The sequence below is a fragment of the Cumulibacter soli genome (assembly GCF_004382795.1).
GTDB classification, from domain to species: domain Bacteria; phylum Actinomycetota; class Actinomycetes; order Mycobacteriales; family Antricoccaceae; genus Cumulibacter; species Cumulibacter soli.
The window spans coordinates 457622-514302 of sequence record NZ_SMSG01000001.1; the positions used below are offsets into that span (position 1 = coordinate 457622).

Sequence of the window (56681 nt, forward strand, 5' to 3'; positions counted from 1 at the left end):
TCGGGTGCCATATCGACTGATAGATTCACGAGACGGTCGAAGATCGGATACAGCGACATATGATCATTGCCCGCTCCGCCCTGGATCGGGTCCAGGGAGCTAGGTGGATTCGGTAGGTTCGCATTCAACGTGCCGCCAGTTGTTGCCGCGTCACATGTCGGCACCTCACCCGCGGCGGCATTGCTCGACTCGCCGCCACAAGCTGCCAATGTTGTCAGTGCCACCGCAGTCACCACGACGAACGAAGCGCGGCTGCGCCTAACCCGGGTATTACTGGAAAGCCTGGTCATTCTCTTTCTCCTTCGCGGTCACTTCTTCTCTTTGGGCATGTACAGACCCGTCCGCAGATGCGGACGTCGAGTTTGTGCCTTCACCTGCTAGTTCAAGTTCACCGACGAAATGACACGCAGCCGTGCGTCCGGCGCCGGCATCAGCCAAAGGCGGAGGCGTTGAACAGACCTCTTTTGCGTAGACGCATCGAGTCACGAATCGACATCCCCGCGGAGGATCAAGGGGACTCGGAATCTCGCCCGACAGGACAATCCGCGTCTTGGTGCGAAGCCTGCTGGGTAGCGCCTGAGGCTCGGCTGACAAAAGCGCGCTCGTGTAGGGGTGTTGCGGGTATTTAACCAAATCGTCGGCCGAGCCCGTCTCGACGAGGCCGCCGAGGTACATGACGCCAACTTTGTGGCATACCCGAGCGACGACGCCGATATCGTGCGAGATAAAGAGGTAGGCCAAGCCCCGCTCATCTTGAAGGTCCAGCAGGAGATTAAGGACTTCCGCCTGAACGGACACATCGAGCGCCGACACAGCCTCGTCGCACACCAGGACGTCCGGATCTAGCGTTAACGCACGAGCGATATTTACCCGTTGCCGTTGGCCTCCCGACAACTCTCGCGGTCGGCGCGAACCATGCTGTTCACTTAACCCCACTCGCTCCAGAGCCTCGCCGACCTTTCGGAGGATTTCGTTCCGTCCGAGTCGGCCTTGCACCACGAGCGGCTCGGCGACCGCTGCCCTGCAAGTCAGATGTGGATCCAACGCCTCCGAGGGATCCTGGAAGATCATCTGCATCCGCGGCGCGATCGCTCGACGCGCCCTGCGGGTCATCTTGCCGATCTGACTGCCATCGAGCGCAACCGATCCTGAAGATAATGGCTCGATTCCCATCACAGCTCGCGCCAGAGTTGACTTTCCAGAGCCTGACTCTCCGATGATTCCGAGCGTTTCCCCCTTGTGCAAGGCAAATGACACACGGTCAACCGCGTGCAGGACGCGCCCCCTACTTAGTTTGAAGTCAACGCTCACGTCGCGAACCTCTAGAAGTGCCGCAGTTCGGTCTACCGCTCCGCCCTGCTCCAAATCAGTCACGTTGCCCGCCCTTCGATCGGCGTCGAGGTAGGCGCAACATCAACAACCCCGCTCAGCTGGAGTTCCTCAGCCCGGGCACACCGCACGAAACGACTGCCAACTTGCCGAAGCCCTGGATGCGCTGAAATACACTGGTCGATGACATGGCTACACCTGGGACCGAACCGACATCCGGCAGGCATCGCATCAAGCGCCGGGACACGACCCGGAACGCTATGCAGGCGTCCTCGGTCTCCGCCCGCCCGGGGGATTGAAGCCAACAAGCCCGACGTGTAAGGGTGCAATGGGACCTCGAGCAAGGGATCGACCTCGCCGGCCTCGATTACTTCGCCTGCATACATGGTCATGACGCGACTGCACAGTTCTGAGATCACTGCCAGGTCATGGGAGATGAAGAGCACTGCGGTTTGGTGTTCCGTGCTCAAATCACGGATGAGATCGAGAATCTGAGCTTGGATCGTGACGTCCAGGGCAGTTGTCGGTTCATCGGCGATTAGAAGCTGCGGGTTACAGGCCAGCGAGATCGCAATCATCACGCGCTGGCGCATACCCCCCGAAAGTTGATGCGGGTAGTCCTTAATTCTTGACGCCGCCATCGGTATGCCCACGTCGTCAAGTAGGGATATAGCTCGCTTCCGTGCCTCCCCCTTGGAGATCTTCCGGTGTGCCTTCAACGTCTCAATAAGTTGCTGCTCGATCGTGTACACCGGATCGAGCGCCGTCAACGGGTCCTGGAAGATCATCGCAATCTTCTCGCCGCGTAGCGTGGTTAATGCTTTCGGACCTGCGCTTAGGAGATCAGTCCCGTCGAGCACCGCAGAGCCGGAAACCCTGCTGGAACTTTCCGGGAGCAATCCCATCATCGCCATTCCAGTAACCGATTTCCCGCTTCCACTTTCTCCGACCAACCCCAGTATCTCGCCCGGACTCATTTGAAAGGAAACATCTCGAACGGCAGTCACCGACCCGTTCGGCGTCGCGAATTCCACCGTGAGATCGCGCACGTCGAGGAGTACCGGCTTTTGTTCGTCAACACTCGGTTCGCTAATTTTTATCGGCATTGGCACTCCTAAAATCTGGGCGCGCTGAGGCAGTCACTCCATGCCTATCTCGGATAGGACGGCCTGCGTGTCTTCGCCCAGAACCGGTATTCTGAGCCGGCGCTGAGATTGTGAGAGACCAACATTCGTCCACGGACCGGGTACGTTTATTTCGCCTCCCGATGGCGCAGTAACGGTCACGAGATCACCGTCGTCGCGATCGAGCGCCGCGATCGCAGCCTCAGCGCTGGTTAGGATCGCCCCGCAAGTAATTCCGTTCTTATCCATCAGCGCGATCACGTCATCGCGATCGCGACGTACAACCCAGTCGGCTATCAGGTTTTCGGTTTCGACTCGGTGTTCCTGAAGCACGACCTCGTACGGTAAGTTCGCGATATCGCCCTGCAGTCCGATGAGGTTTCTGAATTGTTCCCACTTTTTCCGACCGAGTGGGGCTAAAATCACGTGGCCACCGTCAGCCGTCTGGTAGGAGCGAGTTAACGCCGTGGGAACTAGGTTTCCCACACGTGGCAAAGGCTGCCCCTTGAGCGCCACGTGGTATGCATGAGCCACGGTTGCGGTATACGCATGAAGCATGCTGACATCGACAAGTTCACCGCTACCTGTGAGATCGCGTCTGCGAAGAGCCATCATGGTCCCTAGGGCCGCGTTGTAGGCCGCGATGTGATCGGGGAGGAAGGCACCCACGAGGATCGGACCCGAATCAGCGGTTCCTGTGTAGTCCGGGATACCGCTCAAAGCCTGAATTGTGGTGTCAAGTGCTCGCCGATTTGGATTCTTGGCGTTCTGGCCGAATCCCGTCACGTGGGTCATGACGATTCGCGGATTGATTGCATGCACATCGTCAAAGCCGAACCCCAACCTCGTCGGCACATCCCGCGTGTAGTTCGTGAGCAAGACGTCGGACTGAGCGATCAACCGTTTCAATGCCTCCGAGCCTCGTGGCGACTTCAGGTCCAGGGTGATACTCCGTTTTCCGCGGTTATGCGATGCGAAGTACACGCTGTCGTCCCCATCAAGTGGCAATGCAAGCCGCGCAAGTTCGCCGTCTGGCGGCTCAACCTTAATCACGTCAGCTCCGTGATCTGCCAATATTTGGCCGCAATGGGGACCAGCAATAGCGTGGGTAAGCTCGACGACCCGTATTCCGTCTAGCGCAGCGATCTCTGACACGAACTCATTCCTCTCAGCTCAAGCATTTCGATAACAACCTGTGCTCAGCGAAGCCGCCGCTAGTCCATTACCAGGAGCAGCGTGTCTTGCTCAACCACGTCGCCTTCCGAAACTGGAAGTTCGCGAACGGTGCCGGAGGTCGGCGCATGCACAGGTATTTCCATCTTCATTGATTCAAGGATCAATAGCACGTCGTCCGCGTTAACAGCCTGCCCAACGGAGACCTCAAGTCGCCACACGTTTCCCGGCATTTCCGATCGAACTTCATGAGTCATTTTTCTTCCTTCTTTGGTTTTCGAGCATTCCAGGTTACGAAGTTGCGATCGACGATCTGGCTATCTTGTCGACCACGCTTGTCTCGTAATTACCGGCACAGAAATCGTCATGTTCAAGTAACGCGGCGAGGAGCGGGAGGTTCGTACGGATTCCTTCCACCCGGAAGGAATCGCACGCCGCACGTGCGCGCCGCAGACAGTCCCCACGGGACTCTCCCCAGACGATCAACTTCGCAAGCATCGGGTCGTAGAAATGTGAAACCACACTGCCTGCGCGATAGCCGGATTCGACGCGAATTCCGTCACCAACCGGCTCTTTCCATTGGGTGATCCGCCCCGGAGACGGTATGAACCTAATGGGGTCCTCCGCGTAAAGACGAAGCTCGATCGCGTGCCCCTCGTTTATGACAGATTTAGGATCGAAGCTGAGCGACTGGCCTGCGGCGATCCGCATTTGCTGCTCCACCAGATCGACGCCCGTAACCATCTCCGTGATCCCGTGCTCGACCTGAAGACGGGTGTTCATCTCGAGGAACGAGAACTCTCCCGTGTCGTTGTCCAGCAGAAACTCGATCGTGCCGGCATTGGCGTAGTTTGCGGCACGGACCGCAGCAGCTGCTAGCGATTGCATCGATTCCCGTGTACTGGCCGCGAGACGTGGCGCCGGTGTTTCCTCAACGATTTTCTGATTCCTGCGCTGGACCGAACAGTCGCGTTCACCAAGGGTGACCACCTCTCCATCTCCCCACCCGAGTATCTGGACTTCGATGTGGCGGGCACGCGTCACGAACCGTTCGACCATCACTCGCTCGTCACCGAAGAAGCGGGCCGCCGCCGCAGATGCGGACTCATAAGCCGCACGCAACTCCACTTCATCGCTCGCGACAGCCATGCCGATCCCACCCCCGCCAGCGACCGCTTTGACGATCACGGGATATCCGACTTCGCGCGCAGCTGTAATGCTCGCATCGAGACTGTCTAAGACAGTCGTGCTTCCTGCCGCAACAGCAAGACCGACGCTCGCCATGTGGTTCCGCGCACTGACTTTGTCGCCGAGCAAGCGGATCGACTCCGCACGCGGACCGACCCAGGTCAACCCCGCATCAGTCACTGCTTGAGCGAAATCCGGGTCTTCCGATAGGAAGCCGTATCCGGGATGCACCGCGTCCGCACCGCAAACGCGCGCGGCTTCCAGAATTGCCGCGACGTTCAGGTAGGTTTCGCTGGCGGCCGAACCCGAGAGATTCACAGCCTTGTCAGCTTCCTCCATATGTGGAAGCCCTTCGTCCACGTCGCTGTAGACCGCGACAGTCGAAACCCCAATCGCCTTAGCGCTCCGCATTATCCGCCGCGCAATGGCTCCCCTGTTGGCAACCAGTATCCGCTCGAACGGCTTGCCCAGCTCAGGGTTCGTCTTGGCAAGCTCGGCGGTTCGTCGGCCCTTCGTGAGTTCGTCCACGGGATTCTCTCAACCAGCCCTTCCACGTGATGTGAGTCCAAAAAAGAACCGCCCACTGCGCGGACTAGTCCAGCACCTCAGCGACCGCGGGCGATAAATATGACGAGGTATGCAAGAGAGACTCGCATCTCACTATGACGTGTGTCAACACCATGATCGCCATTATTTGGCGGATCTGTGCGCCATGACCAACAGATGACTCCGCGCTGGCGTCATTTATGATCCTGAAATGCCTCCTAAGTTGACAGTTAGTCAACTTGGTTCCTACGATCATGCCGTCCGTTCGACCCTGTTACGGTCGCGAGGTGAATGGATCATCAAAAAAGAAGAGCAGCCGAGGTGTCGGGCCAGTCACCGTGCGCGGTGAGGCCCGCAAACTTGTACTGATAAGGGCCGCTCGCGAGGAATTCGAGAGCAACGGCTTCTTTCACACGCGGATCGGAGACATCGTGCGTCGCGCTGGCGTCGCCCAGGGCACCTTTTACACGTACTTCCATTCCAAGGAGGCAGTGTTCGAGGCGATCGCAAAGTCAGTCGCAACCGACATGCTCATGTCTCTAGGCGCCGGGCAACGCTCGAACGGGACTCCCTACGAGCGCGCGCGTAGCGCGATGGAACGCTTCGTGGAGTCATACCGGTCGAATGCACGTTGGTTCGCGCTCATTAATGAGGTGACCAACGCAAGTCCTGAGGTTCGGCACCTCCGGCTCCAGATCCGCCAGTCCTTCATCGATCGGCTGGCACGCGGTATCCGGCACCAACAACGTTCGGGCCACGCCGATCCGGATGTTGACGCCGACCTCATGGCCGAGGTGCTCGGTTCCATGGTCGACCATATCTGCGACGTGTGGTTCAACATGGGTCGGGAGTTCGAGGAGGATCGCCTAATCGACCACATAACGCTCGTCTACGCGCGAGCACTCGGTCTGCCGGGACAGCCGAGCGGTCCTCCCTCTACTGGCCCTGATCACAGGACAGGTTAGTACCAGATTCAGGTAGACGGTCCGACCGTCGATTCCCGCTCTGCGGTGGGACGGTCGGACCGCTATTCCGCTGCAAGTCAAGGTATCTCGAGCCAATCTGTCACGCGCGACAAGCACGCTTATGAATATAAGCGTCCACTGCTAGTCCGTGTGGAAGTCACGCAGCGCCAACGCAGGCCCATATTCCGCGACCGCGACAAACCAGCGAGTCGGCATGACCTCGCCGGCCTGGTGACTTCTAGTCGCAGATAGCTCCTGGTGCCGATCTCAACAGCAGTTCAAAGTCAGGAACAGAGGATGGCGTGAGGACATCCTCGACCATCGACGTGATCGCCCACCGGTATGTCCGCCCCGGTCGGATGGTTAGATTCGATGGCTTATGACGTTAGGGCAGGCCCCCTTCACCAGCGCACTCACACAAGTAGTCAGGAATCCGCGCCCGTTAGACAACGGGTTGAGATTCGCGCGTCGCAAGGGGCTCACCGCCACCCAGATCACCAACGGGATACCGGATGTGGGCTCCACGGCCTGGCCGGGCGAGTCGGACGAGCACGCATGTTCACGGACGGCGAGATGCAATGCCTACGAGACGTCGCAGGTACCGTCGCTACTAAGAATCGATATCGAACTTTCGGGAGAGTCAGTCGACTGGCCATGGAGGTGACGGAGCGCGCCGTGGCGGGCGACCCGCACGCCGAAGCGGCACATGCGCTTGTCATTGAAGCCGCCTCGCAAGCGGCCATGTGGCTCATAACCATCACTGACCCTGAACGGCTCATCCTCACCGGCGCGGCAGGCCTCTATCCGGAGCGTTGGCGCAACAAGCTACGAACCCGAATTATGGAACTTGTCGATCCGAATTTCTTCCACGGCGTGCATATCGACTTCACCGAGTTAGGCCGCAGCGCCTGACTACGTGGTGGCATCCAGCCGTACTCGACAATCAGCGCGCAAACGAACTGCATGAGTTCTGAGACCTCCTCCCGCAGGGCGATAAAGTCAACGAGAACGACTCCGATTCGATAGGCGAGGCATGAACGAGGATGGCGAGAAGGCCGCTCCGCGCGGCCGACTGGCGAGCATGCTGCTGGGTGAGGGTCGCGACCCCGACCCCCGGTTCAGCCTCGCGAATGAGCGGACCTTCCTCGCGTGGATCCGCACCTCTCTCGCATTGCTTGCCGGTGGTATCGGAGTCGAGGCATTCGCCCGCGAAGTGTTCCCAGCAGGCGTGCGTCAATGGCTTGCCGTGGGGCTGATCCTGTTGGGGATGCTGCTGAGCGCAACCGCGTCATGGCGTTGGCTGCAGATCGAACGCGCCATGCGACGCACACAGCCGCTACCACTGAGTTTGCCCGCGCTGTGTCTGGCGGTCGGCATCACCCTGGCCGCCGGCATCGTGCTTATCTTCTTCCTGGTGCGTGGCTGATGCAGCACCGCTCAGCCCCTTGGCGAGCCGGCGCATTACCCCAGCACGGCGATCCTGGGCTGCAGCCGGAGCGGACGATACTTTCGTGGGGTCGCACCAACCTCGCACTCACGGTGTGCGCCCTGCTGCTGCTTCGCTGGATACCCGACCACGGACCCGCGCCGGCCGTCATCGCTATCGCCCTGGTCGTCGGTGGCAGCACTCTCTGGTTCATTCAACGACGGCGCTCCTCGCACGTCGTGCACCGCTTCATGCAGGAACGTACGGACCCGGCGGTATATCCCGTACTGGCGTTGACGCTGCTGATTCTCTTGTCGGGCCTCGCGGCGATCCTGATCATCTGATTCGGCCTCAACGCTGGGTTCTGGGGATGCGGGGTTCTGAGGATGCTGGGTTCTCAGTGCGTGACCAGCGCGCGCACAACGGCTAACGTGCTCATAACGCCAATGAGAGAAACGAGTTGCCCGTGAAGTTTGAACTACGCACCTACGTCGCTGCCGAAGGCAAAATGGCCGCGCTGCAGCAGCGCTTCATCGACCACACCATCCATATCTTTCCGCGTCATGGCATGCATAGCGTCGGCTACTGGGTCCGCGAGGATGACCCTTCCGTCCTCGTGTACCTGATCTGGCACGAGGGCGATCCCAAGGCCAACTGGAACTCGTTCAAAGATGATCCCGAGTGGACTTCGGCGCGCGCCGCATCCGAGGTGGACGGCTCGCTCACCGCATCGCTCGAAAGTGTCTACCTCGATCCCGTTGAGGCCCTCGCGATCGGCGATCTGCCGCCGAAGGCCTGAGCGCGACCTCGTTGGTCGACACCGATTGGCGTCGACCAACGAGGTCGTACCATGGTCCCCATGGCCTCATTCACTGATGCCCTAGCGGCGCGCCTGCTGCAGACGCGCCCCTTCGTTCGCGCGCCGATCTGGCTGTTTCGTCATGGATTCGGGCGCCTACTTGGTCCTCGCCTCGTCATGCTCGAACACACTGGTCGTACGTCGGGACGCCCCCGTTATGTGTGTCTCGAGGTCGTCGAACGCCCAAGTGCGTCGTCGCTGATCGTCGTGAGCGGATTCGGTGCACGGGCGCAGTGGTATCGCAACCTCCGCACCAATCCGGAGTGCCGCATCAGTAGCGGACCGCTACGCGATCAGCGCGCGACCGCAAGATTCCTGCCGGATGACGAGGCTGATTCCATACTCGCCAGATATCAGCACAACCATCCGAAGGCGTGGGAGCGATTGCGTGGCGCGATCGAGCACGCCGTCGGACATTCCGTGCGTGGTCTCCCCATGGTCGAACTGTCGTGGGAAACGACTCGGTAAGGAGTCGGTCAGCCTACGTGGCCGGGGCGGGCACGCGGAGATGACGCAGGGCACGAATGTCCTTAAACACTCGCAACCCGCGGCATCTCCAACCCGCTCGTGCCGCGCGTCAGCCGATGACCGAAGGGGCCATATTCGGTTCAATTGCCGAGGCGTGTGAAGCGGGTCGAGCGGTTCTCCGACATAGCCGCCATCGCCTCCCGAGCATCGGATCCGGCGATCGCCGTCCAACCCACGGTGTCGCTGTCAGCGGCGGCATCGCGCAGCGCCATGGCGGCGTGCCGGTACACCAACTGCTTGGTGAAACGCATGGCGGCAGGAGACATGCGTTCGGCCATCCCTTGCACATAGGCAATCGCGGCGTCACGTAACTCGTCGTCCGGCACCACCCGCTGCGCGAACCCAGCGCGCAACGCCTCCTGTGCGGTGATCTTCTCGTGCCGCCAGAACCAATCAAGCGCGTTTCCGGTACCGATTTGGTGGGCCAGCATCCAGGTCACGGTGTGCTCGGCAATCAGTCCGCGCTCCAGGAAGATCGAACGACACCAACCGCTCTCCCCGAAAAACCGCACGTCCGCCGCCGCGGCCAACACCATCCCGCCGCCGGCGGTCGCACCATTGATCGCAGCAATAACCGGCTTATCGACCTCCATCAGGTACGTGAATAGCCCATGCGGATCGGTCTGCTTCGCACCGCGAACCTGACCGGGGCCGGCTTCGGCGTCCGCGGTGGACTTCGCCAGCTCCACGACGTCAAGTCCCGAGCAGAACCCCTTCCCTGCCCCGGTAATCACGATGCCAACCACATCCTTCGATGCGTTCGCTTCGTCCACCGCTGCTCGCAGATCCACCATCATCTGTGGATTGATCGCGTTGAGCTTGCCGGGATTGTCCAAGCTGATGACCGCGACCGGGTCCTCAATCTCCAGAACGATCCGGCCGGTCACAGCACATCACCCTCATAATTGGGATCCGCCAGAACCTCCGGGCTGGTCATGATCATGTGGCGACCGGTCTCATGCCGCAAGTACGCCCGACGCGACAGCGCCGTCGCCTTGCCGAGGTTGTCCTTCATACCGCGGATCGCGGCCGGTTTTGCCGCGGCGAGCGCCTGAACCGCAGTCTCAAGCTCGTCGTCGAAGACCGCATCATCGAACACCTCGCTCACCAGCCCGATCGCCTGCGCCTGCTCGGCGGTGATCTTGCGCGGGCGATACATGATGTCGGCGGCACGCGCCGGACCGAGCTTGTTCGTCAGGCTCCACGCGAGCCCGAGATCGCCCGCAACACCCACATCGAGGAAGGCTGAGTTCAGCCGCGCCGCACTCGACGCGAACCGAAGGTCACACGCCATCGCCAGACCGAATCCCGCCCCGGCGGCGCTGCCATTCAGCCCCGCAACCGTGACGGCGCTGAGTTCGCCGAGCATCGCCGGCAGGTCGAACGGGCGAGGATCGGTCGAAAGATTCACCTGAGAATCGACCGTTTTGCGCCCCTGCAGGCGATCCAAGTCAGCGCCCGGGCAGAAGAACCGACCTTCCTTACCGCCCCGGATCAACAGAACACGCATCGTGCGATAACTGCCGGCTTGTAGCGCGGCCTCCCACAACCCGACCAGCACCTCGGGCGTCATCGCATTCATCGGCGGATTCTCTATGGTGAGCCGCACCAGCGGCGCATCGGCGCTCAGCCGAACGATCCCGCCCTGAAACTCGCTGACGTCGCTACCGGTCATCGATCAATCCCCTCGCCGCGTGGAGTCGTGAGCGCTTATCGATCGCTCAGTCTAGGTGGGACCGTTCTAACACGTCCGCATATCGGGCGGCAACCAACCGCGGCGTACGGCGACGCACCGGAGGGTCCTGCCATAGCCACGTCGAGTGCGAGGTCTCCACAGCGCTGACCTCGCCCCACTCCAGTCGAGCACCGGAGAGGGTGCGGCTATCGGGAGGGGGCTTGACCACGCGAGGGCGAGGCTAACGAAGGAGGCGAAGCCGACGGTTGGGCAACTGCTGAAGCGACGGTCGTCCGAGGTGCGTCGGCTACTGAAGGAGTAACTCAGGCTGGGCCGACAACGCCAGTGAGGATGATGGTTGCGACACGGTCAGCGACCTCGCTCGGCGAGTACTTGCCACTCTTGCGGTACCAGTGAGCCACGCTGTTGCAGGTCGTGATGATCGTGTTCGTGACGACGGCGTCAGCGCTGGCGAACTCGCCAATAGCGTGCCCTTCGTCGAGTATTTCCTGCCAGACGGCTTGAATTCGCTCGCGAATCTTCTGAAGCTCGGCGCGGCGTTCATCACTCAAGGCAGAACGATCCCGCATCTCGATGCTCATTTGCTTCGCGGACCCAACAATCAGTTCGGTCTGGCGCACAATGAGCGTAGTCAGTTTCTCCGTCGGCGGGGCGTCTGAGGCGGCGACTTCCTCGGCGACTTCCAGCACCGCCTTGGTGTAGGTGGACAGGATCACCCACAGCAGTTCTTCCTTCGAACCGATGTGGTAGTACAACGCGCCGCCGCGTAGACCAACTTTCTCGGCAATATCGGAGATCCCGGTGCCGTGGTACCCATCCTTCGCAAAGAGCGTCGTCGCGCCGTCGATGATCCGGTCACGGGTCTCCGCCGTCGTACGGCGCGTAGTCCCGCCCTGCTCCCGAACCATCCTGGCCCCTTTCTCGCTTTTTACGTATCGACCGATACTTAAGCGTACGTGGCGCGGGGCGATTCGGAAGCATTTCAACTCACCTCACACTGTGGTCAGCGCCTCGCTGCCGCGGTCGGCGGGCGTCCCCAGCGCCAAGATCACCAGCACATACAGCCCGGCTGCCACGTCGCCAAGCACGCCCAGCCAGCCGCTTGTTCCGCCCACGCCGCCCCATCCCACGTATGCGCCCCAGCCGAGGTAAAGCAGCGGCTGCAGCGGCATGACCAGCAGCACGCCGAGCCATCCGACATCGAACCCTCGATAGAGCGGGTATGCGGCAACGACGAGTACGAGCCCTCCGACCAACTGAATCCACGCGACTTCGGGGACCGGGATCGGCGCTATCAACGACATTCCCTGCGCCCCGGTCAAGAACATCAGTCCGCCCGCGATCATCGCCGTCCACGCCGCGCCGCGTCCGATCGCGCGCTCCCCGATCCATGCCCAGCGCCTCATTGAGGGGAGTGTCAGCGCTGCGACACCAAGCGCTCCAACGCACGCCAGGAAGATACTCATTCCTAGCTGCCTGTCCCCCAAGAATCTGAGATTGGCCCCGAGGATCAGTAGGTGAAATCCGATACCCGCCCATCGAGCGGATGCAAGACCGCGCCAGAGCGCCGCCGACAGATGGATCGCGCAGCCGACTCCGAATAGTCCAGCCATCCAGAACGCCGCCGAATTATCGAACGGGCTGACGCCACCGATCACCGTGGTGAGGATCGCGAACATCGCAGGTGCCGGTAATGCGAGGCTCGCGATGGCGATGCCGGTGATCGCGAGCCCCACGGTTGCCGGCGGCCACGGTCGCTGTCGCGGTGGAGCGGACGCATACGGGAAGTACGGGTTCACGGTCATGCATGCGAACCTGCCAGAGCCGAATGGTCATTTCGGAGTTATCCACAGGTTCACCTGCGCCAAATGACAAACGACAGCCTGCGACGTCCCCAAGCGCTCGCGAGGTCATACCTCCCCCTCACTTAGTCGACGACCGAAAGGAACCAAGCGGCAACGGGGGACCCAACCGACGACCGCTGGCACGAGACGACCGGGCAACCCGTCGACGACCGCAGGGCCGTCGACGGAGAGGGTTAGGAGACGGGAGCGGCTTAGACGACGCCTTCGTCGACGAGCTGCTGGACCTCGCTCGGCGACATTCCCAGATGCTTCTGGAGCACCTCGGCGGTGTCTTCGCCATAGTTGGGCCCATTGCGCTGCTTATGACCGCCCGCATGCGTGGGCGTTTCGCTCATCAGCACCGGGATCTGCTTCACCGGCCAGATCCCGTTCTCGGTCTGAGGCAGATCGATCAGCCACTCGCGATGCGCCAACTGCGGGTCGGTCTCGACGCGGTCCTGCGCGTTCTGCGCGACACCGGCCGGGACACCGGCAGCCTGCAGGGCATCCATCAGCGCGTATCGCTCCCGACCATCGGTGGCCGAGTTCACCAGAGCGTCCAACGCGTCCTGGTTTTGCAGACGTAACTGCAATGTGGCGAACCTGTCGTCCTCCAGCCACTCCGGATGACCAAGCACCTCAGCTGCGGAACGCCACTGCTCGTCGTTGAAGCATGCAATCGCGATCCAGCGGTCCGTCCCCTCGGTGCGGTACATCCCGTGCGGTGCGGCAGGTTTGTCGATCGAACGATTGCCTCGACGCTGCCAGGCACGCCCATTCGCGCTGTAATCCAGGAACGCCGTCCCTGCCAGGTACATCCCGGTCTCCACCTGCGACGCGTCGATGTGGCAGCCCTCGCCGGTCACGTCACGCCGGTACAGACCCGCCAGTATCGCGGTCGTCGCGTTGTACGCGCCGAACCAATCCAGGTAGCTGTAACCGATACCGGCCGGCGGCCACGGCGACGGCAACCCGGACATCTCCGTCAGACCCGAGAACGCCTGCGCGGTCGGGCCGAACGCTTTGGCTCGGTCGTACGTACCTCGCTCACCAAGCCCTGATTGCTGGACATAGACGACATCTGGGTTCAGCTCGACGAGGCGGTCGTAGCCCAGCCCCATTCGCTTCATCGTGCCGGGCGAGTACCCCTCGATCACGACGTCTGCCTCGCGGATCAGGTCCTCGAGGATCTTCTTGCCGCGCGGATCCTTTAGGTTCAGCGACATCGCGGACTTGCCGGTATTGATCTCCATGAAGTTCGCCGACTGGTTCACCGTCGTCATCGGCGGCGGCGTCATCGGCTCGGTCGCCGAATCCCGCTCGGCACGGCCGCCGGTGGGGTAAGTGACCTCGGTGAACCGCATCCCGTCCAGGCGCGACTCGTGCTCGACCTTGATCACCTCGGCCCCCATCGCGGCCAAGAACTTCCCTGCACCGGCGGAGGCGAGCATCCAACTCAGGTCAACGACCTTCAGCCCAGTCATCGCGTATGGCTTGCCGTACGGTGAAACTGCGTCGTTGTCGACGCCACGCTCAATCTGCCGTACGGCGTCGCGCGCTACCCATTCACGCAGGACCTCATCGTTGTGCTCGCCGAGCATCGGCGCCCGCGGTCCTGTGACCCAATCGACCTGCTCGGAGACCCAGCGCGCACCGATATCCGTGAACTCGGCGTCCAGCTCCGGGTACTTCACCTGGGTGAAGGTGCCACGCTTACGCCAGTGCTCGTCATCGAGGTTTTCTTCCGGCAGCCGCACCGGCGCCCAGGTCTGTCCGGCCTCGACCATCTCGCGCCAGAACCCGCTGTCGAAAGCAAATCGCGCGACGAGCTTGTCCATCACGGCGGCGATGTACTCGCGCTTGGCGATGCGGTAGTCCGGGTCATCCCATTCAGGACCCTCGAGCTCACCCTGCATTCCGTGCCGACGCAACGCGCCGATATCGCCCGGCCAGCTCGGCGGGAAGTTGCGCACATAGGTCACGTACGGCAGTAGATAACGACCGTCCTTGGTGAGGCTGAGCGATTTCGGTGTTGTCACCGGCGACGAGTGCCGACCGGTCTGCCGGTGGTGCGGACGGCGCAACGCCAGCCAGTTCGGCAGGTCGAGCTCGGTGCATACTGCGTTCGCCTGGTGGACCGCACAGGAGAGGTGCTGCCCTCGCCCGGTGCTCAACCGATAATAGAGCGCGCCGAGTACGGCGATGACTCCTTGCTCGCCCGCGACGTGGTACGCCTGCCACATCTGCGGCGCCATCGGCGGGGTGTCGTATGTGCCGTCGGGCTCGGGGTCGTACCCGCAGTTCATCGCCATTCCGCCAAGGGCGAGATGCACCAGGTCGCTGCCGACGTAGTCGGCCCATGGTCCGTCGTCCCCGAACGGGGAAATACGTAGGTAGACGAGTTCGGGGTTGGTGCGCGAGAGATCCTGGTAGCCCAAGTTGCGGTCGGCCAGGTAGGTGCCCGGACGCGCATCGATCACGACATCGGCGACCGCAGCGAGCTGTGCGAACTGACGCTGACCGTCTTCGGAGTCCAGATCAAGCGTCACCGAACGCTTCGCGAGGTTGTAGTGCCAGAAATAGAGGCTGCGGTCCGGGTCGGGATCATCCTGATAGAACGGGCCGTATGCGCGGGTCTCTTCGCCGCCGATCGGCTCGACCTTGACGACGTCTGCGCCGAGCCCCGCCAACAGCTTTCCGGCGTACTCACCGAGCTCATTCGCTACTTCAAGCACCCTCAGTCCCCGAAGGTACGTATCCAACTTCGAGCCCGCCTCAGCCATTCGTGTATTCCCTCTCTATGTCAACCAGCACAGTGAGACGACCATAGGGTGACGGCCGTGTCAACTCGACGCCGCTGCAGCTGAAGCAATCCGTCACTTGACCCAAACCCGCAGGTCGAGACGGGTCCAGCCACGCGGTCGACCCGCGATTGGACGCGAGCACTCCAGCCGACACACCGGCACGGTCGGGCACCGCATGCGGCAGGCCGCCGTCGTAGCGCAGTATTGAGTTCGACGAGAGGACCGAGAATGAAGATCGCTGCGTGGCTCACGACCTGGATAGGTATCGCGCTCATTGGACTGCTCGGCTGGGTGGTGCCCTGGGTGACCAACGGGCCTGACGAAGGCGGACTGATCACTGCGGCGCAGGCGATCGACAACGCACCGGGCCGAGCCGGTGTCTCGGCGATTCCGGCGTTCTACGCCACGACCGCATGGATCGTGATCGGTGGGCTCATCGCGGCGACCGGACTGTTCGCGATGTTCAGCGGTGCGCGTGATCGATGGATCGCCGTCATCGGATACGTCCTGGGCGCCGCGTTCCTCGGTCTCGGAGCCTTCAATACGTGGGGCGGGGCATCGCGATCATCGAGCGAGAACCTGTCGTTCATCGGCGTACTTGTAGCCGGCGCCCTCATGCTGGTGATGGCAGTGCTCAGCACCCGCGGCGCAGCCTTCATCGGGGCGGTTCCCGCCGCCCTCGCTGCGCTCGTCGGACTCGCGTGGTCGATCTGGTTCGTCGCTGCCGCCCCGCAGACCGAGGTGCTCAGCGTGTCGACGTTGGGCTGGGCGCTGCCGGCCGCGCACCTGCTCGCGCTCATCGGTTCGCTGCTGTCGATCGCGATCGCCGGTCGCAACAAAGCTGTATCACCTGCCAGCCCCAACTCCCCCGCGGCCGCGTAGGCATCCAGTCACCACCGTCTCGCAGGAACCGAAGCGCCTGCCGCCGCGAATGGACCCACGCACCTTCCATCGCGGGCAGCGCGGCAGCGCGAGTGACGGGCATCTCGCCGTACCGGTAGCATGCGTCACAATTCGCCAACGCCGACGAGGGGCATCATCATGGGCTATGAACTGACCGGACTAGAAGGAAAGGTCGCCGTCGTCACCGGCGCTGGCCGGATGCGTTCGATCGGTCGACCGATCGCTATCGCGCTCGCGAAAGCGGGCTGCGACATCGTCCTCACCGGGACCGGCCGTCCGGCAGAGAACTACCCCGATGATGAGAAGGCTGCCGGCTGGCGCGATATCGCCTCGGTCGCCGAGGAGGTCGAAGCCGAGGGACGGCGCGCGCTGGCCGTCGTCAGCAACGTCGCGGACGGCGAGTCGGTTCAGGGGCTCGTACAGCAGACCCTTAAGGAATTCGGCCGCGTCGACATCGTCGTCAACAATGCCGGTGCCGCACGTGGCGAGGACCGCGTCCCGATCGTGGACCTCGCCGAGCACGACTGGCACAAGGTCATCGACGTCAACCTCACCGGCACATTCTTGATGTCGAAATACTTCGGCAAGCAGATGATCGAGGCGGGCAACGGTGGCTCGATCATCAATATTTCGTCGATCGCGGGCAAACTGTGGCCGGCCAACAGCGGCGCCTACGCCTCCAGCAAGGCGGGCATCCAGGCGCTCACCGCAGCCATGTCCGCGGAGATCGGCCAGCACAACGTTCGCGTGAACGCGATCTGCCCCGGCATCATCGACACCTACCGCATGGATGACATTCCCCGTGGCGACACTTGGAACAAAATGGTGCAGTCGCGCATCCCGCTCGGCCGCGCGGGCTCGGGTGAGGACATCGCCCACCAGGTCGTCTACTTGTGCAGCGACCAGGGTGACTGGATCACCGGACAGAGCTACACGGTGGACGGCGGCACCGCGCCCGGGCGCTAACACCACGACCTGTCGAACGTTACGCCTTGGACGCATCGCGGTCGGCTGAAGAACAGTGCAGCTGCCTCGCTTTCTCACAGCCATCTCTGAGAAAGCGAGGCAGAACCGTTTTGGGCTAGGCCAGCAGCTCGCGCACCCGCGGAATTACTTCCGAGCCATACAGTCCGATCGAACTCAGCAGGTTCTCGTGCGGCATGGTGCCGTTGCTGTACTTGAGATCGAACCGCTGCGCACCCAACGCGCGAACGGTGCCGGCGATCTTCGCCGCAACTGTCTTGGGCGAACCGACGAACAACGCTCCGCTGTCCGCTTCTGCCTCGAACTCCGCCCGGCTCACCGGCGGCCAGCCACGCTCACGACCGATCCTGTCGCGGTTGACTTTGAAGTGCGGAAACAGTTCCTCCCGCGCCTGCTCATCGGTGTCCGCGATATGTCCCGGCGAGTGCACCCCGATCGGTAACTCGGGCAATTCCAACTGCTTCAGCGCGCGGCGGTACAGGTCGGCGTACGGCACGAATCGCTCCGGTGACCCACCAATGATCGCCAGCATCATCGGGATCTGATAGCGCGCAGCCCGCACCACCGACTCCGGCGATCCGCCGACGCCGATCCAGGTACGTAGCCGCCCGGACTCCGTCTTCGGATACACCTGTGACGCGCGCAGCGGTTCACGGATCGTGCCCTGCCAGGTGACCTCACCCTCGTCAAGTAATGCACTGAACAGGTCGAGCTTTTCCTCGAACAACACTTCGTAGTCATTCAGATTCAAGCCGTACAACGGAAAGGACTCAGTAAATGAGCCGCGTCCGAGCGTGACCTCAGCCCGCCCGTTGGAGACCGCGTCCAGCGTCGCGAACTTCTCGAACACCCGCACCGGATCGTCCGAGGAAAGTACCGTCACCGCCGTACCAAGCAGGATCTGCTCGGTCCGGCCGGCAGCTGCGGCGAGCACGACCTCCGGCGCGGACACGGCATAGTCGTCGCGGTGGTGTTCCCCGACGCCGATCGCATCAATACCCACCGAATCGGCCAGCACGATCTCATCGACCAGGCTACGCAGCACCTGCGCGTAGGACAGCCGCTCGCCGTCCGCATCGACGGTCACGTCGCCGAACGTGTCGAGCCCGAATTGGATGTCAGTCATTTACTTCACCCAGAACGGCGGTGCTTCTTCTGGGCGCACCGCAGGCGGTGGAGTTCCGTCACCGAACGGCGTACCGCCGAGGATTTCGCGGCCGTGCGGTGTGAGCCAGCCAGACAGGTCTGGGCCCTTCGGGATGATCCGCGACGGATTCACGTCCGCATGCACATAGTAGTAGTGCCGCTTGATCTGCTGGAAGTCAACAGTATCCCCGAATCCTGGAGTTTGATACAGGTCACGGGCGTAACCCCACAGCGCGGGCAGCTCACTGAGCTTCTGGCGGTTGGCCTTGAAATGCCCGTGATAGACGGGATCGAAACGCACCAGCGTGGTGAACAACCGCACGTCGGCCTCGGTGATCACCTCGCCCATCAGATAACGGCGATCCGTCAGCCGTTCCTCGAGCCAGTCGATCGCGGTCCACAAGCGGTCGTACGCCGACTCATAGGCCTCCTGCGAACCAGCGAAACCGCAGCGATAGACGCCATTGTTGACTTCGGTGTAGATCCGCCGCATCACCGGATCCATCTCGTCACGCAACGCTTCCGGGTACAGGTCCGGCGCGCCGGCGCGGTGAAATTCACGCCATTCGCTGGAGAAGTCCAGGGTGATCTGCGGGAAGTCGTTGGTCACCACTTGCTTCGTTGGGATGTCGACGATCGCGGGCACCGTGATTCCCCGTGGATAGCCCGGGAACCGGTTCAAGTAGAGGTCCTTGACGCGCGGTACGCCGAGGACGGGGTCAACTTCACCCGGATCCAGATCGAAGGTCCAGGAGTCCGGGTCATGCGTCGGGCCGGGAAGACCGACCGAGATCACGTCCTCGAGCCCGAGCAGTCGCCGCACGATGAGGGTGCGGTTTGCCCAGGGGCAGGCCCGAGCCGCGACGAGGCGGTAACGGCCGGGCTCAACCGGCCAGCCGCTGGAGCCGTCGGCGGTGATTCGATCCTCGATGTAGTTGGTATCGCGGGTGAACTCTTTACCAGGAATGGAGTAGACGCCGCCGGTGCTCTGTTCTTCGTTATTCGTCACCATGACTCTATTGTTGCATATTCAACTATTTTTGGCGAGGTCGTCGATCCTCGGTTCAGCGAGGCGGCTCACATCATGCCCCGCGATAGCATCGAGCGACCGATAACAACCACTCAGGAGCCGCTATGCAGCGCAACCTCTACGACCAGGAGCACGAGGACTTTCGGCAGATCGTCCGTCCTTTCATCGAAAAGGAGATCGTGCCCAACTTCGACGCATGGCTTGAGGACAAGCGCCTGCCGAAGGAACTCTTCGTCAAGATGGCAGGCATCGGCATCCTCGGATTGAACGTGCCCGAGGAGTACGGCGGCGCGGGTGAGACCGGATTCCGGTACAGCCAGGTGCTCACCGAGGAGACCTTCCGCGCGAACGTGCACCTCGGCGGGCTTCGAGTACACATGGATGTCTGCCTGCCCTACATCCTCGCCTACGCCAACGAGGAACAGCGCAAGCGCTGGCTCCCCCGCATCGTCGAAGGCAAAGCGATGCTCGCGATCGCGATGACCGAGCCCGGAACTGGTTCCGACCTCGCCGGAATCAAGACCTCCGCCAAGTTGGACGGCGATCACTACGTGCTCAACGGGGCGAAGACGTTCATCACCGGCGGCGCGAACGCTGACCTCGTCATCGTCGTCGCACGCACCTCCACCGACCCGGACAATCGCCGTAAGGGTCTGACCCTCTTGGTCGTCGAAGACGGCATGCCCGGGTTCGAAAAGGGGCGGATGCTCAACAAGATGGGCCTGCCCGTGCAGGACACGGTCGAGCTGTCGTTCACCGACGTGCACGTGCCGGTCGACAACCTCCTCGGCGAACAGGACGAAGCGTTCGGCTACCTCGGCAACAACCTTCCGATGGAGCGGCTCTCGATCGCCTCCGGTGCGCTGTCGGCGTGCCAGGCCGCCTTGCGCGAGACGATCAACTACGTCAAAGAACGTCAGGTCTTCGGGCAGCCGCTGTCGAACTTCCAGAACACCAAGTTCGAACTCGGCGCCATCGCCGCCAAGATCGAGGCCGCCGAAGCAATGGTCGATCGCGGCGTACTGCTCATTGAGAAGGACGAACTCAGCGCTGTCGACGCGGCCAAGTGCAAGCTGTTCTGTACTGAATTGCAGGGCGAAGTCGTCGACCGTTGCCTGCAACTGTTCGGCGGATTCGGCTACATGATGGAGTACCCCATCGCGCGGCTGTACACCGACGCGCGTGTCTCCCGGATCTACGGTGGAACGTCCGAGATCCAGAAGTCGATCATCGCCAAGTCCCTCGGCGTCTGATCGCGTCGGCGCCGCATCTGCCTCATTTCTAGACGAGGCAGATGCGGCGCCTTCGCGTGACCTTGACTCGGGTTTACCGGGCTACCGCTTGCGGCGGCCGGTGCCGAACAGGTTTCGCGCGATTGAGGAGGCCGCGGTACGCATGAATTGCTTGACCGCCGAGTTGCCGAGGACTTCCTCGACCAGGCTCTTCTCCTTCTTCGGCTTCGCCTTCGCTGCGGCTTTCGGCTGCGCCTTCTGCTTCGGGGCCGTATCGCCGTCGCGCGGGACGTCTTCACCGGCACCCTGGGTCTTCTTGGCCAGCCGTTCGTACGCCGAATCGCGGTCTACCGCCTCGCCGTACTTCGCCATCTGCGCCGAACCAGCGACCGCTTGCGCGAACTGCTCGGGGGCGGCCGGCTGCATCGCAGATCGCGGGGCGGGTAGCCGGGTCCAGGCCACCGGCGTCGGTGCGCCTTTCTCGCTCATCACCGTCACGATCGCTTCGCCGGTGCCGAGTTGCGTCAGTGCCTGCTCGAGGTCGTACGCCGGCGTCTTCGGGTAAGTCTTCACCGTCTTCGACAGCGCAGTCGCGTCGTCGGGGGTGAACGCGCGCAGCGCATGCTGCACCCGGTTACCGAGTTGGGCGAGAACCTCGGCGGGTACGTCGGTCGGTCGCTGGGTCACGAAGAACACGCCGACACCCTTCGAGCGGACCAGCCGTACGGTCTGCGTTACCGCATCCAGGAACGCCTTTGAGGCATCGTTGAACAACAGATGCGCCTCGTCGAAGAAGAACACCAGTTTGGGCTTGTCAGCGTCACCGACCTCAGGCAGATCGGCGTACAAGTCGGCCAGCAGCCACATCAGGAAGGTCGAGAACAACTGCGGACGGTCTTGCACCTTCGCCAGTTCGATCAGGCTGATGACACCCTGCTCGCCGCGGGCGCTCAGCAGGTCCATCGTGTCGAACTCGGGCTCGCCGAAGAACTCGTCGCCGCCGGAGTTCTGCAGCCCGCTCACCTCGCGCAGGATGACTCCGGCGGTCTGCTTGGAAACGCCTCCGATCTCCGCAAGCTCGGACTTGCCTTCGTCGGACGTCAAGTACGTGATCACCGAGCGGAGATCCTTCAGGTCCAGCAGCGGTAGGCCCTGCTGGTCGGCCCAGTGAAACATCAATTGCAAGGACGATTCCTGGGTGTTGTTCAGCCCGAGGACCTTCGACAGCAGGATCGGCCCGAAGGCTGTGACGGTCGCCCGTAGCGGCGTTCCCTGGCCCTTGTCACCGCCAAGCGAGTAGAACTCCACCGGGTACGCCGTCGGCGTCCAGTCGTCCCCGACCTGCTGGCTGCGCTCGGTGATCTTGTCATTCGCGGCGCCCGCCTGCATCAGCCCCGACAGGTCGGACTTCACGTCTGCGGCGAACACCGGCACGCCGGCGTCGGAAAGTTGTTCAGCGATCAGTTGGAGCGTCTTCGTCTTACCGGTGCCGGTGGCCCCTGCGATGAGACCGTGGCGGTTCATCATCGATAGCGGGATCTGCACCTTCGCGTCGGTATGCACCTCGTCCTCGTGCAGGACGGCGCCAAGGCGCAGCGCGGGCCCATCAAAGGTGTATCCGGCGGCAATCTCGGCCGCGACCTCGGACTTCGCCCCCGAAGGGGCCGCCTCGGACTTTTCCGCGGGCTCAGACGTTTCCGCGGCGGGCGTGGGCTTCTCGGGTCCGGAATTGGTGGTTTCCTGCGCGTCCGACATGCGGTGTCCTCCTGAGCAACCGACCGTGTTCCAACCTGATCACCCTAACGATTACAACTGCCATATCACGACGAATGCCGAAAATCTGCCCGTCCGGATGTGGTTCATGTGCGAAAACTAGCGGCGAGCGGCGCGGCGTTTATCGATGCGGCGTCGCATCAACCACAACCAACCGTGTTTGAGATACCACCGCCGCCGATCAGCCGCCGAGAAAACCGGAAGGCCTTCGGGCGCCTCGATCCGCGGGGTGGCGATACCCCACCTGGCTGCCAGCCGGGTCGCGTATTCACGAGCGTAGAAATAGTGGCCGGCCTGCGACAGGTGCGTGCCATCCGGTCCGGCGATGCTCGGCCCCGGCCAGTCGATGTGGATTCCGTTCAGACGCCCCGAACCCGCACGCACCATTTCGTTGACCAACGCACCTTGCGCGTCCCACGATCGCATCGCCCACCGTGGACCTGGGAGCGCGCTGGAGATCCGCGGCAACTCCATCGTGAGCGGCACTGCCCCGGCCTCGCCGATCACCCCCAACACCTCGCCCAGCGCGAGGTGGGTGTCCTCGATCGTGTACTTCGAGCGCAACGTGTCATTCCCGCCAACCCACAGGCACACCACGTCTCCGGACCCGATCTCGGCAGGCTGGATCTGCTCGCTGAGTACCTCTCGTGAGGACGCGCCAACGCGCGCTAGATCCGAGGTCAACACGACGTCCGCGCCAGTCGACCGCAGTGCGTCGAAGAGGATCCGAGGCCACGGCGTCAGCTTGCTGTTCGTCCATACGTCGGCGATACCCGCCGTGAGCGAGTCGCCGAACGCGTGTATCGCGGTCGGTCGCACCATCAGTCGCGCCGTACGTGTACGCATCCGCACGGCAGCGGAGTGTTTGCCGGACACCTGCTCATCGTCTTGCCAGCGCGGAGCCGCCCGCAGCCGCCCACCGCAACGCAGAAGTATCGACGCTACATCTCATACACATCAAGCATCTCGCGCGCCGCTCTCTCCCAGGTGTACGCCGATACGGCGCCCGCGATCTCGGCAGGAGTCGGCCGAGACCTGCTGAGTTTCAGCACTGCTTCGGCGAATCCGGCCGCCGTACCAGGCGCCGCCACCGTTCCGGGGATTTCTTTGATCGATCCGGACGCCCGACACACCACCGGGGTTCCGCAGGCCATAGCTTCCAGCGCGCTGACCCCAAACGTCTCAAACGGACCCGGCGCGAGAAACACGTCGGCGGCGCGCAGTGACTGCGCCATCCGGTGCGGACCGTCGAGGTAACCCACGAGGTGTGCGTGCCGGAAATCTGTGAACCGCTTCTCTTCCGGACCCGACCCGATCACCGCTACTTCGACGTCGATTCCCCGTTGTGCAAGAAGTTCAGCGGTCCGAGCGCTCAGTAGCGGATCCTTTTCGGCGGACAATCGTCCTGCATGCACCAGCCGCAACCGGCCCGAATCACGCTGCGGACCCGGGGTGAACACCGCATGGTCGACACCCCAATGCACTACAGTCACGTCGATCCCGGCGTCGCGGAACGGTACGGCGGCGAACTCGCTCGGTGCCACCACTCGATCGACCGACTGACCCACCCGAGCAATCCACCGCTTGGTTGGCGCAGACAAGGCGTCTCGGCCGCTCCAGAAACGCGCCAGCAGGTCCAATCGTTCATGCGCGATCAGGATCGTCCGAATGCCCCGCTCACGGCATTCCCGCCCGAGCCAGGCCAGCGAAATCTGGTCGTGGATCTCCACGACGTCAGGCCTGAGCTCATCCAACAACTGCCTCACCGCACTGCGGTTGAGCACCATCCGATACGGCTGGCCGGGCGCGAACGAGACACCGCGGAGCGTCCCGACCGCGAGCACGCCAGGCACGGTAGCGATTCCGGCGTCCGGGCCCGGTACGACAATCGCGCTGCGCACCCCGTCAGCTGCCTGTGCATGCGCCAACCGCCGCATGACCGTCCGGATCCCGCCGCTGGTAGGCGAGACGAAATTGGCCATCCGAAGCACTCTGAGGTGGCGCGTCGCGTCTGCTCGAGCGCCGTCGGTATGCCCGGCGCGGACGCGCTCCTCAACGTGCACGAAGTGCCTCGTCGTACGACGCGAGCAACGATCGCATGCTCGAATCCCAGGTCCGATACGACACCGTACATGCGATGTCGGCGGGCGCTGTGTCGTTACATAACTGGCTTTGTACCGCGTCCCGCAACGACACCGGATCCCCTCCGACGAAATGGGCACCGCTCAGACCCGGACGCACCAACTCGCTGCTGCCTGACCCCTTGTCGGGTACGACGGTCGGCACGCCACTGGACAACGCCTCCAGCACGACCTGCGACAACGTTTCACCACGCCCCGGATGCACGAACACGTCGAGCGAGGACACCGCGCTCGGGTACGCCGCGCCTGTGAGCTTTCCGGTGAACTCCGCCTCGGGCAATAACCGTTCCAGCCGTTCGCGCACCGGACCATCGCCGATGATCTTCATGCGCGTATCGGGAATGCCGCGCAGGGATGCGAGCAGCTCCAGTTCCTTCTCCCCGGCAAGCCGGCCGGCGTAGCCGATCGTGCGGATCCCGTCGTCCGCCCCTGAGACCCGTTGTTGTCGTTGTTGCGGGGTGAACCGCGTCGTGTCGATTGCGCGCACCCACTCACGCGGCACCGGAGCACCCCAGGAGCGCAGTTTTCCCAGCGCGTACTGCGAGCACGCGACGTTCACGGTCGCCATCGCATGCAGACCCTGTTGCACCCGATTCGCGAGCCGGGACGTCAGAGCGCGCCCAGGGCGGCGCTGCATGACTTGCGACGAGAACGCCGCAAAGTCGGTCATGTACGCCGCGACCGTGGGTACGCCTTGCATCCGAGCCGCACGCAGAGCGCTGTATCCGACCGATAATGGCGAAGCAACATGCACGATGTCCGGGCGCCACTGACGCACCATATCTATGCAGCGCGAGCCGAGGCGTCCGATGGTGTACTCCGCAGTCGGACCGATTCGCATCGCCCTCGCGGCATGGACGCCGTCTTTGCCGACGTACGAAGGTAATGGGGCCACGACTCGGGTATCGTGGCCACGCTCGCGCAATTCCTGCACAATGCGGACGCTCGAGGTCGAAACTCCATTCAACGCGGGCGGCCAGGATTCGGTAACGAGCAGGACCTTCATTGAAAACCCCCTCCGCGCCACGCTGACAGGCGCTCCCGATTGCATTGCACCGGCCACATGCGGCGCTTAGGCAAACAAGACGTAATCCGCGGTAAACACTCCCGGGAACTTCGGCTAGCCGGCTACGTGGGAACGGCACCGGTGTCGCGGTGCGTCTGCGGTATATCGCGGGGTTCGATGTGTGCTCGCGAAACCGATGTGGAGACGGCCCGATGCGGAGAATACAACTAGTTATCGCCCTGCTGGCAGGGTTAACGATCGCGGGCTGTGACTCCGTCGTACCCGGATCGCCCACTGGGTCACAGCCATCGACCTCCGCGCCGTACCACGACCTGGCGGTGGGTGAACTCGTGCAGACCTGGACTCAATTCGACGATGACCTGAACACCGCTGTGCTCGACTACACGTCGGAACACGCACCCAGAATCTTGTTGCGCGATCAGGACGAGTACGACGCGTGGGCCGACGACATTCCCGACGAGATGGCGGTGGCCGCTGAAGACATCACGCTCGCCGATCAGGTTGCGATCGTCGGCTACTACACGAAATGCATGGAACAGAGCGCGGTGTTTCACCTCGGCGGCGGCGAACTGCGCTACGACGTCTGGACCGCGCCCGAGGACGAAGGAACCCTCTGTGACGCTTCACCACTGCACGTCGAACTGTGGGTGATCGACCTCGAGGACCTCGACGTGGACGCCGCCGACGTGGAACTAATCACCTAACGCGAGGTATGCGATACGCCCTCACCCATGCGACGTGGGCAGTACCTACCGCCGTACGCAAACCCAGCAAGACCGCCGCCTCACCCGAAGCCAGCCGCGCGTCGTCACCTAATGCGACGGCGGCACGCACCACCGTGTCGCCGACTTGGACGGTGCGCACCGCCGCATGACGCGACGCCACCGCAGCCGTCACCTCACTCGGACGCTACGCACCACCGCTTTACACGACGTGGGCGATGCACACCATCGCTAAACGCGACGTGGGCGGTGCGCACTGTCGCGCACCGCCCACCTCATCATTGCGGCGTCTAGGAATTGAAGTTCCCGTAGCGTTCGCCGTCGTCCTTACGCCCGGCGTTCGCATAGATCGCGTCACGCACGTACTGCGCTAGGCCGTCGCGCATGTCGTTATAGGTCTTCGCGAATCGCTCGTCCTGGACGAACATGTCTGCCAGGCAGCGCTGCATTCCGTAGTCGCAGTCGTAGAACCGCTGCACGCTGGCGCGGTGCATCTCGGCCGCCGCCATCGCTTGTTCGGACGTGGCAGGCAGACCCGAGTCCCACGCGTCGATGAACGCCTTGTTCAACGCATCGTTCTCCGCCTTGACTGCCTCCCAGTCGGCACGGGTGTAGTTCGCCGTACGCCGCTGGGACTGTGCCCAAGCTTCGCTGTCGCCCCAACGCTCCTCTGCCTCAGTCTGATAGGACTCCTCGAATCCGTCGCCGAACAACTCCTTCAGGTCGCTCGGACTGAGCTTCTCGTCGCTCATTTCCTTCTCCAATGCTCGATCAATAGCCTGCACGAGGTCGTTCAACTCGCCCAGGCGGGACATGACCGTTGCGCGCTGACGACGCAGGTGCTCAGCCGGATCGCTGTCACCGTCCAGCAGTTCCGTGATCTCTTCGAGCGGCATTTCCAGCCGCCGATAGACCACGATCTGCTGTAGCCGCTGCAGATCGGCATCGGTGTAGATCCGGTAGCCGGCCGATGTCCGCTCGCTGGGCCGTAACAAGCCGATGTCGTCGTAATGGTGCAGCGTTCGCACCGTTACGCCGAACGTCTCGGCCACCTTGCCTACGGTCCAGGCGGTCATCACCTGCGTCCTCTCGGTCATGGATCAACCATCGGCCCTCACGTCACGGGAGGGTCAACACCTTTTGCTCCACCGTGCCACGCGCCACACCTATCCGCATTCGTTATTCGCGCATTACAACGCGCGTTTATACCCCGACTACGGGGCGCAAGTGCGCGCGTTAATGGGCTATTTAGCCAAACAACCTTGACCAGGGGACTCATGGGCACCGGCGGCAACGCCGCAATCGGTCGTACCCAATCACCGCCGCGACCATGCGAGCGACAGCACAGGGGTCGCTGTCGACCCGACCCCAACTGAGGCGTGTTGTGTTGAATCCGTGGGTTGCGTGTAGGACGTCCAGAGCCTCGTCAGCCGCCCTATCGTGATAACGGACCCCGTCCAACTCGATGAGCAGGCCGTACCGCTCGTAGGCGCCGTCGGCGTCGTGCTGGCTCGCCGGAACTGTGTATTGCCGTTGCATCGGAGGCAGTCCGTGAGCGCGCTCAACCGTGGCGAGGTAGAGGTGTTCGAAAGCGCTGTGCGCCCCGGCAGCGCTGTCCCCGATCGCTGACAACAACAACGCACGATGACGCACACGAGCCCGGCGATGCAGCGCATCGTACAACCGTTGCGGGGTCGTACGCCGTTCCTGTAGTGCCAGCGAGACCAGCGCCAACGCATCGGATCGACTGCCGTCGGCCGCGGCATCCACCACGGCGTCCTCCAAGCAAACCCGGGCAGGCTCTAACGAGACCACCCGCCTTAGGTCGAGATCGTCGCGGCGCCAACGTAACCATGGCGCGGACGCGGGTCGCCGCTTCGAACTGAGGACCTCGATGACCGACGGCCGCTCACCCAGGCCCCACAGCGCCACGGCCGTACGGCCGGAGACGGCGGCGCCCGCGCCACCCAGCGCGATGCCGGCGAACACGCGCTGCAGCCATCGATCGTGATCGCCTGGCACCACGTAGACCCCGCGGGCAAGCACCTGCCAGTCACGGACCATTCGCGCGATAACGTTCGACCCAAGCCCGGCGCCAATGAGTTCAGCTCGAGTCAGTACACCTTGTCGATGCTCGGCTAGCCGAACGAGGTTTGCCGGCAGTGTCGTCCTCGCATGCATGCGCACATCGTCCTCGCGTTCGCCAGGACATAACACTCGATGCTGCGCGTTGGGGAACACGCCGACACCTGTGCACGACTCGGGCCGCTATTCGCCGATCGTTACGCGCGGTTTTACCTCGACTACGAGGTAGAACCGCGCTAATTAGGGCGCGAATAACTTTACGACGTGGCTAGGGCGAGTTTTTCACCCCGACTACGGTTCAACATCTCCCGCCAGGATCGTTACGTCGAGGCTGGGGCGAGCTTCGCACCAGGGCTGGGCGCCGACGCGCTAGGGGTGTTCGGGCTTCACGAAGGGGAACAGGATCGTTTCGCGGATCCCGCGGCCGGTGAACACCTGGAGCATCCGGTCGATCCCGAGCCCCACACCACCGGTCGGCGGCATGCCGTATTCGAGCGCGCGTAGGAAGTCCTCGTCGACCTGCATGGCCTCGACGTCCCCGCCGGCCCGCTGCGCCGCCTGCTCGACGAACCGTTCACGCTGAATCACTGGATCGACCAGCTCGGAGTACCCCGTACCGCACTCCATCCCGTCGATGTAGAGGTCCCACTTCTCCACTACACCCTCGATCGAGCGGTGCGCGCGCACCAGCGGCGAAGTGTCAACCGGGAAATCGCATACGAACACCGGCCCGGCGAGTAACTCCTGACTCGTCGCTTCGAAAATCTCCTCGAGCACCTTGCCCGCCACCCACGCCGGGTTGACTTTCACCCCGACCTTCTCGGCGACCTGACGCAACTCGTCCAACGACGTCGCCGGCGTCAGCGGCACCCCGGAGCCCTCCGAAGCCAACTCGTACAGCGAGCGCTTCGGCCATTCCCCTGACAGGTCCCGCACCGAGCCATCCCATCGCTCGATCTGTAGCGAGCCGACCGCATCAAGCGCGGCCTGCTGGTAGATCTCCCGGGACAGGTCAGCGACGTCGTTGTAGTCGGCGTATGCCTGGTAGTACTCCAGCATCACGAATTCGGGCGAATGGGTCGAGTCCGCGCCCTCATTGCGGAAGTTTCGGTTGATCTCGAAGACCCTGTCGATTCCACCCACAACACAACGCTTCAGGTAGAGCTCGGGCGCGATGCGCAGGAACACGTTTTCGTCGTACGCGTTGTAGTACGTCGTGAACGGGCGAGCAGTCGCCCCGCCCTGCACTGCCTGCAGCATCGGCGTCTCGACTTCGATGAAGTCGCGCTGAGAAAGCGTACGGCGGATCGACGCGATCGCAGCGCCGCGAGTCTCGACCATCTTGCGGGCCTCGGGACGCACGATGAGGTCGGCGTACCGCTGGCGGATCCGCGTCTCCTCATTCATCGCCTTGTGCGCGACCGGCAGCGGTCGGATCGCCTTAGCGGTGATCGCCCAGTCATCGGCCATCACCGACAGTTCTCCGCGGCGACTCGTGATGACCTCACCTGTCACGAAGATGTGATCGCCCAGATCGACGTCGGCCTTCCAGCGCGCCAGCGACTCCTCACCGACACTCGCCAGCGACAGCATCGCCTGGAGTTCGACGCCGCCCTCACGCAACGTCGCGAAGCACAACTTGCCGGTGTTGCGCATGAAGATCAGGCGTCCGGTGACGCCAACCTTCTGGCCGGTCTGAGTATCGACGGGCAAATCCGGGTACTTCTCGCGTACGGCGGCCAGCGACGTGGTGCGATCGACGCCGACGACGTACGGCTCGATGCCGTCGTTCAGCAAGCGGTCGCGCTTTTCGCGGCGAATCCGCAGCTGCTCTGGGAGGTCGTCGTCGGTCACGGGTACGTCGTTAGGGTTCTGCGCCACGGCAAGCACCTTACTCGGCGCTATGAAAGCCGGGGAATCGTAGCGGCGATGCTTGGAACCATCGCACCTCTGGCGGCATCCTGGTATCGAGAACACAGGACGACGAAGGAGTCGATATGCGGATGGCACTGATGGTGATCGGCTGGGTTGTATTCGTGGCGGGCGCGGGAATGCTCATCCTGCTCATCGCCGACGGCACCGGCAAAACAGACAGTCAGGTGTTGGCAAACCCGTCCGCGGGCATCATGGTCGCCGGAGCCATCCTCGTGCTGGCCGGTGTCCTCAGCGGCCGAGCGTCGACACCCACGACGCTCGGCATGAGCCAGCCGTACGCCCCACCCGCGCCGCCGCAGCCGACGTCGGCCCCGATCGCCGGAGCACCGTCCCCAGCTCTGGGACAGCAGCCCGGCGCAGCAATCAGCGGGATGCAGCCTGGCACTGGGGCTCAGCCGGTTAGCGGAGTTCAGCCCACCAGCGGCCCGAGCACAGGCCAGCAACCCACCAGCGGTCAGCAGTTCGGGCAATCCGGCGGATTCGGCAACTAGCGCGCCGAGTCAACGACGCGGCATCAACGACGCTGGATCAACGACAAGGGCCTGGAACCAACTGGTTCCAGGCCCCGCGTCGTCTCAGATTCCTTTGGAAAGTTTGACGACCTCTTCGCCGTACCCAATCGCTGCGTAGAAATCGCGCGCCGTCTGGTTCTTCGCGGGCGTCTCGATGTGCAGCCAGCGGTGTCCGCGGCCAGCTGCCCACTCTTCACAGGCTGTCATCAACGCGGTACCAACACCTTGCCGCGAGACGCGCTCCTGCACCGCGAGGCCGTCGACGTACGCCTCTTTCTGCCCGACCAACTGGCCCTTGATGAACACTTTCACCATGCCGGCGACGCCCTGCTCATCCTCGGCTACGAACACTGCCTGCGGGGTCTGCTGAACCTGCTGGGCCTCGAGCATCCACTCGACGGTGTCGATGGGGCCAGTGCCGTCGTCGTGAAACGGGTTCACGTTCTCCATCAGGCGCGGCGCCAGCTGTAGGCACGCTTCACGATCGCGCTCTTCGAACGGGCGGATATTCATGGGTCCTCCACTCATCGAGGTTGTGCTGCCGAGATCGTAGTTGGCATCTCGACGATCACCACGACACAGCCTGGGTGATGCCGCGCCGCACATTGTTGTGTAGCGATCAACCTACGACAGACACCGCCCGCGGCGCCCGCCCACCCTGGACCGGCGCGGATTCGAATCGGATTCGGTTTACGGGTAATCTGCCGTGCAAGCGCTCACCAACACTGGAGGTCCGCATGGGCGAGAAGCTCAACCGTTTCACTGGAAAGTCCGCGATCATCACCGGCGGTAGCCGCGGGATCGGATTGGGCATCGCCCAGGCGATCATCAACGAGGGCGGCGAAGTCATCATCACCGGCCGCAAACCTGAGCAGTTGGAGGAGGCGGCCAAGGAGCTCAACGCGCCTGATCGCGTGCTCACCCTGGCCGGGAACGCCTCGCACGACGACCACCGGCAGGAACTGGTCGACCTCGCGATGAGCAAGTTCGGCAAGATCGATCACGTCGTCGGCAACGTCGGCATCAACCCGTTCTACGGGTCGACGCTCGACCTCCCGCTGGACACCGCGCGCAAGGTGCTCGACACCAATATCGTCTCGACCCTCGGCCTGATCCAGCTCGCCTGGCACGCGAGCATGAAGGAGAACGGCGGCTCGATCGTGATCGTCGCTTCGGTCGCCGGCCTACGCTCGGCCGGCCCGATCGGCATCTACGGCACGTCCAAGGCGGGCCTGATCCAGCTCACCCAGCAACTGTCGACGGATATGGCTCCCAAGGTCCGCGTGAATGCGATCTCCCCAGCAGTCGTCAAGACGCGCTTTGCCGAGGCGCTGTACATCGACAAGGAAGACGAGGTGCGCGCTCGCTACCCACTGAACCGCCTCGGCACCCCGGAGGACACCGGCGCGACCGCCGCCTTCCTACTCTCGGACGACGCGGGCTGGATCACCGGCCAGAACATCGTGCTGGACGGCGGTTCGTTGCACCAGTCCGCCACCTGATCACCCCAGTTACGCATCGACCCGATTACGTGTCGACCCAACTGGAGCCGGTCTCATCAATGAGGCCGGCTCCTTTTGTCAACGAGGCCAGCACGCCGTTCGCCTCCCCGAGCAGGTCCGGAGCGAGAGCGCCACGGATGATCGCGTCGGCCGCGTAATCAGCGCCCGCGACGTCGAGGCCAATGCTGCGCATCGCGTTCTCGACCCGGCCAACGTCGGCGATCGGAACAGTCACCTCAACACGTACCGCCCGTCGGCGGCGCCGTACGCCCGCTGTATCCAAGCCCGCGAGGGTCGCGTCGGTGTACGCGCGAACAAGACCGCCCGCGCCAAGCAGGGTGCCGCCGAAGTACCGCGTGACGACGACGACCACATCGCTGAGCTCACGCCCGGTGACCGCACCCAGGATCGGCGCACCGGCGGTACCGGACGGCTCACCATCATCGTTCGAGCGGGAAATCTCGCCGGCCGGGCCGAGCACGAAGGCACTGCAGTGGTGCCGCGCATCCCAGTACTGCTTACGGCACCCTTCGATCACCGCGCGCGCCGCGCCCTCATCGCCCACCCTGCGGATCCGGGCGAGGAAGCGCGAGCGTTTCACCTCGATCTCGGCATCAGCGTCCTTCGCGACGGTTCGATACTCCTCGACCATCCCGCCACTCTAGGCGGACGCTCGACGCTGCGGGACAAGCCGACGCGCGCGGGCGTGGAGCATTGGTCGGATGTGTCGGCACCTGCGCATTCCGGATACGGTTCAGGGATGAGGGAGATCAAGGTTCTGGCGTTCGACACCTTCGGCACAGTCGTCGACTGGCACGGCAGCATCGTTGCCGAAATGGCGCGGATCGCTCCGCACGTCGACGCCGATAAATTCGTCCGGGCGTGGCGCGCCGGTTACTTCCGCACCACCGCCGAGTGCGTTGCGAACGGTCAATGGCGGGTCGTGGATGACCTGCATCGCGAGATTCTCGGCGAAATCGCACCATCGTTTCAGCTCGACCTCGATGAGGCGGCCATGGATGATCTGAACCTGGTGTGGCACCGGTTGGACCCGTGGCCCGACTCGATCCCAGGGCTGGTTCGCCTGCGCGAGAAGTTCACTGTTACGCCACTGTCCAACGGTGGCATCGCGTTGTTGACGAACATGGCCAAGCGCGCCGGGATCCCGTGGGACCTCATTCTGTCCGCGGAGGTCTTTCACGCCTATAAGCCCGATCCACGCGCCTACTTGGGCGCAGCTGAGGTCATGCGGGTCCGCCCCGATCAGGTGATGATGGTGGCCGCGCACCACCGCGACCTGGACGCCGCGAAGGCGGCCGGCCTCCACACCGCCTACATCGAACGACCGCTGGAAAATGGCCTCGCGCACCCTAAGGACGTCTCGGCGTCACCTGAACATCCATTGCATTTCACCGATATAGAGTCGTTAGCCGACCATCTCGGATGTTAAAGATGGCCTAATTGTTCGATTCATATCGATATAATTAGACACGTCTCGCCCTCCCCCTCGCGATGAGCCGACGCGCCATAATGAAGTTCCCGTAACTCAACCTTGGAGCCCGGCCCGTCAATGTCTAGCCTCCTGCGCGGCCATCTTCGACCCGACGAACGCACCCTGGTCGACGTCCTTTACGCCACCGCACAGGCCCATCCCGGCAAGCCCGCGCTCGACGACGGTGACACCGTCCTGTCCTATAGCGAATTGATCTCGCAGGCCGAGCGGATCGCTGCCGGATTACATGCTCGCGGCGTACGCCGAGGCTCGCGCGTGGGTGTACGCATCACCTCCGGTACTCGCGAGCTCTACCTCGCGATCGTCGGCATCCTGATCGCCGGCGCCGCATACGTTCCCATTGACGCCGACGATCCGGACGAGCGCGCCGAACTGGTCTTCGGGCAGGCCGAGGTGGACGCCGTACTCGATTCGATCGAGGGTGTCCACGAACTACTGCACAGCGCAGGGCCCGCTCCCGAACGACCGGGGCTGGACGACGACTGCTGGATCATCTTTACCTCCGGCTCCACCGGCATGCCCAAAGGTGTCGCCGTCCAGCACCGCTCTGGCGCGGCGTTTGTGGACGCCGAAGCCCAGATGTTCCTGCAGAGCGAGCCCATCGGTCCGCACGATCGGGTACTCGCCGGTTTGTCCGTGGCCTTCGATGCCTCGTGCGAGGAGATGTGGCTGGCGTGGCGGTACGGCGCTGCGCTTGTGCCCGCTCCGCGAGCGCTGGTCCGCACCGGCGCGGACCTCGGCCCGTGGTTGACCAATCGCGACATCACGATCGTGTCGACCGTCCCCACTCTGGCGGCACTGTGGCCGGCCGAAACTCTCGAGGACATCCGGCTGCTGATCTTCGGCGGCGAAGCCTGCCCGCCCGAACTCGCCGCGCGCCTGGTCACCGAGGGCCGCGAGGTCTGGAACACCTACGGACCGACCGAAGCGACCGTCGTGGCCTGCGGCGCACAGTTGACTGGCGAACCACCGATCCGAATCGGCCTCCCGCTGGACGGCTGGGACCTCGAGGTCGTCGGCCCCGACGACCAGCCCGTCGCCGAAGGCGAGACCGGAGAACTCATCATCGGCGGCGTCGGCCTCGCGCGCTATCTCGATCCCGTCAAAGACGCAGAGAAGTACATTGCGATGCCGACCCTGGGATGGGATCGCGCCTACCGCTCGGGCGATCTCGTCGTCCGCGACGAAGAAGGCCTGTTGTTCGTCGGTCGCGCCGACGAACAGATCAAACTCGGCGGCCGCCGCATCGAATTGGGCGAGGTCGATTCGGCACTGCAGGCGCTCGACGGTGTGCAAGGTGCCGCGGCTGCCGTCAAACAAACACCCACCGGCAACCAGCTCCTCGTGGGGTACGTTGTACCGCACGAGGGCTTCGACCCCGCGGTGGCGCGCGAACGCCTTCAGCAAGAACTCCCGTCCGCCTTGGTGCCGCTGATTGCCGTGGTCGAGGACTTACCGACGCGTACGTCCGGCAAGGTCGACCGCAACGCGCTGCCCTGGCCGCTACCGGACATGGGTGCTGACGACGAGGTCGAACAACTCGACCGCACCGCGGGGTGGGTCGCTGAAATGTTCGGCAAGGTGCTGGGCGTGACGCCGTCCGGCCGCGGGTTCGATTTCTTCGCGCACGGCGGTGGCAGCCTCACCGCCGCCCAGTTGATCAGCCAATTGCGCTCGCGATTCCCCGAGGTCACCGTGGCCGATCTATATGGCCAACCGAGCGTCGGCGCGATGGCTGACTTCCTGGACTCGCGTACGCGCGCGCTACAACCCAGTAGCCGCCGCGAGCACGTCGAGCCGACCAGGCTGCGCACTCAACTGCTGCAGGTTGGCCTCAGCATCGCGATCAACACCGTCGCCGGCCTCCGCTGGGTGGTAGTCCTGCTGTTGCTGACGAACATCGCCGGCGGGCTGGGCGGGCTCGACCTGCCACATGTCTCCTGGTGGTTCGTCGGTTCGGCCGCCGTTGTGCTGCTTACCCCGTTCGGACGGATGCTGTTGGCAGCCGGCGGCATCCGGCTGCTGCTGCGCAATGCGCACCCCGGCGTGTATCCGCGCGGCGGGCGGATACACATCAAACTGTGGGCAGCCGAACGGCTCGCCGATGCAGTCGGGGCGATCAACCTCGCGGGCGCACCGTGGATCGCGTACTACGCACGTGCGCTGGGCTGCACGATCGGTAAGAATGTCGATCTGCACTCGCTACCGCCGGTTACCGGCCTGCTCACGCTCGGCAAGCAGTGTTCGATCGAACCCGAGGTCGATCTATCCGGCTATTGGATCGATGGCGATACGTTGCACATCGGGGAGATCATTGTCGGCGCCCGCGCCAGCGTCGGATCCCGTTCGCATCTGGCCGGCGGCGCGGCCATCGGCAAGGACTCCGATATCGCGCCCGGTTCGGCCGTATTCGGCGACGTTCCACCCGGGGAGTACTGGAGCGGCTCCCCCGCGAAACGCAAATCCCGCGTGCGCCATCCGTGGCCCGAAGAACGACCGTCGTCGAACAAGTTTTGGCTCGGCGTGTACGCCGTGTCCTCGGTCGCGTTGTCGCTAATCCCGGTGATCAGCGCGGCGCTCGCGCTGCTGATCGTGCACGCGATCATCGGTGACGCATCGACGTGGGGCGCGATCATCGACCGCACGCTGCTAGCGGTCCCGGCCGCGGCTGCGGCCGGGTTCGTGCTGCTGGCCGCCCTGACGCTGATCACGGTGCGGACGCTGGGCTGGCTAATTTCCGAGGGCACCTACCCGGTACGGAGCCGGGTCGGCTGGGCCGCCTGGGCGACCGAGCGGACCTTGGACGCCGCCCGCACCTACCTGTTCCCGATCTACGCCAGCCTATTTACGCCTGGTTGGCTGCGGCTCCTCGGCGCGAAGGTGGGTAAGAACGTCGAGGCGTCGACCGTGCTGTTGATTCCGAAGTTGGCACAGGTCCGCGACGGCGCTTTCCTCGCCGACGACACGATGATCGCCTCGTACGAACTCGGCGGCGGATGGATGCGGCTGAACAAGGTGAAGATCGGCAAGCGCGCCTTCATCGGAAACTCCGGTATGGCCGGCGGCGGGCACAACGTATCGAAAAACAGCCTGGTGGCGGTGCTCTCGGTCGCGCCGACGAAGTCCAAAGCAGGTACGTCGTGGCTGGGCAGCCCGCCGGTGAAGCTTCCCCGTAACGCCCAAGATGTCGACAAGACGCTGACTCATAAGCCATCCAAGCAGCTCAAGATCAAGCGCGGCCTGGTCGAACTGTGTCGCGCGATCCCGGTGATGGTCACCGTAGCGATCGCGTTCGGTGTCCTGCTCGCATTGGCGTGGCTCTGGGCGACGTTCGCGCTATGGGTCGCCTTCCTACTATCCGGTGCCGTCCTGGCGGTCGCGGGAGCAGCCGCCGCCGCAATCACCACCCTGGCGAAGTGGCTTGTCGTGGGTCGGATCGGACAGATCGAGCGACCGCTGTGGTCGTCCTTCGTGTGGCGTAACGAGGTGGTCGATGCATTCGTCGAGCTCGTCGCCGCACCCTGGTTCGCGATGCCGGCGACTGGTACACCGCTGCTGAATATCTGGCTGCGTTCGATCGGCGCAAAGATTGGCCGCGGTGTGTGGTGTGAGTCGTACTGGTTGCCCGAAGCCGACCTGGTCACCCTGGACGCCGGCTCCACAGTCAACCGCGGCTGCGTGGTGCAGACCCACCTGTTTCACGATCGCGTGATGTCCATGGACACGGTGCACCTCGCGCCTGGCGCCACCCTCGGCCCGAACAGCGTTATCCTGCCCGCAGCCGCCATCGACGAAGCCGCGACCGTCGGTCCCGCGTCACTGGTGATGCGGGGCGAAAGCGTTCCGGCCGGGTCACTGTGGCAAGGTAACCCGATCGGCCCTTGGTCGAAAAACATCCCCGCACTGAAGGACTGACGCTTGACCTCGCGAGTGCCCCACACCGGCGCCGACTCCGCAGGAGACCCCTACACTCCCGACCGCGGCAATGGTGGATACGAGGTCACGTCGTACTACCTGGACCTGCGCTACCGAGTGCCGTCCAACAACCTGCGGGCGCTCGCCGCGATCTCGGTCCGCGCGACCCAGCCCTTGGACAAACTCACCCTCGACCTCGTCGGATTGTCGGTATCGAAAGTCATGGTGGGCGGACGCCGAGCGAAACGGTTCACCGTGCGCCGCGGCAAACTCGCCATCTCCCTGCCCGCGCGGCTCGAGGCCGGCACGTCGGTCACCCTGGAGATCACGTACGGCGGGAATCCCACGCCGGCCCGATCGACGTGGGGCATCCTCGGCTGGGAGGAACTCAACGACGGTGTGCTCGTCGCGAGTCAACCGACTGGGGCCCCGACCTGGTTCCCGTGCAACGATCACCCCGCGAGCAAGGCGTCCTACCGATTCCAGATCACCACGGATTCGCCGTACACCGTGGTCGCGAACGGGAAACTGGTCTCCCATCACGCGTCCGGTTCGATGGCGACCTGGGTGTATCAACAGGACGAACCGATGGCGTCCTACCTGGCGACGGTGTATATCGCACGCGTGCCGTGGACGGCCGTCGAGTCCGGGGCAAGCACCGTGCGCCAAACGGCCGTCGTACCGCTGAATCTGAACAAGGCTTTCGCGCACGACTTCGGTCGGCAGCACGAAATGATGGCGCTGTTCGAGCGGCTGTTCGGCCCGTATCCCTTTGCCGAGTACCGCGTCCTGGTGACAGACGACGAACTCGAGATTCCGCTGGAATCACAGGGCATGTCGACGTTCGGTCGTAATCATGTGGATGGGCGCAGTGGTTCTGACCGGCTGATCGCGCATGAACTGGCGCATCAATGGTTCGGAAATTCGGTCGGGTTGGCCTCCTGGCAGCACATCTGGCTGAACGAGGGCTTTGCCTGCTACTGCGAGTGGTTGTGGGCCGAGTACGCCGGACACGACACCGCTGACGCGCTGGCGCGCCGCTACCACCGCCGACTGAGTTCGTCGAAACAAGACCTGCTACTGGGCGATCCCGGCCCGCAAGACATGTTCGACGATCGGGTGTATAAACGCGGCGCGCTGACCCTGCACGCGCTACGACTGCAGGTCGGGGACGCCGGATTCTTCGACTTGATCCGCGAGTGGTGCCAACGGCACGCGCTGAGCACCGTCACCACAGCACTCTTCGTCGATCTGGTGCGGACCCGACTCGGCGATCATGCTGCTGACGCGCTGCACCCGTGGCTGTTCGAGACCAACTTGCCGGCCCTTCCGAGGCGCGCCTAGCGCTCAGAGCGTGCCGGCGTTCAGAGCGTGCCGGCGTTCAGGCTCGTTCGGCTTCACGGGCTCGGCGTCGCGCGATCGCTCGAGCTCGGATATCGCTGTCCTGCCGTAGTTCCCGGCTGGAGGCGATCACCTCGCGTCGGGCAGCGGCCTGCTTGTCGCTGACGGAGGTCCCCTTCGGCTCCAATTGGATCTTCTTCTCGGCCTTGATCCCCGCCTGCAGTTGCCTCGCGCGCACCACCTCGGCGTCCACGACCCCACCGAACAACAACGCGAGGTTGGTCAGCCAGATCCAGAGCAGGAAGATGATCACGCCGGCCAGCGACCCGTAGGTCTTGTTGTAGTTGCCGAAGTTGCCGATATAGAAAGCCAACCCGGCGGATGCAGCGATCCAGATCAACAAGGCGATCGCGGCACCGAGGCTCAACCAGCGAAACCGCGGCTGACGGACGTTGGGCGTGATGTAGTACAACAGCGCAACCATGAGGATCACGACGAACAGGATCACCGGCAGCTTGACGATGTTCCAGGTGTCGACGGCCTCCTGACCAAGGTTGATCGCGTCACCAACCTCGCGCGCCAGCGACCCGCTCATCACGGCGCTGAACACGACGAACGCCGCGCCAGCGACCATCACCATCGTCACCACGTACATGACGACCCGCAAACCGATCGACGCTCGACCTTCGTCAACCTCGTAGATCCGGTTCATCGCCCGGCCGAACCCGCGAATGTACGCCGAGGCCGACCAGAGCGCGCCGAGCACACCGATGACGAGCGTCAATCCAGCGCCCTGAGACTCGGTCAACTGCACGATGATTGGCTTGAGCGTCTCACCCATATCACCGGAGGCGAACTGATCAACGAGGTCGACGACGGCGTTCGTCGTTGACTCGCCGCTGGATACCACGCCAAGGATCGATAGCAACGCCAGCAGAGCGGGGAAGATCGCCAACACCGAGTAGTACGTGAGCCCCGCCGCTAGATCGGTGCACTCGTGTCGCCCGAACTCGTGGATGGCACGTTTGAAACCGTTTCGCCACGCTGCGCGGCGAAGTTGCCCCTTGGTCATCGGTGTCGGGCGCCGTACGCCCACGGCATTCGTCGCAGTTGTCTTGGGACTGCGCTCGGCTACCTGCTGTGTGGCCACTTCGCTCCCCCGCATCGGACGATCAGATCCTGCTCCTTGCTACCACAAGGCGTGTGGCCATCGCGCGTAGTTCCATCGTTCGACCACGATGAATACTTCGCCCGGGGGGGGGTTACGCGGTGCCGGGGAGGACGCCGGCAACCTCGTCCACGACCAGCATGCCGGCCTCGCCGATCTGCGGCAGGTAGCCGATCACGAGGCCGTCGGCCACGATGATGTCCAAGGTGCCGTCTATCGCCGCCGTCCACTCCTGCAGTTCTTCGGTGTCATCACCGATCTCGGCCAGCAACTCGTTTGCAGCTTCACGTACGTGGGCGGCGTCTACCGGGGCATTGAATTGCAATCCCAGCCCAGTCGCGGACTCAACGACCGTCATCGTCGTCCCGTCGTGGATGCAAATGCCGAAGTCGCACTCCCAGCCCAGTGCGTTCAGCCCTTCGCCGAGTTTGTCGACGTCCGGAAGGTTCTTCTTGGTGCCGGTGGACTCGACCGGTGGCAGATCGGTCGACTCCCAACTCGCCAACGAACCGAAGCAGAAGAACGGTGTCTCGTGGGTGTACGAGCAATCGGCGAAGTCCTCACCGGGAGTGACCACCGCGGCGACCTGATTGGCCACCGCAATAACCTGGCCGGTGTCCGGCGTATCGGCCAGCGGCTGGGTCTCCACGGTGTACGACGCAACACGGCCATTACGGTCGGCCTGGACGAACACGATGGCGACCTGCTGGTCGGTCTGCTGATAGCAGGCCAGCACAGAGCGGGACTCATCCAGTTCGCCTGCTGTGCAGGTCATCTGGCCTTCGAACATCGTCGCAATCGCGCGGGCCGCAGACCCTTCCTCACCCACCGACTCGAGCGGGTCGTCCTCGGTGAACCGCGGCAACAACACAAAACTGACCACCGCGAGCGCGGCGACGACGACCAGCGCGGGGTACAACCAGCGCACGTACGCGCGATTTGGCCTGTCCCCCGGGTCTTCCACATCGCAAGTCTATGGTTGGGCGTGGCCGGCACCGCCGAGGCAGGGCGGCGTGAGAGGGCAGCAGTTTCGGCGATCACCGCACCGACGGGCTGATGCCAGCACGAGATCGGTGGCTGGGAGAATTAGCGGGTGCGCATCCTCCTGCCGCCCTCTGAAGGCAAGTTCGCCCCCGTCCGCGGCAAGCCGCTCGACCTCTTTCGACTCAGTCATGGAGAACTCACCGAGGCCCGCGCAGCCGTTCTCGATGAACTCATCGCGGTGTCGGGACGGGCGGATGCGACCAAGATCTTGAAGGTCGGTGCCGGACTGACCGATGCCGTGGCGGCCAACGTCGGTCTACGCGCGGCACCGACTGCGCCCGCGAAGCAGGTCTATAACGGCGTCCTCTTCGATGCCCTAGACGAGCAGTCCCTACAAGGTCCCGAACGCGCCCGAATGACCCGCCGCGTTCTGATCTTCTCCGCGCTGTTCGGCGTACTACGCACGAGTGACCGAATTCCGGCGTATCGGCTGTCCGGTTCGGTCACACTGCCCGGGATCGGCGGTATAGCGAAGTTCTGGCGTCAGCATCTCGGTGAGACACTGACGCCGAGCGGCCTCATTGTCGATTGCCGGTCCGCGTCGTACGCCGCCATGTGGTCGCCCGACCCGGCGAAGCACCTACCGGTGCGTGTGTTCCGGGAGTCGAACGGCGAGCGCACCGTGGTGAGCCACATGGCCAAACACAGCCGCGGCCTCGTCGCGCGGGCACTGTGTCAAGAAGCTACGGAACCACGAACTCCGGGCGAAGCCGTCGACCTACTGAACGGCTACTTTGCCGCCACAGAGGTGAAAACAGCCACCGGCGCGCCCGTTGACGTGCGCGTCGAACTCGGTGACGCCTCGATCGATGTGATCACCAGTTGATCTGGATCTAGCGTTTCCGCGAGCGACGTTCCCACCGCGGGGCTGAACTCAGACGGTTCTAGACGTTCCCGATAACGGTCTCGACGTTCACGCCTCCGGCGGCGAGCCGATAGGTCGCCCCGACGATTGCCAGGTTCCCCGCATCGACCGCTTCGCCAATCGTGCGCGAGCGCTCGTTGAGCAGACGGGAGGTCTGCACGACGTGTTCAGCGCCGACCGTGACCGGGTTGACCTCGTTCGGTCCGGCGCTGACCGCGATATTGCTGGGCAGGACGCGCTCGACTATGTCGCGCAGGTACCCACCCGGCAGGTCGCCGGTCTTGACCGAGTCCATCGCGGCCTTCACGGCTCCGCACGAGTCGTGTCCGAGTACGACGATCAACGGGATGTTCAGTACTTCGATACCGAACTCGATCGAGCCCAGAACGCCGGCATCGATGACGTGACCGGCCGTGCGGACGACGAACAACTGCCCGAGTCCCTGGTCGAACAGGATCTCAGCGGCCGCGCGCGAGTCGGAGCAACCGAACACCAGCGCGAAAGGGTGCTGGCCTTCGGTCAGCTGTTCGCGAAGTTGCGGGTTCGGAAATAATTCAGTGTTGGCGTTCGCCGCGAATCGGTTGTTGCCTTCGCGCATCTTCGCCCAGGCCTGGCTTGGAGTCAAATTTCCCACAACTGAACTGTATTCCTCGACCGGCCGACGGATTACGTCGGATGCCGCATCTGGAATATGTCGCCTGTCAGAAGCCCACTTCGGGCAGTAAGGGCCCCGATCTGCCGTCAACGTCGAGGTGGCGCACAACGCGCTCAGACCATTCCGCCAGACCAGTCACCTGCTCAGGTTCTAGTAGGTCCAGCAAATGGGTGCGCACACCATCGACGTGCACGTGAGCGGCAGCATCAAGCGTCGCGAATCCCGCATCAGTGAGCTCGGCATTCATGCCGCGCGCATCGTCTTCACACGCAGAACGCGACGTGAGACCTCGCGCTTCGAGCCTGCTCATCTGATGCGACAGACGGCTCTTCGACAGACCAGACGACGCCGCCAGGTCGGTCATGCGCAACCGGCGATCCGGCTCCTCGCTGAGCCGAACCAAGATCGCATAGTCGGTCAGTGATAGCCCGTGACTCTCGTGAAGTTCGCGATTGAGCTGATCCATCACCAAACGTGAGGCGAGTAGGAACCCGCGCCACGCGCGCTGCTCGTCTTGAGCGAGCCATCTCGTTTCGGTCATGTTGATATCTTACGTCACAACTGTTGACGCTTCAACTTAATCAGTTGTATCTTCAACTACATCGGGGCTGAGAAGTGCTCGGTTCTCCCGATCCTAGAACATTCAAGTAAACGAGGAGAAGCACATGACCACCGCACAGACCCTAGGACTGCCCACCGGGACCTGGAAGTTCGACACCGTCCACTCGCACGTGGGATTCAGCGTCCGCCACATGATGGTGAGCAAGGTCAAGGGACAGTTCACCACCTTCGACGGCCAGATCACCGTCGCCGACGAGATCGAGAACTCCTCGGTCACCGCCACCATCGCCGCGTCGTCGGTGAGCACCGGCAACGAGCAGCGTGACGGCCACCTGCGCAGCGCGGACTTCTTCAACGCCGACGCCAACCAAAACCTGGAATTCGTCTCCACCGGCGTACAGTCCGCCGGCGACGACTGGAAGGTCCTCGGCGACCTGAGCATCAACGGCACCACCCGGCCGGTCGAGTTGAACGTCGAGTTCGGCGGCGTACGCCCCGACGGTCAAGGCGGTACCAAGGCCGGCTTTGAGATCACCACCGTGATCAACCGCAAGGACTGGAAGATCGACTTCAACATGCCCGTCGAAGGTGGCGGCGTAGTGATCGGTGACAAGATCACCATCAGCATCGACATCGAGGCAGACCTGCAGAAGTAGGCACCTACGTCAGCGGCGCGGACCCACGAGGGTCCGCGCCGCTGTTGCGTTCTTCGGATCGCTACCCGGGGTCGTTGGGATCCCGCGGGACCCGGCAGCAGTGCTCCAGCCATAGGCCGGCCGCGGCGAGCGCAGCAGCCAGGACCGCGCCGAGGATGCAGATGACGGTGTCGCGGCCGGCGCTGGCCAAGAAGCCCCATTCGCCCGCGGTGTACGCCGCGAACCCAGTCCATGCGCCCGCCAGGACCGCGCCGACATAGGCGCTGGCCTTCGCCAGCGCGACCGCGCGCGCGGCAACGATCGGCTCGATGGGCTCAGCGTCACGGCGCCGCAAGATCCGGTCCTTGAGCCGCAGGCCGAACACCGCTTCGGCTAACGCGAGCACGCCGGCCCAAATCGGCATGTACCAGTTCAGCGGCGGAATCTCGCCGTACCACTGGCGCACGAGCACGTGCCCGATGACGCCGGCGCCAACGAACAGCGCCAGGAGCGTTGACGGTGCGGTCGCCTTAACCTCCCGGTTCACAACGCGACCTGATCGAGGCGTTCGGCGGCCTGGTCCGCTGCGCCACTGGCTTGCAAGCCCGCCAGCAGGTCGGCAACTGGCCCCTGCGGCAGCTGCGCGTCGGGCGCCACTTCATGCCACGGCGCCAGCACGAACGCGCGCTCGAATGCGCGCGGGTGCGGCAGCGTCAACTCCGGGTCACTCTGCAGCACCATCGGCGGCTCACCAGTCGGACGCGTCAAATCCGGGGAATACACCGCGATCACGTCCACATCCAGCGTGCGCGGGCCCCATCGAACGTCCCGAGTGCGCTCAGCGGCCTGCTCACACGACTGCCCGAACCGCAACCATCCATAGCCGTCCAAGGAGTCATCGGACGCGATCAGGACGGCGTTCAGAAACGGCTGCTGCTCCACACCGCCCCACGGCGCCGTGCGGTACACCCCGCTCGAGGATTCCAGCCGCACTCCCAGCGCCCGCACCACCGAGCGCAGATACCCCAAACTGTCGCCCACGTTGGAGCCGATCGACAGCACCGCACGGCTCATGAACGCTCCCGGCGCACCCGCACCGCGACGTCGGCGAACTGCCGCGCGATCGGTGCCTGCGGCTTGTGCACGACGATTTCGGCCCACAGCACTCGGTCGTACGACAACGCGATATCCAGCAGTCGATGCGCGAGCGTCTCGATCAAATCAACCGGCTCGCCACCGATAACCTCGGCAAGACGTTCGGCCAGGTCTCCGTAATCGACGGTCTGACTCAGGTCGTCTTGCGATGCCGCAGCCGTGGTGTCGGTGCCGAGCGTGCAGTCGACGATGAACGGCTGCCCATCGCGGCGCTCGTGTTCAAACACTCCGTGATGCCCGGTAACCCTCAGCCCGACGAGCCTGATTTCGTCACTCATCGGTCCCCCCCGTTGCGCCAGGCACGCGCTACTGTCACGGCGTCCAACGACGCCCGCACGGCATGCGCCCGTACCGCCCATGCGCCGGCGAAGGCCGCCAGTGTCGAGATGGCGGCCGTGGCATCCTCTCGCCCGTCCGGCGGACGCGGACCGGTTTCGTCAGCCAGCAACAGGCCGAGGAAGTTCTTTCGGGACGCCGCGATCAGCACCGGGAACCCGGTCTCGACGAACCGCGCGGTGGCCTGCAGCAATGCCCAGTTGTGTGCCGCGGTCTTCGCGAAGCCAAGTCCCGGATCGATGATCAACTGTTCGCGCCGTACGCCGGCATCCAGCGCTGCGTTCACGCGCTGCTCCAACTCGACGAGCACGTCATCGACCACGTCGTCGTACGACGCGAAATCCTGCATGTGCTTCGAGTGCGCGCGCCAATGCATCAGGATGTAGGGCACGTCCAACTCGGCAGCGGTCGAGTTCATCCGCGGGTCGGCCAGCCCGCCTGACACGTCGTTGATGATCGCGCAGCCCGCGTCCACAGCGGCCCGCGCGACAGCCGCCCTGGTCGTGTCGATCGAGGTCAGAATGCCTTCTGCCGCGAGCGCCGCGATCACTGGTACGACACGATCGGTTTCGACGTGTGGTTTGACCCGTTCGGCACCCGGACGGGTCGATTCGCCACCGACATCAATGATGTCCGCACCTTGCCGCCACAACTCGCGCCCGTGCTCGATCGCGTCCGCGACGTCGAGATAACGACCGCCATCCGAGAAGGAATCGGCGGTCACGTTCAGCACCCCCATGACCAGGGTGCGGTCGGCACGCGGGATGCCGCCCATCAGCCGTCCCGAGACGCGATCAGGCTCAGTGCCTCGGCACGGGTGCGGCTGTCGGTCTGGAAAATTCCGCGGACTGCGGACGTCGTCGTACGCGCACCAGGTTTGCGGATCCCGCGCATCGCCATGCACAGGTGTTCAGCCTCGATCACAACGATCACGCCGCGCGGATCGAGCGCGCCGACGATCGCGTCGGCGATCTGGGCCGTCAACCGCTCCTGCACCTGCGGACGCTTGGCGTACAGGTCGGCAAGCCGCGCCAACTTCGACAGGCCGGTGATCCGTCCCGATTGACCAGGGATGTAACCGATGTGCGCCTCGCCGTGGAAGGGCACCAGGTGATGCTCGCAGGTCGAGTAGATCTCGATGTTCTTGACCAGGACAAGCTCGCGGTGTTCCTCATTGAAGGTCCGCGATAGCACCTCGGCCGGTTCGACGTGCAGCCCGGCGAACACCTCGGCGTACGCCCGCGCGACCCGGTCAGGGGTCTCGCGCAGCCCCTCGCGATCAGGGTCCTCACCGATCGCCAGCAACAACTCGCGCACCGCGGCGGCGGCGCGCTCCCGATCAACGCTCATCGCTGATCATCACCAGCAGGACGGTTCATCCAGTCATCCGGATAACTCCGCGGCTGCTGCGGTGCATCGGAGTTCGGGTCGACGGCCGGGATCTGAATCGTCGCGTCGTCGTCGATCGTGTACGTATCCTCAGGCGCCGCATGCCTCGCCTGGGGCTCGCGTTGCGTGGTGGGCGCCGACGGCGGTTCGGAGTTCTTGGCGCGCGCCTCGGCGATTTCCTTCGGCGTCAGGATCGGCGGCGGAGCATCGCCGTTGCGGCGACGGCCGGACCCTTGGTACGGCGCCATCGGCTCACGCTTGGGCACATTCGCGCAGATCCGGTTCATATCTTCGGCGGAGAGAGTCTCCTTCTCCATCAACTCGAGCACGATTTGATCGAGCTCGGCGCGATGCTCGCTGAGGATCTGCCACGCCTCGTCGTGCGCGATCTCGATCAGTTCGCGGACTTCGCTGTCGATCACGCCGGCGACCTCGTCGGAGTAGTCCCGCTGGTGGCCCATATCGCGACCGAGGAACGGCTCGGACTCGCTGGTGCCGTACTTGACGGCACCCAACCTGTCGCTCATGCCGTACTCGGTGACCATCGCGCGAGCCACCTGGGTGGCCTTCTCAATATCGTTGGAGGCGCCGGAAGTTGGGTCGTGATAGACCATCTCCTCGGCAGCGCGTCCGCCGAGCATGTAGGCCAGCGAGTCGATCATCTCCGAACGCGACTGGCTGTACTTATCCTCGGTCGGCAGGATCAGCGTGTGACCGAGGGAGCGGCCGCGCGGCAGGATCGTCACCTTGTGCACCGGGGCGCTGTGTGGCAATGCCTGCGCGACGAGGGCGTGACCACCCTCGTGGTACGCCGTCATCTTCTTTTCCTTGTCACTCATCGCCCGCGTCTTACGCTCCGGACCGGCGATGACACGATCGATCGCCTCCTCGAGCGCGTCGTCAGTGATCGACGTACCGCCCTTGCGCGCAGTGAGCAAGGCGGCCTCGTTCAGCACGTTCGCCAGGTCGGCGCCGGTGAATCCCGGCGTACGGCGCGCAACGGTGTCCAGGTCGACGCCCGGCGCAACCGGCTTGCCCTTCGCGTGCACTCGCAGGATCGCCTTGCGGCCCTCTAGGTCGGGGCGATCGACGGCGATCTGGCGATCGAATCGGCCCGGGCGCAGCAGCGCCGGATCGAGGATGTCCGGCCGGTTGCTTGCCGCGATCAAGATGACGCTGCTGGTGACGTCGAATCCGTCCATTTCCACGAGCATCTGGTTCAGCGTCTGCTCGCGCTCGTCGTGACCGCCGCCCATACCGGCGCCGCGGTGCCGGCCGACGGCATCGATCTCGTCGATGAAGATGATCGCCGGAGCGTTCTCCTTGGCCTGGGTGAACAGGTCACGCACGCGGGAGGCACCCACACCCACGAACATCTCTACGAAGTCCGAACCGGAGATCGAGTAGAACGGCACCCCAGCCTCGCCGGCGACTGCGCGAGCGAGCAGCGTCTTACCGGTTCCGGGTGGACCAAACAGCAGCACACCCTTAGGGATCTTCGCGCCGATCGCCTGGAACCGGGCCGGATTCTGCAAGAAGTCCTTGATCTCGCCGAGTTCCTCAATCGCCTCGTCGGCGCCGGCTACGTCCGAGAACGTGGTCTTCGGCATGTCCTTGCTGACGAGTTTGGCCTTGGACTTCGCGAACTGCATGACACCGCGGCCGCCGCCCTGCATCGAGTTCATCAGGAAGAACAGCAGACCCAGCAAAATGATGAACGGCAGCAGCGAGATCAGCAGGTTGAACAGCACCGACTCTTGGGTGACGGTGGTGTCAAAGCCCTCGTCACCGGCCTCGGGATCGATCCCCTGCGCGTTCTTCACGGCGTCGAAGATCTGATCGGTCGCGCCAGAGGGGTACTGCGTTTGGATTCGGTCGGTGGTCTCGGCGCCGTCCCCCGTCGGATCGATGGGATCCTTCAGCTTGATCTCGAGGATCTGTTCTTTGTCCTTGAGGTTGACGGCATCAGCATTGCCATCTTCGAGCTGTCCCAGCGCGACTGACGTCTTGACGCTCGCGTAGTCGCTACCGCCACTGAAGAGGCTCGAGAGCAGGATGGCGAATACCGCCGCCAGAGCCATAAAGAACCACGGCGACTTGACGATCTTCTTGTTTTTCATCCGCGTGCGGGCTGGCGTGGGCAAGCCCGTGCCTCCTGTTTGCTGGGGGTACTTGATACCGCGCGCCCCACGCGTGAGGCACAGTGCCGGATACAAAACGGTACACCGCGAGGCGCGCGTCTATCTCAACGTCCGCTAGCGGCGAAACGTTCCGTTGCACACTAACGCCATAGTCCACACGGCAAACGGCCAACCCGGGCGAGATTGACGTGCTGCTCGCGCCCACGCCATCTTGCCCGCGCATCTCTAGCATCGCGCCCGCACGCGTTTCGGGCCATAGGTCAACAGCCGGTTGCTACGACGCTCGGGTTCAAATCAGTCCCTCCGCACGCGACCGTGTGGATTATCCCGATGCCACGCGTTATCAGGCCTGTTTCGAACGACATCAGTGAGTTCCCGGACAACGCGCTCCTGGAGCTACGAAAGTTAGGAGTAAACCTCAGGCTTGAGGACGCCGATGTACGGCATATCGCGGTAACGCTCCGCATAGTCGAGGCCGTACCCGACCACGAACTCGTTCGGGATATCGAACCCGATGTACTTCACCGGGACTTCTACCTTCACAGCGTCCGGCTTGCGCAGCAGGCTGACAACCTCGATCGAGGCGGGGTTGCGCGCACCAAGGTTTTTCAGCAGCCAGGACAGCGTCAGGCCGGAGTCGATGATGTCCTCGACCACCAGCACGTGCTTGCCGGTGATGTCCTTGTCGAGGTCCTTGAGGATCCGGACGATTCCGCTGGAGGACGTCGAGGAGCCGTACGACGACACCGCCATGAACTCCAGTTCGACCGGCAGCGGCAGCGCGCGGGCGAAGTCACTCATGAACATCACTGCGCCCTTGAGCACGCCGACCAGCAGTAGTTCCTTGCCCTCATAATCCGCGGCGATCTGCTTCGCCAACTGGGCGGTCTTCTCCTTGATCTCCTGCTCGGAGATCACGACCTTTTCAATCTCGGCGTCGTACACCTTCGATGTCCTCAGATTCGTCGGGGAGCGGCCCGGCCACTGTCATCGGCGGGCGCGTGCACGATCTTGCCACGCTCACGAATCGCGCGGCTACCGCCCGGCAGATACACCGGGCCCTGGCCGTGATAGCGCGCCACGAGCGCATCGATCGCGATCACGTGCGCTGCCGTCACGACGCCGTCACGGGACCCCGAATCGCCCGAACGCGAGTCGCCGGAACCCGAATCCAGTGCCGGCGCATCAGGTGAGGCCGCATTGGGCGACGCCGGTTCAGGTGAAGGCGCATCAGGCGAGGACGCATCGAGTACGGCCGAATCGCGTGCGGGGGAATTGGCGGCAGCCAACCGCTCGTCCAGCCAGCGTTTGATCACCACGCGGCGAGTTCCCTCGGTGAATCGAGCCAGCGCGCGAGCGTCGATATGTGCGCCACCGACGAGTTCCAGCAGCGCGGCAGCGTCGTGCGACGGGTCTGCCTCACGCAGTTGGTCGGCGGTGCGCGCGAGCGCCGGCGCGACTCCACCGCCGAGAATGTCCTCCAGCAACGGCAGCGCCTCGGCCCGCAGCCGCACCCGGGTGAACCGCGGGTCGTCGTTGTGCGGATCGTGCCACACCGGCAACCCGAGATCGTCGCAGTACTGGAGGGTTTGCGCCCGGCGGATCGACAGCAGCGGACGCCCCCAGGGCGGAGCGTACGGAGCCATCCCCTGCAACGATCGCCTTCCGGAACCGCGCCCCAGCCCTAACAACACCGACTCCGCCTGGTCGTCGAGAGTGTGACCGAGAAGTACCTCGCCACGTCGATGCTGCTGCAACGCCGCATACCGCGCGTCCCGCGCGGCCGCCTCAAGCCCACCGCGCGCACCGACGTCTACCGGCACCGCGACCGCGCTCGCGCAGCCCAACTGGAGCATCTGCTCGCGCACCGCGGCCGCGCGATCGGTCGAGTCCGGCTGCAGTCGGTGATCGATCGTGATCCCGTGGACGTCGAACGACCCGCGCGCCTCGAACAGCAATGCGCTGCACAGCGCGAGCGAATCGGCGCCACCACTGACCGCGACACTGATGATTGATCGGTCGCCTTGATGAGTGGTGAGCCAGCGCCGTACCGCGACACGGACGGCGGCCACAGCCGGAGCAGGCCCCACCATCAACTCACCGCCGACCGAAGATCCCCGATCATTCGTCGCCGCGGCGTTCGATGATGATCTCTCGCTCATCATCGGGCGAGCCGTCGTCCAGCGGAACGTGGGTGCCCTCGCGGGGTACCTCGAAGTGCCGCGTGGTGTTGCCATGCTGATCGACGACCGTGCTGCCTGCGGCAGCAATCCGGCCGTTCGGGCGAACCCGGTCCACCCAAGCCACAGGATCGCTTAACTCGGCGCGGGTCGGCAACATATCGGGTGACTCCCAGATCCGGTTGAAGCCCGCCATCCCCACCTCGTTCACCACAGCATCAACGAAGATCCGGCCGTCGGCGTACTGCTTCATTTTGGCGTCCAACCCCAGCAGCCGGCGCATGGCGCGGTCGATCGGCGAGCTTCCTTTACGGCGCGCGTTGAACTTCCGACGAATCACGCCCACCGTGCGGATGACGTCGCGACCGACGTTGTCCATCACGTACTCGGCATGTCCTTCGACCAGACTCATTGCGGCGGTAATGCGATCGAGGACGTCACGCTGGTCCGGCGACTGCACCAGCGAGAGCAGACCACCGGACTCATCCGCTGACCGTGTCCGAACTTTGGCGGCGAGTTCCTTGATCTGTTCCCGCAGCGAGTCGGTGTCGAGGTTCGATACCTCGACGAACTCCTCGATGAGGCCGCGTAGATAGCCCTCCAGCCACGGATTCGCGGTGAATTGCAGTCGGTGCGTGACCTCGTGGATGCACACCCACAGTCGGAAGTCGTGCGGGTCGACCGCCAACTTCCGCTCGGCTTCGACGATGTTCGGCGCGACCAGCAACAGTCGCCCGCCGTCTCGACCGAATACGTCGTACTGCCCAAGTACTCGGCTCGACATGAACGACAGCAGGACACCCGCCTCGATGCCGGTGACCCGACTGCCCACCGCCCGCACGGCGCGCGAGGACTTCGAGGTCGCGGTGAGCTTCTCCACCAGCGGGCCCATCAGTCCGGCGAGGGACGACGCATTCGTCTCGATCCAGCCGGCGCGATCCACAACGAGCGTGGGCGCGTCGTACATCGGGTGCCGAATACCGGTGACGTCGCTGACGTACTCGTCGGCGCGGGCCGCGGCTTGCCGCAGTTCGGTGACGACGGTGCGCGCCTCCTCGAGAGCGATACTTGGACCGGCCTTCGTCAGTTTCTTCGCCGAGCGCATCGCGACGTCCCAGTTGATGAAGCCCTCAGAACTCATGGGCGCCACGTTACCCGCGGAGGCCCGTGAGCGTCGGTCCATCACAACGCGGTCACCTGCGGTCTTGGCGGGCGGACATGCCGGCCTGCGCCGTCTCCACAGCGCGGTGTCTCGTACCTCGCCACCCTTAACTCAACGACCGACCGAATGGGCGAGCACGCGGATCGGTCATCGCCAATAACCGAGGCGGGTTAGTGGCAGCCGCAGCCGGCGATCGTTGCCGCTACGAGATCAAGCGCCTCACGCGCGGCGTCCGGCGCGCCGCCGTCGTTGGAGATGAACGAGAACACCAGCAGCCGGCCGTCGTTGGTCACGACGGTCCCGGACAATGAGGCCACACCGGTCAACGTGCCGGTTTTGCCGCGGACACGTCCGGCCACACCGCCCGTAGTGCCATTCTGGTAGCGGTCCGCCAAGGTCCCGCTGTATCCGCTCACTGGCAATCCGGACGCCACCGCGTCCAAGTTCGCGTCGGTCAGATCGACCACGTTATCCATCACGGAACTCACGGACGCGGCGCTCGTGCGGTCGTCCACGGACAGCCCGCTGGCGTCGTACGCCGTGTACCCCGTCAGATCCACGCCCAGGTCTTGCATCGTGTCGGTGATCGCCTGCGTGGCGCCGTCGAAGCTCGGCGCGTGACCGGTCTCCAGCGCGACCAACCGACCCAAGCATTCGGCGAGCGTGTTGTCGGAGATGAGCAGCATCTGTTCGATCAACTGCTCGATCGGCGCGGACTCGACCGCGGCCAGCTGCTGAGCCCCCTCGGCGGCTTCGCCGCGTTCGACGTCCGCGTCGGGACTGTCGAGGGCGTCGGCAAGTAATTGTGCGGCGTACAAGTCGGGGTCAGCGTGCCGCATCGAGGCATCGTTAGACGGGGTACTGCGGCCGCCGTCGGTCATGAACGGGTAGACCTCAGCCGCGTACGTCGACGGCGCGTCACCCTTACCCCATCCGGACGCCGTCACCGGACCGGTGAACACCGAGTTGTCGACGGTCACCTTCGTTACCTCGGTGATCCCGGCGTCTTTCAGTTGGTTGGCGAGTTGCTTGATCGACGCGGACCCCGGGTTGTACGTCGACTTACTGCCGCTGCGGAGCGTGGGGTCACCGCCGGCGACCACCACGATCTCGGTGGGGCTATCGCCTTCGACGACCGAGGTGGTGATGCGGCTGCCAGGCTCGAGGACGACGGCTGCCGCGGCCGCGGTGTACAGCTTCATCACCGATCCCGGCACCATCGGTTCCTTCGCCTGGTCGGAATACAGCACGATATCGCTGGCCGGATCGATCACTTCAACCGCGACCTCGCCGAGAGTGGGGTTGTTCAATGCTGAGCTGAGCGCGCTCTGCATCCCAGCGCTCGAAGGCATCGGAGCGTCCTCGGCCAACTGCTCAAGCACCGGTGCCGGGGGTTCGTTCGGCGGCAACGAGACCGTTGCGGCAGCCTGGTTGGTGCTCGCGTCAGCGGCGCTGTCAGAATTAGTGGGTCCAGTTAGGGCTGCAGCACCAACAACCGCGCCGGCGCCGGCCGCCGACGCGAGCACCAACACGCCGAATGCGCCTAGCACGCGGATCGTCCCTGCACGTCTGTGCCGGCGAGGCGTTCGGGTCTTGGTCACTCGGGTCCTTGCAGTTCTAGCGGTCAACCACAGCACTGAACAGACTACGGGTCACGGAAATCCACCTCGCATGGCGCGAGACGCCCGAGCCCGGGTAGGAGATGGAATCATAGTGGAGTACGACGTCCTGATCGAGATCCCCAAGGGCTCGCGCAACAAGTACGAGGTCGACCACGAGACCGGCAAGGTCCACCTGGATCGCTACCTCTACACCTCAATGGCGTACCCGACGGACTACGGATACTTCGTCGACACCCTGGCCGACGACGGCGACCCACTCGATGCGCTGGTACTGCTGCCGGAGCCGACGTTCCCGGGCTGCTACATCAGCGTCCGCCCGATCGGGATGTACCGCATGGTCGACGAGGCCGGCGGCGACGACAAGGTCCTGTGCGTACCCGCGGGCGATCCCCGTTGGGACGGAGTCAACGACATCTCCGATGTCTCTCAGTTCCAGCTGGACGAGATCAAGCATTTCTTCGAGCACTACAAGGACCTGGAGCCAGGCAAGCACGTCGACGGCTCGGACTGGGTCGGCGCAGCCGAAGCGAAGAAGATGGTTGAGCACTCCGCCGAAGAGTTCAAGAAGGCCGAGCACTAAAGCACAGTCACAGTTTGAAGTGGCGAATGCGGCGTACCCTGGACGGGTGCGCCGCATTTTCACTCCGGGTTGGATCGCTTGGCATATTTTCGCGATCCTGGCGCTCGCCGGTTGCCTCTGGGCGTTCCAGTGGCAGTTGAGCCGCGCCGAAGGCGCAGACGGTGACTGGCAGAACTGGCTGTACGCCATCCAGTGGCCGATGTTCGCGGCGATGGGGGTCGCGGCGTGGGTCCGCGCTATCTACCTCGCGTTCCGCCCACCCGGGCACGACGAGCCGCCCCTGCTGCATCATGACGATCCGGACCCCGGACGAATCGTGCACGAGGTTCGACCTAAGGCGATCGCGATGGCCCCGCACTACGACGAGTACCACAACATCGCGGATCCGGAACTTGAGGCGTACAACGAACGCCTGCGCGTGCTCAACCAGCAAGCCGGCATCAACTAAGAAAAGGGTTCTGACTTGACGACGACGAACGAGGACAAGCTCGCCGCCAAGAAGGCGGCGTTGAAGGCGAAACGCGCCGGAGGCCCCGAAGCCAAGACCGACCGGCTGCTGCGTTACTACCGAATCTCCGCGTGGATCGTCGGCGTCCCGCTCGCTGCGTTGTTCCTGATCGCCATGCCGATGAAGTACTTCGGGGACAACGGCACGCCGGTCACCGTCATCGGCATCGCGCACGGCTGGCTGTACATGATCTACATCGTGTGCGCCGCGTTCTTGGCCATGCACCGCAAATGGAGCGTCGTACGCTCGGTGCTGGTGGTCTTGGGTGGCACGATTCCGCTGGTGTCGTTCTGGACCGAGCACGTCGTGCACTCCAAGGTTCGCGCGAACGAACCCGGCTGGTAGCCGCGACACATACGCGGCGACGCGTCGTCAGAGGTCGAGCAGCATGCGAGAATTACCTAGCGTGTTCGGTTTGACCCTCGCCAAGTCCAGGAATTCGGCAACGCCGTCATCCTGCGACTGCAGCAACTCGACGAACACGTCCTTATCGACCGGTGTCCCGTCAATCTCGCGGAAACCGTGCCGGGAGAAAAAGTCGACCTCGAACGTCAGGCAGAACACCCGCTGCACGCCAATCTGACGCGCGTCATCGACCAGCCGTTCGAGCAGCAAATGCCCGACGCCCGCACCGCGCACCGAACCGTCGACGGCGAGTGTGCGCACCTCGGCCAGGTCCTCCCAGAACACGTGCAGCGCACCGACGCCGACTATGTGCCCTTCGATCTCAGCGACCCGAAACTCCTGTAGGCCTTCGAAGTAGGCGACGTGTTCCTTCGCGACCAGCACCCGATTCTCGACGTACGGCGCGACGATCTCACGAATCCGCCGAACATCTTGCGTCCGGGCATGGCGGATCGTGACCTCCGATGGGTGTGCGCTGTTCATGGCCTTAATCTTGCTCGCCACGTCAAACGGATCACGCAGCGCCTCTCGGTTCGCGACGCCGCACGAGGCGGCGGAGCGCTTGGACGAAAGAGAACGCGCCCTCCTCGCGTGGCGAGAAGGGCGCGGTCGGTAGGTGACGGTTACCGCGTGAGAGCGATGGTGCGCTCTGGAACAGTTCGTCGTTCGGTGGACATCAGTAGTTCGATTCCCCGGCGTCGCGCCACCAGGGGTCCCCTGGCGCATTCGAGTTGTCGGATCTCGTCGGCGTAGCCCAACTGGGCCAGACGCGACCCGATCAACGTGGTGGCGTGCATGGTTTACACATCCCCGTACATCGATTGGTTGTTGCGTCTCCTATTGTCGTCCGTCCGCGTTACGCGTGGGTGGATTCCAGGTGGCGGACGCCGCAGATCACAGTGAGTCTGTGCACGATTTGTCAGGCGACCCGATTTACCCGCGTCCCGCAGATCATCGACGTGGATGTTGAGCCGTCGGCGGACTGAACATCGATCGCCGAGACGCCCTCGCCACGGTCATCCGCCAATGTCA

59 protein-coding genes (2 of these 59 running past the window's edge) are annotated in these 56681 nt (G+C 63.7%); 20 read left to right on the forward strand and 39 right to left on the reverse strand.

Going from position 1 to position 56681, the window contains the following annotated elements:
• The 6 genes in view from E1H16_RS02245 to E1H16_RS02270 are tightly spaced (at most 59 nt apart) and all read right to left on the reverse strand, a layout consistent with a single transcriptional unit that may run on beyond the window.
• Positions 1 to 290, reverse strand: the 5' end (the start) of a protein-coding gene (locus E1H16_RS02245; protein ID WP_134322046.1) for an ABC transporter substrate-binding protein. 1300 nt of this gene lie to the left of the window's left edge; only the first 290 of its 1590 coding nucleotides appear in the window; its start codon is at positions 288 to 290; its stop codon lies beyond the left edge, outside the window.
• Positions 271 to 1374: an ABC transporter ATP-binding protein gene (locus E1H16_RS02250; RefSeq protein WP_341765374.1), complete on the reverse strand. Its 1104-nt coding sequence runs from the start codon at positions 1372 to 1374 to the stop codon at positions 271 to 273. The genes E1H16_RS02245 and E1H16_RS02250 overlap by 20 nt, the downstream gene beginning before the upstream one ends.
• Positions 1371 to 2435 (reverse strand): ABC transporter ATP-binding protein, encoded by a 1065-nt coding sequence (locus E1H16_RS02255; protein WP_134322047.1) that lies wholly within the window; start codon positions 2433 to 2435, stop codon positions 1371 to 1373. The genes E1H16_RS02250 and E1H16_RS02255 overlap by 4 nt, the downstream gene beginning before the upstream one ends.
• A 33-nt stretch (positions 2436 to 2468) precedes the next feature.
• Complete coding sequence (locus tag E1H16_RS02260; protein ID WP_134322048.1) at positions 2469 to 3608, reverse strand: CaiB/BaiF CoA transferase family protein; 1140 nt, start codon at positions 3606 to 3608, stop codon at positions 2469 to 2471.
• A gap of 59 nt (positions 3609 to 3667) precedes the next feature.
• Positions 3668 to 3883 carry a biotin/lipoyl-binding carrier protein gene (locus tag E1H16_RS02265; protein WP_134322049.1) on the reverse strand — a complete coding sequence of 72 codons (216 nt, stop codon included), beginning with the start codon at positions 3881 to 3883 and terminating at the stop codon, positions 3668 to 3670.
• Between the two features lie 34 nt (positions 3884 to 3917).
• The gene (locus tag E1H16_RS02270) at positions 3918 to 5342 is read right to left on the reverse strand and encodes an acetyl-CoA carboxylase biotin carboxylase subunit (protein WP_243837572.1); all 1425 of its coding nucleotides are present in this window, start codon (positions 5340 to 5342) and stop codon (positions 3918 to 3920) included.
• Between the two features lie 305 nt (positions 5343 to 5647).
• On the opposite strand from E1H16_RS02270, the gene E1H16_RS02275 reads away from it, so the two are divergent.
• The 6 genes from E1H16_RS02275 (at position 5648) to E1H16_RS02300 (ending at position 9078) form a co-directional block, all read left to right on the forward strand.
• On the forward strand, positions 5648 to 6325 hold the full coding sequence (locus tag E1H16_RS02275; protein WP_166741585.1) for a TetR/AcrR family transcriptional regulator: 678 nt from the start codon (positions 5648 to 5650) through the stop codon (positions 6323 to 6325).
• A 654-nt stretch (positions 6326 to 6979) separates the two neighbouring features.
• Complete coding sequence (locus E1H16_RS02280; RefSeq protein WP_134322051.1) at positions 6980 to 7237, forward strand: hypothetical protein; 258 nt, start codon at positions 6980 to 6982, stop codon at positions 7235 to 7237.
• 121 nt (positions 7238 to 7358) lie between these two features.
• Positions 7359 to 7751, forward strand: coding sequence for a YidH family protein (locus E1H16_RS02285; RefSeq protein ID WP_134322052.1), 393 nt, complete (start codon positions 7359 to 7361; stop codon positions 7749 to 7751).
• Positions 7751 to 8095, forward strand: a complete 345-nt coding sequence (locus E1H16_RS02290; protein WP_134322053.1) for a DUF202 domain-containing protein — start codon at positions 7751 to 7753, stop codon at positions 8093 to 8095. Before E1H16_RS02285 ends, E1H16_RS02290 begins: the two co-directional genes overlap by 1 nt.
• Before the next feature lie 122 nt (positions 8096 to 8217).
• Entirely contained in the window at positions 8218 to 8550 is a 333-nt protein-coding gene (locus E1H16_RS02295) for an NIPSNAP family protein (protein ID WP_134322054.1), read from the forward strand.
• 60 nt (positions 8551 to 8610) lie between these two features.
• Positions 8611 to 9078: a nitroreductase family deazaflavin-dependent oxidoreductase gene (locus E1H16_RS02300; protein ID WP_134322055.1), complete on the forward strand. Its 468-nt coding sequence runs from the start codon at positions 8611 to 8613 to the stop codon at positions 9076 to 9078.
• 140 nt (positions 9079 to 9218) lie between these two features.
• Here E1H16_RS02300 and E1H16_RS02305 read toward each other — a convergent pair whose 3' ends face one another.
• The 5 genes from E1H16_RS02305 to E1H16_RS02325 all read right to left on the reverse strand — a co-directional run bounded on the left by E1H16_RS02305 (position 9219) and on the right by E1H16_RS02325 (position 15461).
• A complete protein-coding gene (locus E1H16_RS02305; protein WP_134322056.1) occupies positions 9219 to 10025 on the reverse strand; it encodes an enoyl-CoA hydratase/isomerase family protein in 807 nt (268 codons plus the stop codon).
• Positions 10022 to 10813, reverse strand: a complete 792-nt coding sequence (locus E1H16_RS02310) for an enoyl-CoA hydratase/isomerase family protein (protein WP_134322057.1) — start codon at positions 10811 to 10813, stop codon at positions 10022 to 10024. Before E1H16_RS02310 ends, E1H16_RS02305 begins: the two co-directional genes overlap by 4 nt.
• A 323-nt stretch (positions 10814 to 11136) precedes the next feature.
• Positions 11137 to 11742, reverse strand: a complete 606-nt coding sequence (locus E1H16_RS02315) for a TetR/AcrR family transcriptional regulator (protein WP_134322058.1) — start codon at positions 11740 to 11742, stop codon at positions 11137 to 11139.
• Positions 11743 to 11826: 84 nt separating this feature from the next.
• On the reverse strand, positions 11827 to 12639 hold the full coding sequence (locus E1H16_RS02320) for a hypothetical protein (protein WP_134322059.1): 813 nt from the start codon (positions 12637 to 12639) through the stop codon (positions 11827 to 11829).
• Positions 12640 to 12890: 251 nt separating this feature from the next.
• Positions 12891 to 15461, reverse strand: a complete 2571-nt coding sequence (locus E1H16_RS02325) for a CaiB/BaiF CoA transferase family protein (protein WP_134322060.1) — start codon at positions 15459 to 15461, stop codon at positions 12891 to 12893.
• Between the two features lie 249 nt (positions 15462 to 15710).
• Between E1H16_RS02325 and E1H16_RS02330 the strand changes: the two genes are divergently transcribed.
• On the forward strand, positions 15711 to 16364 hold the full coding sequence (locus E1H16_RS02330) for a hypothetical protein (RefSeq protein WP_134322061.1): 654 nt from the start codon (positions 15711 to 15713) through the stop codon (positions 16362 to 16364).
• Between the two features lie 159 nt (positions 16365 to 16523).
• Positions 16524 to 17351, forward strand: a complete 828-nt coding sequence (locus tag E1H16_RS02335) for an SDR family NAD(P)-dependent oxidoreductase (RefSeq protein ID WP_134322062.1) — start codon at positions 16524 to 16526, stop codon at positions 17349 to 17351.
• Between the two features lie 115 nt (positions 17352 to 17466).
• On the opposite strand, the gene E1H16_RS02340 is transcribed toward E1H16_RS02335, so the two are convergent.
• Positions 17467 to 18495, reverse strand: coding sequence for an LLM class flavin-dependent oxidoreductase (locus E1H16_RS02340; protein WP_134322063.1), 1029 nt, complete (start codon positions 18493 to 18495; stop codon positions 17467 to 17469).
• On the reverse strand, positions 18496 to 19527 hold the full coding sequence (locus tag E1H16_RS02345) for a glutathione S-transferase family protein (protein ID WP_134322064.1): 1032 nt from the start codon (positions 19525 to 19527) through the stop codon (positions 18496 to 18498).
• A 122-nt stretch (positions 19528 to 19649) separates the two neighbouring features.
• On the opposite strand from E1H16_RS02345, the gene E1H16_RS02350 reads away from it, so the two are divergent.
• Positions 19650 to 20798 (forward strand): acyl-CoA dehydrogenase family protein, encoded by a 1149-nt coding sequence (locus tag E1H16_RS02350; RefSeq protein ID WP_134322065.1) that lies wholly within the window; start codon positions 19650 to 19652, stop codon positions 20796 to 20798.
• An 81-nt stretch (positions 20799 to 20879) separates the two neighbouring features.
• Here E1H16_RS02350 and E1H16_RS02355 read toward each other — a convergent pair whose 3' ends face one another.
• From E1H16_RS02355 to E1H16_RS02370, 4 genes are all read right to left on the reverse strand, one after another.
• The gene (locus tag E1H16_RS02355) at positions 20880 to 22532 is read right to left on the reverse strand and encodes a helicase HerA-like domain-containing protein (RefSeq protein ID WP_134322066.1); all 1653 of its coding nucleotides are present in this window, start codon (positions 22530 to 22532) and stop codon (positions 20880 to 20882) included.
• 117 nt (positions 22533 to 22649) lie between these two features.
• Positions 22650 to 23426, reverse strand: a complete 777-nt coding sequence (locus E1H16_RS02360) for a GDSL-type esterase/lipase family protein (protein ID WP_134322067.1) — start codon at positions 23424 to 23426, stop codon at positions 22650 to 22652.
• Positions 23427 to 23491: 65 nt separating this feature from the next.
• A complete protein-coding gene (locus tag E1H16_RS02365) occupies positions 23492 to 24532 on the reverse strand; it encodes a glycosyltransferase (RefSeq protein ID WP_134322068.1) in 1041 nt (346 codons plus the stop codon).
• Positions 24533 to 24602: 70 nt separating this feature from the next.
• Entirely contained in the window at positions 24603 to 25697 is a 1095-nt protein-coding gene (locus tag E1H16_RS02370; protein ID WP_166741586.1) for a glycosyltransferase, read from the reverse strand.
• Positions 25698 to 25909: 212 nt separating this feature from the next.
• On the opposite strand from E1H16_RS02370, the gene E1H16_RS02375 reads away from it, so the two are divergent.
• A complete protein-coding gene (locus E1H16_RS02375; RefSeq protein ID WP_134322070.1) occupies positions 25910 to 26422 on the forward strand; it encodes a hypothetical protein in 513 nt (170 codons plus the stop codon).
• 308 nt (positions 26423 to 26730) lie between these two features.
• On the opposite strand, the gene E1H16_RS02380 is transcribed toward E1H16_RS02375, so the two are convergent.
• The 3 genes from E1H16_RS02380 to lysS all read right to left on the reverse strand — a co-directional run bounded on the left by E1H16_RS02380 (position 26731) and on the right by lysS (position 30406).
• Positions 26731 to 27537, reverse strand: a complete 807-nt coding sequence (locus tag E1H16_RS02380) for a MerR family transcriptional regulator (RefSeq protein ID WP_243837574.1) — start codon at positions 27535 to 27537, stop codon at positions 26731 to 26733.
• A gap of 178 nt (positions 27538 to 27715) precedes the next feature.
• Positions 27716 to 28621, reverse strand: coding sequence for a type IV toxin-antitoxin system AbiEi family antitoxin domain-containing protein (locus E1H16_RS02385; RefSeq protein ID WP_134322071.1), 906 nt, complete (start codon positions 28619 to 28621; stop codon positions 27716 to 27718).
• A gap of 273 nt (positions 28622 to 28894) precedes the next feature.
• Entirely contained in the window at positions 28895 to 30406 is a 1512-nt protein-coding gene (lysS, locus tag E1H16_RS02390) for a lysine--tRNA ligase (protein ID WP_134322072.1), read from the reverse strand.
• A 116-nt stretch (positions 30407 to 30522) separates the two neighbouring features.
• On the opposite strand from lysS, the gene E1H16_RS02395 reads away from it, so the two are divergent.
• Entirely contained in the window at positions 30523 to 30951 is a 429-nt protein-coding gene (locus tag E1H16_RS02395; RefSeq protein ID WP_134322073.1) for a hypothetical protein, read from the forward strand.
• 84 nt (positions 30952 to 31035) lie between these two features.
• On the opposite strand, the gene E1H16_RS02400 is transcribed toward E1H16_RS02395, so the two are convergent.
• Positions 31036 to 31485 (reverse strand): GNAT family N-acetyltransferase, encoded by a 450-nt coding sequence (locus tag E1H16_RS02400; RefSeq protein ID WP_166741587.1) that lies wholly within the window; start codon positions 31483 to 31485, stop codon positions 31036 to 31038.
• A 224-nt stretch (positions 31486 to 31709) separates the two neighbouring features.
• Here E1H16_RS02400 and E1H16_RS02405 point away from each other — a divergent pair, with 224 nt between their 5' ends.
• Positions 31710 to 32474 carry an SDR family oxidoreductase gene (locus tag E1H16_RS02405; RefSeq protein ID WP_134322075.1) on the forward strand — a complete coding sequence of 255 codons (765 nt, stop codon included), beginning with the start codon at positions 31710 to 31712 and terminating at the stop codon, positions 32472 to 32474.
• A gap of 25 nt (positions 32475 to 32499) precedes the next feature.
• Here the strand turns inward: E1H16_RS02405 and E1H16_RS02410 are convergent, their stop codons facing one another.
• Entirely contained in the window at positions 32500 to 33126 is a 627-nt protein-coding gene (locus tag E1H16_RS02410) for an IMPACT family protein (protein ID WP_134322076.1), read from the reverse strand.
• 108 nt (positions 33127 to 33234) lie between these two features.
• On the opposite strand from E1H16_RS02410, the gene E1H16_RS02415 reads away from it, so the two are divergent.
• The 3 genes from E1H16_RS02415 to E1H16_RS02425 all read left to right on the forward strand — a co-directional run bounded on the left by E1H16_RS02415 (position 33235) and on the right by E1H16_RS02425 (position 39246).
• Entirely contained in the window at positions 33235 to 33924 is a 690-nt protein-coding gene (locus E1H16_RS02415; protein ID WP_134322077.1) for a haloacid dehalogenase type II, read from the forward strand.
• A gap of 120 nt (positions 33925 to 34044) precedes the next feature.
• Complete coding sequence (locus E1H16_RS02420; RefSeq protein ID WP_134322078.1) at positions 34045 to 37902, forward strand: Pls/PosA family non-ribosomal peptide synthetase; 3858 nt, start codon at positions 34045 to 34047, stop codon at positions 37900 to 37902.
• A gap of 3 nt (positions 37903 to 37905) precedes the next feature.
• Complete coding sequence (locus E1H16_RS02425; RefSeq protein WP_134322079.1) at positions 37906 to 39246, forward strand: M1 family metallopeptidase; 1341 nt, start codon at positions 37906 to 37908, stop codon at positions 39244 to 39246.
• 37 nt (positions 39247 to 39283) lie between these two features.
• Here E1H16_RS02425 and E1H16_RS02430 read toward each other — a convergent pair whose 3' ends face one another.
• A complete protein-coding gene (locus tag E1H16_RS02430) occupies positions 39284 to 40393 on the reverse strand; it encodes a YihY/virulence factor BrkB family protein (RefSeq protein ID WP_166741588.1) in 1110 nt (369 codons plus the stop codon).
• Between the two features lie 112 nt (positions 40394 to 40505).
• Positions 40506 to 41375 carry a hypothetical protein gene (locus tag E1H16_RS02435; RefSeq protein WP_134322081.1) on the reverse strand — a complete coding sequence of 290 codons (870 nt, stop codon included), beginning with the start codon at positions 41373 to 41375 and terminating at the stop codon, positions 40506 to 40508.
• A gap of 129 nt (positions 41376 to 41504) precedes the next feature.
• On the opposite strand from E1H16_RS02435, the gene E1H16_RS02440 reads away from it, so the two are divergent.
• The gene (locus E1H16_RS02440) at positions 41505 to 42281 is read left to right on the forward strand and encodes a YaaA family protein (RefSeq protein ID WP_134322082.1); all 777 of its coding nucleotides are present in this window, start codon (positions 41505 to 41507) and stop codon (positions 42279 to 42281) included.
• Positions 42282 to 42339: 58 nt separating this feature from the next.
• On the opposite strand, the gene E1H16_RS02445 is transcribed toward E1H16_RS02440, so the two are convergent.
• Both E1H16_RS02445 and E1H16_RS02450 read right to left on the reverse strand, forming a co-directional pair.
• On the reverse strand, positions 42340 to 42954 hold the full coding sequence (locus tag E1H16_RS02445) for a carbonic anhydrase (RefSeq protein WP_243837586.1): 615 nt from the start codon (positions 42952 to 42954) through the stop codon (positions 42340 to 42342).
• Between the two features lie 67 nt (positions 42955 to 43021).
• The gene (locus E1H16_RS02450) at positions 43022 to 43516 is read right to left on the reverse strand and encodes a MarR family winged helix-turn-helix transcriptional regulator (protein WP_134322083.1); all 495 of its coding nucleotides are present in this window, start codon (positions 43514 to 43516) and stop codon (positions 43022 to 43024) included.
• 124 nt (positions 43517 to 43640) lie between these two features.
• On the opposite strand from E1H16_RS02450, the gene E1H16_RS02455 reads away from it, so the two are divergent.
• Positions 43641 to 44192, forward strand: coding sequence for a YceI family protein (locus E1H16_RS02455; RefSeq protein ID WP_134322084.1), 552 nt, complete (start codon positions 43641 to 43643; stop codon positions 44190 to 44192).
• A 61-nt stretch (positions 44193 to 44253) separates the two neighbouring features.
• Here E1H16_RS02455 and E1H16_RS02460 read toward each other — a convergent pair whose 3' ends face one another.
• The 10 genes from E1H16_RS02460 to dacB all read right to left on the reverse strand — a co-directional run bounded on the left by E1H16_RS02460 (position 44254) and on the right by dacB (position 54084).
• Positions 44254 to 44718, reverse strand: coding sequence for a DUF3180 domain-containing protein (locus E1H16_RS02460; protein ID WP_134322085.1), 465 nt, complete (start codon positions 44716 to 44718; stop codon positions 44254 to 44256).
• On the reverse strand, positions 44715 to 45245 hold the full coding sequence (gene folK, locus E1H16_RS02465; protein WP_134322086.1) for a 2-amino-4-hydroxy-6-hydroxymethyldihydropteridine diphosphokinase: 531 nt from the start codon (positions 45243 to 45245) through the stop codon (positions 44715 to 44717). Before folK ends, E1H16_RS02460 begins: the two co-directional genes overlap by 4 nt.
• Positions 45242 to 45604 (reverse strand): dihydroneopterin aldolase, encoded by a 363-nt coding sequence (folB, locus tag E1H16_RS02470; RefSeq protein WP_134322087.1) that lies wholly within the window; start codon positions 45602 to 45604, stop codon positions 45242 to 45244. Before folB ends, folK begins: the two co-directional genes overlap by 4 nt.
• Positions 45601 to 46437 carry a dihydropteroate synthase gene (gene folP, locus E1H16_RS02475; RefSeq protein WP_208378806.1) on the reverse strand — a complete coding sequence of 279 codons (837 nt, stop codon included), beginning with the start codon at positions 46435 to 46437 and terminating at the stop codon, positions 45601 to 45603. Before folP ends, folB begins: the two co-directional genes overlap by 4 nt.
• Positions 46437 to 47012, reverse strand: a complete 576-nt coding sequence (gene folE, locus E1H16_RS02480; protein WP_134322088.1) for a GTP cyclohydrolase I FolE — start codon at positions 47010 to 47012, stop codon at positions 46437 to 46439. Before folE ends, folP begins: the two co-directional genes overlap by 1 nt.
• On the reverse strand, positions 47009 to 49195 hold the full coding sequence (gene ftsH, locus E1H16_RS02485) for an ATP-dependent zinc metalloprotease FtsH (protein WP_243837587.1): 2187 nt from the start codon (positions 49193 to 49195) through the stop codon (positions 47009 to 47011). Before ftsH ends, folE begins: the two co-directional genes overlap by 4 nt.
• Positions 49196 to 49597: 402 nt before the next feature.
• Positions 49598 to 50137, reverse strand: coding sequence for a hypoxanthine phosphoribosyltransferase (hpt, locus tag E1H16_RS02490; protein ID WP_134322089.1), 540 nt, complete (start codon positions 50135 to 50137; stop codon positions 49598 to 49600).
• A gap of 11 nt (positions 50138 to 50148) precedes the next feature.
• Positions 50149 to 51357 (reverse strand): tRNA lysidine(34) synthetase TilS, encoded by a 1209-nt coding sequence (tilS, locus tag E1H16_RS18550; RefSeq protein WP_208378807.1) that lies wholly within the window; start codon positions 51355 to 51357, stop codon positions 50149 to 50151.
• Complete coding sequence (locus E1H16_RS02500; protein WP_134322090.1) at positions 51314 to 52513, reverse strand: zinc-dependent metalloprotease; 1200 nt, start codon at positions 52511 to 52513, stop codon at positions 51314 to 51316. The genes tilS and E1H16_RS02500 overlap by 44 nt, the downstream gene beginning before the upstream one ends.
• Positions 52514 to 52704: 191 nt before the next feature.
• Complete coding sequence (gene dacB, locus E1H16_RS02505) at positions 52705 to 54084, reverse strand: D-alanyl-D-alanine carboxypeptidase/D-alanyl-D-alanine endopeptidase (RefSeq protein ID WP_134322091.1); 1380 nt, start codon at positions 54082 to 54084, stop codon at positions 52705 to 52707.
• A 163-nt stretch (positions 54085 to 54247) separates the two neighbouring features.
• Between dacB and E1H16_RS02510 the strand changes: the two genes are divergently transcribed.
• Genes E1H16_RS02510 through E1H16_RS02520 form a run of 3 tightly spaced genes read left to right on the forward strand, consistent with a single transcriptional unit; the run spans position 54248 to position 55589 of the window.
• Entirely contained in the window at positions 54248 to 54736 is a 489-nt protein-coding gene (locus tag E1H16_RS02510; RefSeq protein WP_134322092.1) for an inorganic diphosphatase, read from the forward strand.
• 46 nt (positions 54737 to 54782) lie between these two features.
• Positions 54783 to 55184: a hypothetical protein gene (locus tag E1H16_RS02515; protein ID WP_134322093.1), complete on the forward strand. Its 402-nt coding sequence runs from the start codon at positions 54783 to 54785 to the stop codon at positions 55182 to 55184.
• A gap of 15 nt (positions 55185 to 55199) precedes the next feature.
• Positions 55200 to 55589 (forward strand): DUF3817 domain-containing protein, encoded by a 390-nt coding sequence (locus tag E1H16_RS02520; protein ID WP_208378808.1) that lies wholly within the window; start codon positions 55200 to 55202, stop codon positions 55587 to 55589.
• A 27-nt stretch (positions 55590 to 55616) separates the two neighbouring features.
• On the opposite strand, the gene E1H16_RS02525 is transcribed toward E1H16_RS02520, so the two are convergent.
• From E1H16_RS02525 to E1H16_RS02530, 3 genes are all read right to left on the reverse strand, one after another.
• Positions 55617 to 56132, reverse strand: coding sequence for an amino-acid N-acetyltransferase (locus E1H16_RS02525; RefSeq protein ID WP_134322094.1), 516 nt, complete (start codon positions 56130 to 56132; stop codon positions 55617 to 55619).
• Between the two features lie 140 nt (positions 56133 to 56272).
• Positions 56273 to 56446, reverse strand: a complete 174-nt coding sequence (locus E1H16_RS18320) for a hypothetical protein (protein ID WP_166741589.1) — start codon at positions 56444 to 56446, stop codon at positions 56273 to 56275.
• Between the two features lie 122 nt (positions 56447 to 56568).
• Positions 56569 to 56681 carry the 3' end of a VOC family protein gene (locus tag E1H16_RS02530; protein ID WP_134322095.1) on the reverse strand. 598 nt of this gene lie beyond the right edge of the window, so the window shows 113 of its 711 coding nt (coding positions 599-711); the start codon falls outside the window, past its right edge; the stop codon is at positions 56569 to 56571.

Excerpts from the sequence above, each read along its gene's own strand:
- folK (WP_134322086.1), bottom strand. The coding sequence starts at position 45,245 with ATGAGCCGTGCGGTGCTGTCGATCGGCTCCAACGTGGGCGACAGTTTG.
- E1H16_RS02365 (WP_134322068.1), bottom strand. The coding sequence starts at position 24,532 with ATGGCCAATTTCGTCTCGCCTACCAGCGGCGGGATCCGGACGGTCATG.
- E1H16_RS02410 (WP_134322076.1), bottom strand. The coding sequence starts at position 33,126 with ATGGTCGAGGAGTATCGAACCGTCGCGAAGGACGCTGATGCCGAGATC.
- E1H16_RS02290 (WP_134322053.1), top strand. The coding sequence starts at position 7,751 with ATGCAGCACCGCTCAGCCCCTTGGCGAGCCGGCGCATTACCCCAGCAC.
- folP (WP_208378806.1), bottom strand. The coding sequence starts at position 46,437 with ATGGGCGGCATCCCGCGTGCCGACCGCACCCTGGTCATGGGGGTGCTG.
- E1H16_RS02405 (WP_134322075.1), top strand. The coding sequence starts at position 31,710 with ATGGGCGAGAAGCTCAACCGTTTCACTGGAAAGTCCGCGATCATCACC.
- E1H16_RS18320 (WP_166741589.1), bottom strand. The coding sequence starts at position 56,446 with ATGCACGCCACCACGTTGATCGGGTCGCGTCTGGCCCAGTTGGGCTAC.
- E1H16_RS02255 (WP_134322047.1), bottom strand. The coding sequence starts at position 2,435 with ATGCCGATAAAAATTAGCGAACCGAGTGTTGACGAACAAAAGCCGGTA.
- E1H16_RS02265 (WP_134322049.1), bottom strand. The coding sequence starts at position 3,883 with ATGACTCATGAAGTTCGATCGGAAATGCCGGGAAACGTGTGGCGACTT.
- E1H16_RS02325 (WP_134322060.1), bottom strand. The coding sequence starts at position 15,461 with ATGGCTGAGGCGGGCTCGAAGTTGGATACGTACCTTCGGGGACTGAGG.
- E1H16_RS02355 (WP_134322066.1), bottom strand. The coding sequence starts at position 22,532 with ATGTCGGACGCGCAGGAAACCACCAATTCCGGACCCGAGAAGCCCACG.
- E1H16_RS02525 (WP_134322094.1), bottom strand. The coding sequence starts at position 56,132 with ATGAACAGCGCACACCCATCGGAGGTCACGATCCGCCATGCCCGGACG.
- E1H16_RS02280 (WP_134322051.1), top strand. The coding sequence starts at position 6,980 with ATGGAGGTGACGGAGCGCGCCGTGGCGGGCGACCCGCACGCCGAAGCG.
- E1H16_RS02300 (WP_134322055.1), top strand. The coding sequence starts at position 8,611 with ATGGCCTCATTCACTGATGCCCTAGCGGCGCGCCTGCTGCAGACGCGC.
- E1H16_RS02285 (WP_134322052.1), top strand. The coding sequence starts at position 7,359 with ATGAACGAGGATGGCGAGAAGGCCGCTCCGCGCGGCCGACTGGCGAGC.
- E1H16_RS02350 (WP_134322065.1), top strand. The coding sequence starts at position 19,650 with ATGCAGCGCAACCTCTACGACCAGGAGCACGAGGACTTTCGGCAGATC.
- E1H16_RS02395 (WP_134322073.1), top strand. The coding sequence starts at position 30,523 with ATGCGGATGGCACTGATGGTGATCGGCTGGGTTGTATTCGTGGCGGGC.
- E1H16_RS02320 (WP_134322059.1), bottom strand. The coding sequence starts at position 12,639 with ATGACCGTGAACCCGTACTTCCCGTATGCGTCCGCTCCACCGCGACAG.
- E1H16_RS02415 (WP_134322077.1), top strand. The coding sequence starts at position 33,235 with ATGAGGGAGATCAAGGTTCTGGCGTTCGACACCTTCGGCACAGTCGTC.
- folB (WP_134322087.1), bottom strand. The coding sequence starts at position 45,604 with ATGAGTGACGAAATCAGGCTCGTCGGGCTGAGGGTTACCGGGCATCAC.
- folE (WP_134322088.1), bottom strand. The coding sequence starts at position 47,012 with ATGAGCGTTGATCGGGAGCGCGCCGCCGCCGCGGTGCGCGAGTTGTTG.
- E1H16_RS02345 (WP_134322064.1), bottom strand. The coding sequence starts at position 19,527 with ATGGTGACGAATAACGAAGAACAGAGCACCGGCGGCGTCTACTCCATT.
- E1H16_RS02455 (WP_134322084.1), top strand. The coding sequence starts at position 43,641 with ATGACCACCGCACAGACCCTAGGACTGCCCACCGGGACCTGGAAGTTC.
- E1H16_RS02385 (WP_134322071.1), bottom strand. The coding sequence starts at position 28,621 with ATGCATGCGAGGACGACACTGCCGGCAAACCTCGTTCGGCTAGCCGAG.
- E1H16_RS02450 (WP_134322083.1), bottom strand. The coding sequence starts at position 43,516 with ATGACCGAAACGAGATGGCTCGCTCAAGACGAGCAGCGCGCGTGGCGC.
- E1H16_RS02420 (WP_134322078.1), top strand. The coding sequence starts at position 34,045 with ATGTCTAGCCTCCTGCGCGGCCATCTTCGACCCGACGAACGCACCCTG.
- E1H16_RS02400 (WP_166741587.1), bottom strand. The coding sequence starts at position 31,485 with ATGAATATCCGCCCGTTCGAAGAGCGCGATCGTGAAGCGTGCCTACAG.
- E1H16_RS02330 (WP_134322061.1), top strand. The coding sequence starts at position 15,711 with ATGAAGATCGCTGCGTGGCTCACGACCTGGATAGGTATCGCGCTCATT.
- E1H16_RS02380 (WP_243837574.1), bottom strand. The coding sequence starts at position 27,537 with ATGACCGAGAGGACGCAGGTGATGACCGCCTGGACCGTAGGCAAGGTG.
- E1H16_RS02370 (WP_166741586.1), bottom strand. The coding sequence starts at position 25,697 with ATGAAGGTCCTGCTCGTTACCGAATCCTGGCCGCCCGCGTTGAATGGA.
- E1H16_RS02500 (WP_134322090.1), bottom strand. The coding sequence starts at position 52,513 with ATGAGTTCTGAGGGCTTCATCAACTGGGACGTCGCGATGCGCTCGGCG.
- E1H16_RS02335 (WP_134322062.1), top strand. The coding sequence starts at position 16,524 with ATGGGCTATGAACTGACCGGACTAGAAGGAAAGGTCGCCGTCGTCACC.
- E1H16_RS02315 (WP_134322058.1), bottom strand. The coding sequence starts at position 11,742 with ATGGTTCGGGAGCAGGGCGGGACTACGCGCCGTACGACGGCGGAGACC.
- E1H16_RS02310 (WP_134322057.1), bottom strand. The coding sequence starts at position 10,813 with ATGACCGGTAGCGACGTCAGCGAGTTTCAGGGCGGGATCGTTCGGCTG.
- tilS (WP_208378807.1), bottom strand. The coding sequence starts at position 51,357 with ATGATGAGCGAGAGATCATCATCGAACGCCGCGGCGACGAATGATCGG.
- E1H16_RS02375 (WP_134322070.1), top strand. The coding sequence starts at position 25,910 with ATGCGGAGAATACAACTAGTTATCGCCCTGCTGGCAGGGTTAACGATC.
- E1H16_RS02340 (WP_134322063.1), bottom strand. The coding sequence starts at position 18,495 with ATGACTGACATCCAATTCGGGCTCGACACGTTCGGCGACGTGACCGTC.